Consider the following 57,671-nt stretch of genomic DNA (forward strand, 5'->3'; position numbering starts at 1 on the left):
CATTCATGCCAATCACACGTATCCGGCGGAGTTCATCTATCAGAACCTGATGATCGAGGCGAATGTCATCCACGAGGCATGGCGGGCCGGGGTGAACCGGCTGCTGTTCCTTGGATCGTCGTGCATTTACCCCAAGCACGCGACACAACCGATGACCGAAGCCGCACTGCTCACGGGCGTGCTGGAGGAGACCAACGAGCCCTATGCCATCGCCAAGATTGCGGGCATCAAGCTGTGCGAGTCTTATCACCGTCAGTACGGGGCCGACTACCGCAGCCTGATGCCAACCAATCTGTATGGCCCCGGCGATAATTTCCACCCCGAGAACAGCCACGTCATCCCCGCATTGATGCGGCGTTTTCACGAAGCCAAGTTGAGTGGGGTATCGCACACGCGCCTCTGGGGTTCCGGCCAGGCCCGCCGCGAATTCCTGCATGTCGACGACCTCGCCGCCGCATCCGTGCGGGTGATGAACGTGCCGCGCGACACCTATTGGGCAGTCGCATCACCCCGCTGCTCGCATCTGAACGTGGGCTGCGGCATTGACCTGCCCGTGCGGGAATTGGCGGAAATCATTGCCGAAGTCGTCGGGTTCGATGGCGAACTCGAGCACGATCTGACGAAGCCGGACGGCACGCCACGCAAGCTCCTGTCGATCGACAAGCTGGCTTCGTTTGGCTGGCGGCCTGAGATCCCGCTCAAGTCAGGGCTCGCCAGCACGTATGCATGGTTCCTCGCCAACGGCGATCGGGCGCGTACCGGCGGATAGCGGTGACTGGCGCCGGGTCTGCGCCGGCGCAGTCACCGTCTATCGGTCTCCCCCGTCTGCGCTTCATACTGCTCGGGCCGTTCGGCACACCGATGCGGCTTCGGCAGCCCGGTACGCGCGTTGAGATCGGCCTCGAACCTCGCAAGCACGGCTTCGCGCGACAGGACAGCGAGCGCATATTCACGCGCGGCAGCGCCCAGATGTTGTCGGCGTTGCGGGTCATCCGCAAGCGCCGAGATGGCGCGGGTCAAGGCTCGCACATCACCCGGCGGCACCACCACACCACGCGCAGACACGACATCGTGCAACTCCGTGCCGCGCGCCGCCATGGCCACCACGGCTCGCGCACTGGCGAACATTCCCGTCAGCTTGGACGGCATGACCAGATCGGCGGCGTCGGCACGCTGCGGCAAAACGTGGATGTCCGCAAGATTCAGCAGCGCATTCAAGCGATCCGACGGTTGCAATGGCAAGAAGCGGCAATTCGGCAAGCCCGAGCAAGCGTGCTCAAGTGCCGCCCTCCATGAACCATCCCCACAGAAGACGAACGTCATGTTGCCTCGCCCTTGCAATGCGAGCGCTGCGGCTGCCAACACCTCCAGCCCCTGTTTTGCCCCCATGTTGCCGGCGTACAGGACAACACAGTGGTCCGCCGGAATCCCGAGTTGCCCACGATAAACGCTGACCGTGTCCAACGGCGCGATGTCGTTGGTGTCAACCCAATTCGGGAAATGCGCCAGCCGGACCGGCGAGACGCCCTTGCGCAGGGCATGGCCCATCATTTTCTCCGAGATGGTCGACACGACGTCGAAGCGGCGCAACACAGCGCGCTCCAGCCAGCGCACCGCGCCCCGCATCGCGCCGCCCTTGAGCAGACCGAGGCCGAACGCCGCATCGACCTCGAAGTCCTGGATATGAAGCCAGGCGCGCGCCCCGGTCATTCGTGCGGTCAACCAACCCGCCGGCGCATTGGCCAGGCTCGGCGCGACACAAAATACGACATCGGGACGCCAGGCAAGCTGACGGACCAGCAGCGGCAAGCTGCTGAGCGCAAAACTGGCCAGATGCAGTAACCGCGTGAGTCCCGTCGGCGCCGACGGCACCCAGAGCGGCGCCCGCCAGAGCGTGACGCCAGCCCTGTGCTCCTTGACGTAGCGCCACGACGCGTAGCCCGGCGATACCCGCCACGCAGGGTAGTAAGGCGGCGCGCACACGGCGCGCACCTCGTGCCCGCGCGCGGCAAGATACTCGCTCATCTCCGTGGAGTATTTGCCGATGCCCGTCAACTCCGGCGCGTAGTTCAATCCATAGATCAGGATCTTCATTCAGCCCCCGCGCGTCGACGCGCCGTCGTTTCGTTATCCTGCATTACCCTGCATCCCGACCTTTTCGGATAAGATGACCCCACAAGAATACGCGGTCGCCACGACGGTAGCGCGATCCATTTATTGGCGGGGATGGCATGACGACTCAGCACGATGCAACGGCTGTCGACGACGCGGCGCATGCCGGCGTTGTCTATCAGGATCTTTCTTCCTTCCGCGTACCCGCCGGTTTTCGCGGACGCCCTGCGTGGTTCGTGCAATTGTGGTGGTGTGTGCAAGCGCTGCTGTTCCGCACGTCGCCGCGCGTCTGCAACGGGTGGCGCCGAATGTTGCTGCGCCTGTTCGGGGCGCGCGTCGGCAAGCACGTCATCATCCGCCCTTCGGCGCACGTGACCTACCCCTGGAAAATCTCGATCGGCGATTACGCCTGGATCGGTGAGGATGTCACGCTGTACAGCCTCGGCCCCATCGATATCGGCGCCCACTCGGTGGTATCGCAAGGCACCTACGTCTGCGCCGGGGATCACGACTATCGCTTGCCTGACTTTCCGATCCGGGGTCCCGCAGTGCGCATCGGCGACCAGGTGTGGATCGCCAGCGGGGTATTTGTTGCCCCGGGCGCGTGCGTGGCCGACGGCGCCGTCGTGGGCGCGCGCAGCACCGTGGTCGGCCAGCTTCCCGCCGCAATGGTCTGTCTCGGCAATCCGGCGCGGCCAGTCCGACCGCGCCGTCCGGCGAACACGTAACCGCGCACGTACTCTCCCCCGGTTCATTTGCGAGCGCCCCAAAGATGGTCCGAGCTCGCATAGTTTTGCGCGCCGCCATAGAGACGGCCGCTATCGTAGAGACTCCCGGCGTCCCAGGCGGGTGTGCCCTGCGGCGCTTGCGGTGTTGCCGCAATGCGCGGCGCGATGGCTCGCTGCGCCTGGCGCTTGCGCTGCATGGCGGTCGAGCCAGGTTTGACGATTCCCACGATATCCCCCGACTCACCGCGCGCGCCCGTGCCGGGTGCGGGCAATCGCTTCGGCACGTCATTACGTGCGCCCGGAAAAACCGACGCCGACAGCGGCATGCCGACACTGGACATGTCCTGGGCACTCGCCAAAGCTGGCACCGTGCCCATTCCCCCCATGGTGGCCAGGAGCCAGAACAGCAGGCCGTTACGGCCACCGGTGATCCGGAAATCGGACATGACAATCCCCCCGAGGTGACAGGAACTGGCGATTCGCCAGCGGCAGCGCACGCGCCTCATACGGTCCGCCGCGCATCAGCAGGCGGCGCCGTTGCGGCCGCGCCTGCCGGCACAACCCGGTCCCGCCAATACAGGAACGGCAATTCGATCAGACGTGTCATCGCATAGCCCACGCTTACGGCAATCGACAACTGCAGCAGCAACACCGACCACCACACCCACTCGACCGGCATGCCAAGCGAGTTTGTCCACGCGATGTATCGTGTCCCGGGCATCAGCGCCAGTGAATGCCAGAGGTAGATTCCGTAGGAATACTGTCCGAGCCACGCAACCCAACGATAGCCGCGGGTCGTCCGCCAAGACCCGCTGTGTTCCAACGTCAGCACGATCAAAGCGCAGTATCCCACCGCCTGCACGCTGTAGCCGATCGAACGATCGATCACGGGATCCCGCCCCAAGGTCAGCAGCCACGCCAGCAGGCACAGCACCGTCATCACCAGCACGCCTCGGCGTCTGGCCAGCGCGGCATATCTTTGGGGTTTCAGCCAGTAGCAAGCGGCGACCAAGGTTCCGAACAGCAGACTGTCGATGCGATATTGCGTATGGGCGAAAGCCGCCTGCAAGTCGCCGCGCCCCACCGCTGCGGCACGCGCCAATAGCACCGCCACACAGATCGCCCCCAGACTCGCGATGACTGCATTGCTGCCAAGTTTGCGGCGCACGAATATGAGCAGCAGCACCGGCAACAGCAAATAGAAGTGCTCCTCGATGGCAAGGCTCCACGTCTGCGTAATCGACGACCCCAAGTAATTTTGGACATGCAACGCGTTCTGCATCAGGAATCCGTCCGTCGGGTGCCTCCCCGCAATCCAGTGGAACAGAAGCAAAGCGTAATAGGCCGGCCAAATCTTGAAGATACGCCGCACAATGAAACGCCCGGCCTCGACCCGGCCGGCTGCATACTGGCGCAGCAGTAGTCCTCCCACCAGAAAGCCGCTCAGGGCAAAGAAAAGATTGACGCCTTCGTGGCCGAAACTTTTCAGCGGAAACGCGAGGGCGGCGAGCAGGCCGTCCCCGGTATCGGGTACGCGGAAATGCGCCCCCATCACGGCAAGAATGGCCAACCCGCGCACAAAGTCCAGCTCGATGCGGCGGCCACCGGTATCGACGCGCAGCAGTTTCCGTATCAGCATGGCCCTGCCTCGCTCATCACGGTGTCGTGACGCGCCTGTCCGACGCCGCCGTCATGAGACGACGCCGTGGCCAGCAGCGCGCTCAGGCGGGCGGCGGCATCTTCGATCCGAAAGGATTGCTCGAAGCACGCACGCGCAGCGGCTCGCATTGCCTGACGGCGCTGCGCTGTCGTATCGCCCACCCAGTCCATAAGGGCTTCCGTCACGCCAGCCTCGGTGTCAGCACAAATCCTGCCAGCCCCTGCCCGGACGATTTCACGCCAGATGTTCACCTGCTCGGAGATGATCACCGGCGTACCCGATGCGAGTGCCTCGACCACGGCGATACCGAAGTTTTCCTGATGCGAGGGCAAAACGAATACCTCTGCGGCTTGTAGTGCCCCCCATTTGATCGCCCCTTCAAGCATGCCTGTCCAGACGATCCGGTCCGCGATGTCCAGATCATGCGCCAGGCGCTCAAGCGATGCCCGCTCGGCCTCAGCGCCCGGGCCGGCCATCACAAGGCGGATATCGCAGTCCAGCACAGTTGCCTCGGCAAACGCCTTCAGTAGCAGATCGCACCCTTTCTTCTCATGAAGCCGTCCGAGAAACAGGACAACCCGCTTGCCGCGAAGCGCCGGAAAGGCCCTCAGGAAAACGTCGCTGGAGGCAACCCATTGCTGCGGCACACCACCGATGCCGAACCCGGTCACAGTCAGCAGACTGCCGCTATTCGCGAGAAACGGACGGCGCGCCAGTTCACATTCACCCGCGCACGTGAAGAGCACGGCCTTGGCGCGCCGAAACACAAACGCCTCCGCGAGCGCCCAGTAGACACGCTTCTTCAGATGCTTGCGCGGATACGTCCGCTGAAACCACGGGTCCAGCATGCCGTGCGGAAACACATAGAGCGGCGTCGCGCTGCCAAGCACCCCCAGCCACGCCGCCACGCTGTGGAACTGCCAGATGCCATGCACGATAACGGCATCGAAGCGATGGGCATGGGCGCGTATCCAGCGCACCAGCTTCGGACAAAGTCCGTAGAATCCCAAACCACGCCCCAGCCTGTGAACGATACCGTCGATATGCGTGACCGCTGACGCGGCCGGCGCGTCGAGGCAAACCACTTCGCTGACGCAGCCAAGCGGCCGCATGTGATTGACCAGCTGCACCACCGCCTCGGCCACACCGCCCGCCGCTCTTGCCAAGGTAGGCAGTACGTGCAATATCCGCTGGGCCGGTTCGCACACGGGTTGAAGACAATGGTCATCGGTCGGCGTCACAGGACCCCTCTGGTCGTTTTTGGGCACGCTCATGGCAACTCCGTGACAGGCCGCTTCCCGTTTGCCGGGCGGACCAGGAAATCGGCAAGTTGCCGGCCGATCGCCGCGATGCTGAATCGCTCGATCACACGTGTGCGCCCTGCCGCCGCGACGCGGGCGTGTGTCGCCGGATCGGCGGCAATGGCGATCATTTGCGCGGCAAGCCCCTGGGCGGTGGCTTCGCGCAGCACGACAGCCGTGGCGCCATCGAATATCCGGCCAATATCGCTCACATCGGTCGTCAGGACGAGCAAGCCGTTGGCGGCAAACTCGATGACCTTGGACGGAAACGTGGTTGCCGATAGCGAGCTCACCGGCATGCGTAGCGACAGGCCTACCTGTGACGCCCTCAGCGCGGCAAGGTATTCCGTCGGCCCGACGTCCTGCCGTACGTCGACGACGACGCCGCTCAAGCGAACATCGGCCGCCAGCGCTTCAAGTTCCTCCGTTGCGCCGAAGCCCGTAATCAGAAACCGGATCCGTGCCGCAAGCTGCGGATGTTCGCGCGCGATCTGGCGAACGGCATCGACAAATATCGGCAAGCCCGTGCCCGCTTCGATGGTCCCGCCGTAAAGAAACGTCACCGGCCCGTCGAAATCCGGCGGCAATGCCGGACCGGACAGCGCGACGCCGTTGATGACACAGGCGTCGGTCACGCCGAGCGAGGCCGCCAGTTGGTGAGACACGACAATCGCACGCGGGCTGCACAGGCGGCGCAACACGCGAAAACTCCAGCGCGTGATACGTGCGCGAGCGCCGGGCTCGTCGGCACGCGGCCCGTCTTCGATATCCATGATCAGCCGTTCGGCGCCGTAGCGGCAACGAAGCCAGGCAGCCGCAAGCAGATACTCGGGAAAAAAATTGTAGAAGACGACAGTATCGTCCGCGCGAATTCGCCTGACGGCAAACCAAAGGTAAAGCAAACCGGACCAGAGACGATTCCAGCCACGCATGCGCACGACCGGCAGATACACACATGCCATGCCATCGTCCCGGCAGACGCGCCCGCCGAAGCCCCACCGCCGTCGCTCCCGCGTTACGATCGGCGAACTCACGACAACGGCACGCCGCCCTTGGCTACGGAGACCGGCGGCCATGCCGGCAACTTTGTGCGACGCCGCGCCCACCTGCGATGCGCCTGCCGTCCAACGGTGGTAGCCGGACATCGACACCGGTGCGAAGAAGAAGTGTCTCGACATTCAATGAATCTCCCGCATCGAAGAAAGCCGGGGGCCGTCTGCGCGATCCCTTGCGCATCGCGCAACCTGGATCGCGAAGACGTACATGAACAACTTGTCGAAATCGAGCGCCGCCCCGTTCTGCGACATCAACAGGAACAGGAAGATCGCCGACAGGCCACCGCCCGCCGTCCGCCATAAGAGCACCATCAATGGCGCGCTCATCCAGCCGTACTGATAGACAAGATTGAACACGCCGCTATGGAACGGCGCGTCGTCGAACGGACCGATCAGGCCGATCTGTTTGAAATAGGTCTGCGCAACTGTCAATGCCATGCCGAACGGCGCCTCCGTCAACACGTGAAACATCACGCCAAGCGGCTGAACGACCCGGATCAGGGTCGACGTGTCGGACCCCGAGAGGATCAGCGCCAGCCGGCCCGACCCTTCACCCGCGAACACGAACAACGCAATCACCAGCAGCATGCCGGCCGCCGGCATCAGCAGCAGCATCCCCCGGAAGCGCCCCCACCGGAACAGCACCGCAATCAGCACATTGGACAAGATGCCGAACGCCGTGTGAGCCATCGCGCATGTCGATATCGCCACGACGGTTGCGGCCAGGCGTCCGCGTCCGCGCAATGTATGCAGGCAAAGGAAATGCAGGAACAGCGCAACACCTCCCAGATAAGACGGCTCGGAGTATCCCGCCGACGGCCGCACCGTCCATTGGTAGCCGTGTTCGGCGGCATGGGTCACCCAGGTGTCCGCCAGCGAGACATCGCCGTTGTTGACGAACCACCAACTGGGCGCGACGATCGGGATGCCGTTCGCCGACGCGACTGCCTGCACGGCCGTCAAGATCGCCAAAGCCATCATCACGCCGAGCGGCCACCTGCCGTCGAGATGGCGGTAGCCGGGCTGGACACGCGCCGACAAAAACCAGAACAACACGACGAGTCCGCCGGAAATTCGGAATTCGCGCAGCAGGTTCGGTTCCACGGAAATGTTCAAGGCGCCCCATATCAGGCTCAGGCTCATCGCGGCCATCGTCAGCAGCGTCGCACCGACCGCGATGTGCCCACGCGTGCGAATCAGCATCCAGCCGAACAGGAGCGCGGCGATCGAAGCGAAATAGTTCAAGCCGTACTGGATGAACGGCACCAACAAGAGCGCGCCGTGAAGATAGTCGGCATGTCGTGGCGTACGGAGCGAGCCGGCGCCGGACGATGCGATGTGCATCCATGCGGTGTGCCGGGATGCCAAGGCGCGGCGGCTCATGCGGGCACCGAAGCGGTTTCGACACGGCGCAGCTTCAGCGACCGGCCGTACAACGCCCTGCCCCAACGCGCGCCCAGCAACCCGACGGCAAACCAGAAGCCGGCATGTATCGAAAAACGGTCCGCCGCAAACGCCCTGCCGAAGAACCGGAGCGCGGTGAAATAGCCCCTGCCGAGTGCCGCCTTGCCGTTTTCAATCAATGCCGCAACCGTTACGCGCCGTCGGAATTCTCTGAAATCGGCGTGCTCGCTCATCTCCTTTCCCCATTTGGCCTCGATTGCGGCCAGCCCGGCGGCCCGCCGCTCGAGGTTCACGCTCGTACGGTCGCCGTGGTGTTGTACGAAGGTCGCGAGCGCTTCGCCGACACAACCGAAGTCGCCGAATGACAGGCAACGAAGCCACATGTCGAAGTCTTGGAAACTGGCGAGCGATTCGTCGAACAGCCCTGCATTCTTGAGCACCGCGGTCCGGACCATGACAAGACTCGTCGACGTCGGGCATTCGCCGCGCAACGCAAGCGTGCGTGTCAGCAATGGATGGCGCGTACGGCATCGCCGTGCGTGGCCGAAGCCGACATCGATGAAGTCGCAGTAGGCGCCGGCCAGCGGTGCGCGCTCGAGCAGGGCGACCTGTTGCCGAAGCTTGCCCGGCAACCAGCCGTCGTCGTCGTCGAGAAACGCAACGAACTCGCCTCGCGCGCAAAGGATGCCGGTATTGCGCGCGCCGCACGCGCCCTTGCGTCGCGTGTTCGGCATCACGGTGACCGCCTCGCCGAAATCGGCCAGCACCTGACGCACGGCGCGCTGCTCATGCGCTTGCGTGTTGTCGTCGATCACCAGGATTTCGACGTGCGGGTAATCCTGCGCGAGCGCGGTCAGGACGGCGCGTCGGACCATCGACGCACGCCGGCAGGTCGGGATGATGACGGTGACCAGGGGAAGGGTCATGGATCGCTCCTTCGATGTCAGGCGAGCCGCAGCGCGCGGCGTAATGCGCCCATCTGCTCAGGCGAGAACCGGCTGACGTGCCACAGGCCGTACGCTGTGCCCAGCGCGCCCGCGACAAGCAGACGAACGGCGCCGGGCCAACCGAACGGCGCGACGGTCCGGTTGACCACCATCGCCACAATGTAGACGCCCCCGCCAAGCAGCACCTGCCAGCGCAATGCGGACAGCAAACGGCTCAGGGGCATCTCGAGCAAACGCGCGGTGGCGCCGAGATAGACCGGCGCGCTCAGCAACGTCGCCAACAGATAGCCCGCCGCGATGCCCTGCACGCCGAACCGGGCGCCTGCCAGCCACGCAACGACGTGAACCGTCGCGCCGGCACAGTTGAGCAGCAGCAGCCGGTCGGTCCGGCCCTTTGCCATGAACACCGCGGGGGTAGCGCTGAGCAGGGACTGGACGAAGCCGACCGGCGCAAGCCACAACAGCAATGACGCGACGCCAAGCCATTTGCCGCCAAGCGCGAACATGACGAACGGCTCCCGCAAGGCGACGAGCCCCCCCATCAGAGGCGCCGTAATCAGCGCAACGAACGATACGCTTTGCAGATACGCCGTACGCTGCCGGTCCAGGTCAGATTGACAAGTGCTCAGCACCGGATACAAAGCCTTCGACGCGACCTGCGCGATACTCTGCAACGGGTACAACATGATCTTGAATGCCAGGGAGTAGGGGCCGAGCGCGAGCGCACCCAACATCTTGCCGACGATCATTGAGTCGGCGTTGCGATTGAGGTACATCACGACGTTCGACAACGTGAGATGAGACGAAAACGCGAGAATACTCCGGGCCTCCCGGCCATCCCACCCCAAGCTCGGCCGCCAGGCAGACGCGAGAAAGTATTGCGCGGACGATACGGTCGAATGGACCAGCGCCTGGATCACGAGACTCGCGACGCCACAGCCGAGCCGCGCGGCAACGATCGCCGCGCACATGCCCGAGGCATACGACACGACGTCCGTGCGTGCCACCGTCCTGAATTGCGACCTGCGTTCGAGCAACGCCTGATGCACGGCGCCAAAGCTCATGACCGGGAAGGTCAAGGCCACCCCGCACAGAACCGGACGTAACGAAACCGAGTCGAACAGTCGTGCCAAGGGGGCCGAGAAGACGATGATCGTCAGCGCAATGCTCACGCCAACGCCGGTGTTGATCCAGAAAACCGCATTCGCCAGCGCAGCCGACATTTCCCTGGTGCGCACCAACGCGGCCCCCGTCCCCATGTCGCGCAGCAAGCCGGCAAAGTTCCCCACCACCGTCGCGATGGCCATCACGCCAAAATCCGCGGGGCTCAACAAACGGGAAAGCACCGACAGACCGGCAAGTTGAATGACGGTCTTGGCGATCTGCGCGCTGGCGAGCCAGCGCGCGTTGTCGCCGACAGACGGGAATGGGGCGGGCGTGGTTTGCATGACTAACTCGCCTCGAAAACCGGCCGGAACAGCGGACGAAGCCGCTCGCTGCCGCGCCGGCTCAAGTGGTCTCCATCGATATACAGCGGCACAAGCGCATCCGAGCCGAAACAGCGGCCATCGCGGCACAGTCGTGGCACAGGGTCCAACATGTGAACGCCGCAACGCGCTGCGGCCTGACCGATGGCGGTTCGCGCAACCGCATTGCGCCGGGCGTAGCTATCGATCGAGACCGAAACGTCCTCTGCACGCCGGCCGAGGATCAGCGATTTCGCCAGATAGTTCGGCACATCCTCGTTCATTTCGGGAATCGGCAGCAGCACGTAGACCTTGCGAATGCGGGCAAGCGCGCACAGATCGTTCACCAGAAAACTGGCGTAGCGTGCACGGCGCGCCGCCGGGTCGGCGAGCGGGCGCTGGCCGTCGTAACCGATAAGGATGGTCGGATCGGCCACATCATTCTTGCCATCGACGTAGGCCGAGAAGCGGGCCACCATCACCAGCGGGATCGACGCAGGGTATTGCCCCAGCGCAGTATCGACGCGCCGGGCAAAATCGCGGCACGGGCCCTCGACATGTTTGCCAAAACGGCTTGCGCCGACCAACGGCGGGCAGCCCGACGTGCCGTAGAACATGACGCTGGCATCATGCTCCTGCGCGGCCGCGGCGATGCCGGTGATCACCGCATTGCCGTGACTGTCGCCCCACACGATCGCACCAATGCGCGGCGATGTGCCGTATTGGCACCCGATATCCCCGCCGTCGGCAGCAAGCCGATTGACACTTTGTGTCAGGCACTCGGTCCGGCGCGGATCGACATTCCGGCTCTCTGCCGACACCTGCCGGATCTGCTCGGGCAAGCGCACAGCCACACCGTTCGCGACCGTGATGGCCGTGCACGAAGCAATCATGACCACCGGTGCGCTGACCAATATGCCAAGCCCTTGCCAACCGTAGCGCTGACGCATCGCAGCAGCGCGTTGCTCCACCAGTGCATAGGAAAGAAGGCCGAACAGCACGGACAAGACCAGCCCGGCCGCGACGACGGCAGGCTGATGTGCGGGCAGGTCGAGATAGCGAATCAGGACCACGAACGGCCAATGCCATAAGTAGACGGAATAGGACCATCGCCCAAGCGCCTGCATCGGGGCCGCCCGCGAAAATGGGGTGTCACCCGCGTTTGCGGCAATGACGAGGACTGCGCCCAACACCGGCACGAGCGTCATCGGCCCGGGCCAATCGAGCGATTCGCCAAGCGCGATGCCGGACAGCAAGATGGCGGAAAGTCCGGCGCCCTGCAGGCGCGCCGCGGCGCTGGCGCTGAATCGGAACCGGTCGCCGTAGAGCAGGACAAGCCCGCCGGCCACCATTTCCCACGCGCGCGTGGGCAGAAGGAAGAAGTTGGCCTCAGGATGCCGGCGCACCACCACGAGCGCAAGGACAAACGACGCCAGGCCAAGCGCCCACACGACTGTCTGCATCACAGCGCGCGAGCGGCCAAACACACGCGTGCCGAACATCAGTACGAGCGGATACAAGAGGTAGAACTGCCACTCGACCGACAACGACCAGGTGTGCAGCATCCACTTGCTTTGCGACGAGGCATCGAAATAGCCGGACTCCCGCCAATACACGAAATTCGAAATGAACGTCAGCGACGCGCCTGCGTGCTCGGCAAGTAATTTGTAGGCGGCCGGGTACAGATAGAACCAGCCCAATACCACCCACGCCGCCGACAATACGGCCAACGCAGGCACGATCCGCGTAAATCGCGCGAGATAGAAATCCAGCACGCTGAAGCGGCCCGCATCGAGTCGAGCCACGATGATCGACGTCATCAGGTAACCGGAAATCACGAAGAACACGTCGACACCAACGAATCCGCCCCCAAGGAACGGCACCTGAAAATGGAACAGCATGACGAGTCCGACCGCGACACCCCGTAACGCGTTGATATCTCGTCTGAAACGCATGGCGTCGGTCCTCATGAGGGTAACCGCAGGATCGGGCGGACGAACCGCGAAACCTCGAAGCCCTTGCGCAACACCGGCGCGTCGGGTGCCAATCGCAGGGCTTCCGGAGCGCCTCGCGAGGCGTCCGGCATGGCTTGCACGAACAAGACATCGGAGGCACCGAACATCTCGCCGATCTCCACGTAGGGCAATGCACGCGCCTCGACGGACAGCGGGTTGCCGTCGAGGACGATATTGCGTCGGATCACGTTGCCTTTGGGCGCGCCGGGGGTGTCGCCAAGCAATCCGGCCAGTGCCGGATATCGCGTTGCGTAGGGCGGTCTCGTAGTATCGAATTCGGTCAGCAAACGGCGCAGCGGTCCGTTCGGATCGTCGCTCATCCCCCGTTGCCACGTCACGCCACGGGCATCGACGTGCATGGCCGGCGAGCTGCTGACAAACAGATTGTCTTGCACCAGGTTATCGCGTCCGCCGCCGACGAACACAGCCCGGCCGACATGTGCGAACAGATTGCGCCGGATGACGGTGCCACTGGCCTGGTCGTCGAGATAGATGCCCATCGTGACGGCGGGGTGCCCCGGCCAACCTACATCGTGGAAGAAGTTGTCTTCGATGATCGTCCCGCGCGCGGTCCAGTCACGGCCGGTATAGACTGCGCCGGCATCACCGGTCTCCTGAACCACATGATCGATTTCATTTCGCGCGATCAGATGATCGTTGCCGCCGTAGATGATCGCCGTGTGCGGTCCGTCGAACAGGTGACTGTCAGTCACGCGATTGCCAACACCCATGATCGCCACGGCCGGCCGATACGCGTGCGCGCGCCGCGCATAGGTGCGGATGACCGACCGCTCGACAAACAGATTGCCCGGTGCGAGCGTCTTGCGATTGCCGCCGGACAATGTGATGCCGCCCTCCCCCGTGTCCTCGATCCGAACCTCGGAGAATCCACTGTCACGGCCTTCCAGCACCGCTGCGCTGCCGCCGGCATTTCGAATGACCGATTGCGTGACGCTGACGCGATCGACGCCGCGCATATCGAGCGCGATGCCCCGGCACATCTCGAATACGAGTTGTCGAATCGTGACCTGGCTGACGCCGCGCATGGTCAGCAACGTGTCCGCCATCGAAACTTCGACGTCGCCGTCGCGCAACGTATCGGGCGGCCAGAAGTAGAGTTTTCCTGCCTGCGCGTCGAGATACCATTCCCCCGGCGTGTCCAGCTCCGACAGCGCATTCTCGATCACTACGCGTTGTCCGGCCTTCAAGCCGAACTGCGGCGGCGGCCCCTCGATGGTCATCGTACCGGCCGAAGGGTCCACCGAGGTCAGCGCGAGCGTGGTGTCGGCCCAATCACGAGCCCAATATCCCGTCGCACGCAACGCGGGCTCCGCCTGCCATGCCGCCAAATGTGCGCCGGTCACGGTGAAGCGCCTGCCTTGGGGGCCGTCGGGCAACGCATCGATGCGTGCGAAGCCATCGTTCGGCCAGCGCGCCAGCGTCATGGGGCGTCCACGGAAAAAGACCTCCAGCGAGGCCGTTCGCGACGGCAATCCGAAACCGTGGCGGACAAACGTGCCAACGTCGGAAACGCCGGACGCCGCCAGGAGGGCGACTTTGACATGCGGGCGCGCGGCAGGCGTCAGACGCGCGAGTACCGCCGGGTCCGTCACGGGCGCGAAACCGCGTACGATGCGGCCTCCGCTAATGACGGTGGCCCCCGTCTCGGCGCCGAGAATGTCAATCGGCGTCCCGCGCCAACTGGTGTGGGGTGCAATATTCATCGGCCCGTTGACTCGGTAATGGCCCGGCGCGAATACGAGCTTCAGATGGTCAACCGATGCGCGAGGCTTGGGCTGGCGCAGCCAGGTCAGCGCAGCGTCCAGTGTGAGTGGCTTGTCGGGCACCTCTGCGGAGGCAGGCGCTTGCACCGAGCCTCCCGCTGCGTCAGGCACGATGCGTAACGCCAGCGTTTGAGCGCAAGCCCCGCCGACCGAAATCGACACGACGCACGCCACGCCCGCGTGCAGGCATGCCCGCCCTGCGCGACGGATAACGGCCCACCCGGTCCCGAACGCCAGCATCGCGGGCATCATGCCGTCCCGTTTCATGATGGCTCCGGACGATACTTGCCGTACGCCTCGTCCGAATAGCGATAACGCCCGTATCCGTAGCCGTAGTTGCCGGGGCGCGGCGTCATGTCGTTGAACACCATGCCGCGAGGCTTGATGCCGACCTGACCGAGGCGCCGGACGGTTTCCCGTACGTCCGCCGCCCGCGTGGCGTTCTGACGAACCACCACAAACACCAGCCCCGCGAGCCGGCCCAACGCTGCCGTATCGGCGACGGGAAGCACGGGCGGCGAATCGATGATCACGATGTCGTACGCCGTTTTCATAGCCTCGATAAACGCGCGCAGATTGTCATGTGTGAGCAGTTCGGCCGGATTGTCCACAAGCGTCCCGCGCGACACGAAATCGAGGTTCGGGAGCACCTGCCGGCGAATGACGTCTTCGGTCGCTGCCGTGCCCGCGAGAAGGTCGGAAAGCCCGGGATGCGACGGCATGCCGAGATACCGGTGCAGATAGCCCTTGCGTAAATCGCCTTCAAGCAACAGCACCCGCTGGCTCGAAGCCGCCAACACCGCAGCGACGTTCATTGAGATGAACGATTTGCCCACGCCCGGCGTCGGCCCCGAGATCAGGACGACATTGTTCGGCGCATCAAGCAATGCGAATTGCAACGCGGTACGGAAGCTTCGCAAGCTCTCGATCGCCGCAGTGTCCGCGCCGGAACGCGCGAGTATCTGGAGCCCGGCGTTGCCGGCGGACATTTGCGCGTGCAGCGCTGCCTGCTCCCGGCTGTGCGGAACTGCCGCATAGACGGGCACGCCGCTGACACGTTCGACGTCATACGGATGCCGGATGCCGCCGAACAACGTCTTGCGCACCCACGCCACGCCGCACCCCAGACAGAGTCCCGCAAGCACCGATAAAGCAGCCACCAGCGGACGATTCGGCTTGACCGGAAGCTCGGCGGCCCGGGCTTCGTCGACCAGCCGCGCATTGCCGGTCTTGCCGGCGCGAAGGAGCCGCAACTGCTGCGTAGTGCTCAACAGATTGGTATACAGGTCGCTGTTGATCTGCACGTCGCGCTGCAACCGTACTGCGGTTTGCTGGAGGTCGGGCAATCGCCTGGCGCGCTCGTCGATCTGGCCCATCCGGGCACGGAGTTCGCGAATCTGGTCGTTCACCCCTATCAGTGCCGGATGTTGCTCCGTGAACCGCGCCGACAAATCCTGGCGCTTTTGCTGGAGATCGGTGAGGCGGCCTTGGGCATCCACGGACTGTTGCAAGACTGCGGAAGCTTCTTCCCCCAGACTCAGGGCGCCGTAAGTGGTTCGAAACGTGTTGAATGCTGCTTCGGCCTTCTCCAAGGCCGCCTTGGCCTTTGGCCACTCTCCGTCGAGGAACGCCAACGACTTGGCGGCTTCCTCGGCCTTGCGCTCAATGTTCTGTTGCACATACTGCTTTCCGATCTCCGCCAGCGTACCCTTCACGCGCTCCGGATCGGCGCCGTCCAGACGCACCGATATGACGTTCGAATCCTTGCCGTGCATGCTGATTTGCAGATCGCTTTGCAATCGCTCGACCGTCTGCTGGATCGAGAAACGCCGCATCACGAAGCGCGCCCCGGGTTTGGCATCGAGCCGGGCGATCAGCAGGTCGACATCGCCGTCGGGTGTGCTCACGTGCAACACGCGGCCGACCTCCCCACGGGCATCGATACCGGCACGGCCCGAGTGCAGCAGGTATCGGCCCCGGCCCTGCGCCGCAATCGTGAAAGGCACGTCGTACATGCTTGATGGGGTTTCGAAGCGAATCACGTCGGCACGCTCGTTGCCCCATACGTATCCGCCCAACCCGAAAAGTCCCGGCGTGGAAAGCGTGTCGGCAAACGATGCGACCCACCGGCCGATCAGCGGAAAATACCGGGGCCGCACCTGAAGATACAGGCGCTGCTCCTCAACGGTTTTCCAAACCACCTTGCGCGACTTCAGTATCTCCATTTCGTCCGACGCTGCCGTCTTCACATCGAACATCGAGGCAACGCCCGACAGCACGTTGTTCGCCGATGTGGGGCTATCCTCCACCTGAATCAGGATGTCGGAGCGATAGATGGGCGTGGCGAGCAACGCATAGGCAAAACCGAGCATCGACACGATGAGTGTGATGATCGCGATGAGTTTGCGATTGTCATACAGCGTGTCGAGACTGTCGCCCAGATCAAAATGTGCCTCGTCGCGCTCGGGAAGACCAAGAATGGAGATCGGTTGCGGATTCTGAGTCATAAGGATCGCTCGCAAGACAAAGGACCAAGGAGCCGCGGGAGACGCTCGGCCCAACGGGTCAGGCCATCGCTGATCATCCCGAGGACCTGCCGGAATGCCATCTCGTCCTGAAGGTAGGGATCGGGGACGTCCCGTCCGTCGAACTCCCCCCACAGCAGGACCTTTCCACGGCAAATCGGGAAAAGCGCTTCGACCGCGAGCCGCTGTTGCCGCTCCATCACAAGAATCAGGTCGGCCGCCTGGATCATCCAGCCCTGGAGTTGCCGGCCCCGATGCGCGCCGACATCGAAACCGCGTTCGCGCATCAGCCGAATCACGTGCGGATCCGCCGGCATCCCGACGGCCGCGTTCAGACCGGCCGACAAGATGCGCAGTCCCGGCACTTTGGCGCGCAGCAACGCCTCGGCCATCGGGCTGCGGCAGATATTGCCGGTACAGAGGATCAGGATCGTAGGCATCAGTTCGTCACCACCTTCCCGAAATAGGCGGTCTGCGTGCTTGGCAGCAGGAGGCTGACCACGCGGTTCCAGCGAACCAGCGGCGCGGCGTCGACGAACACCACGTCCTTCGCCTTCAGTTGAAAGTTCTCGGCCAGCGCGATCGCAGCCGGCGCGGAGGCGTCCAGGTGATAAATCTCGGGCTTGCCGCCCTCGAGCGTGCGCACGACATACACCTGCTTGCTGTTGCCGGTGGTCTGGCTCACACCGCCCGCGTCGCCCAATGCCTCGTTCAGGGTCAGCTCACCGTTGCGCAGGAACAAGGTGGAGGGCCGCGTGACTTCACCCAGCACAAAGATCTTGCTGTCCTCCCGGGCGAACACGCGGACGATGTCGTCATTGCGCAAAAGTACGCGTGACGGGCTGACGCCCTTGGCTACCAGTGCCGGAATATTGACGACGGTCGAGACACCGTTCCGTATCACGGCAACCATCGCGCGATCGCCGACCGTCGTAAACCCGCCGGCCCGGTTAAGCGCTTCGGGCAGCGTCATCGGCAAATCGTTGAACACTTGAATGCCGGGGTTGCGCACCTCGCCATCCATATACACGCGACGGCTTCGATAGGCCTGCACACGCAAGGTCAACTGAGGATTCTTCAAGTAATTCGCCAACTGCCGAGTCAAACGATCGCGCGCCTGCAGCTCGGTCAACCCCGCGACGCTGACGTTCCCGACATAAGCGAACTGCAACATGCCTTGGGAATCGACGCTGTAGCCCGGGGCGATCGGATTGGCGCCGTAGTAATCGGTACCGACAGTGGTCACGGAAATGGCGGGCAGGGTCAGTTCGGGGTGGTCCCACACGACGATCTGCAATACGTCGCCGGGACCGATCACGTAGGCCGAGGGCTCCCCGAACAGCGCCTTCACGTCGTCGGGAATCTCGCGCACACGCGACGCGCGTTGCGCCTGCACAAGGTCGAAGGTGATTTCGGTAAGCGCGCCCGGCGGCGGCGCCTCGCCCGCCGCGCCCGCCGCGCTCCCCTCGCTGCCCGAGGTTCCGGGGTAATGAACGCCCGGCGCAATGGCGCAACCCGCCAACGCGAGCGCCAGCAACAGGCCGGCCAAATGCCGTACATTGCCGCGCCTTGACTTCAGCGCCCTGCCCGCCAGCACTTCGGGCCCGCAGAAAGCGGCGCCCGGCCATCGATATCGTGTCATTTCCCCGCCCCCCGCAATTGTCTTGTTGTGTGCAAAGCGTGTCCCTCGGCGCCGTCAACAGCGCCCGTATTTATCGTCGAATCGTATGATGTCGTCTTCGCCCAGATAGCCGCCGGACTGCACTTCGATGATTTCCAGCGGCACCTTGCCCGGATTTTCGAGACTGTGCCGGACCCCCAGCGGGATGAATGTCGATTCGTTTTCGCTCAACAGGAATGTCTCGTCCCCGCGGCAAACGCGCGCAGTCCCGCGCACGACCACCCAGTGCTCCGCGCGGTGGTGATGCAGTTGCAGCGAGAGACGCGCCCCCGGCTGCACGACAATGCGTTTCACCTGGAACCGGTCGCCATGGTCGATGGAGTCGTAGTACCCCCACGGGCGCCGTACCTTGCGATGCGTGTTCGCTTCAAGGCCCCGTTGCGCCTTGATGCGATCCACCACGCCCTTGACGTCCTGGACACGCGACCGGTCCGCGACAAGCACTGCGTCGTCGGTTTCGATCACGACCACGTTGCTCACCCCCAGGCAGGCGACGAGCCGCCCCTCCGAGTGCGCCAGGCTCGCACGCGCGCCGTCGAACATCACGCGCCCGCGTGCCACGTTGCCATCGGCGTCCTTCTCAAGCGCATCCCACACCGCATCCCATGAACCCAGATCGGACCACCCCGCGTGAAGCGGCACGACAACCCCGCGCGGCAGCGTGTCGTCGCCCTGCAGCCGCTCCATCACCGCGTAGTCGATTGAATCGGACGGTGAACGGTCGAAGGCCGCCGCGCACGGACGGAAGAATGCGCCGTCAACCTCCCCTTGCGCCACCGCTGCCATGCAAGCGTCGTACATGCCCGGCTGCAACCGCTTGACGGCATTGAGCCACACACTGGCGCGCAAAATGAACATGCCGCTGTTCCACCAGTAGTCGCCGGAGGCCAGATAGCGCTGGGCCAGGTTCGCGTCCGGTTTTTCGACGAATCCGTCAATGCCGTGCACATTGGGTGCCAGCGAGGCACCGACCTTGATGTAGCCAAAGCCGGTTTCCGGCCGCGTCGGCGGCACACCCAACGTCGCCACGGCGCCGGCCCACGCATGGCGTGCAGCCACTTCGACCGCACGCTGGAATGCCGGCGTGTCGAGGATCGCGTGATCAGACGGCATCGCAACGATCACGGGGTCCGCACCGCCCGTGATCGCCACCGCGGCGGCAAGCGTCAGCGCGGGCGCCGTATCGCGTCGCCACGGCTCCACCACGATGCGCGCATCGATACCGCTCTCGCGCAATTGCTCCGACGTGACGAAGCGATGCTCCTCCCCGCACACGATCAACGGTTGCGCCACCGTCACCCGAGCCGCATCGAAACCCTGCGTGCGCCGCACGGTGGCCTGCAACAAAGAATCCGTACCCAATACGCCGATCAATTGCTTCGGAAAGTGTTCGCGCGACACAGGCCACAGCCGCGTGCCCGAGCCGCCCGCGAGAACCACCGGAATGATCGGCACGACACATACGTCGCTCACTGCGGCACCGCCGTCATTGACGGTCAAGTTGATTTGTTCAGCGATCATGTCCGGACTCCTTCCCTTGTAATGCTTGCGGGCGGCATGCCCTCGGCGGCGGCTCGGCCGCCATGGATCAATACGCGTTGCTACCGGCAATTCCCTTGAACAGCGTCATCCACACAATCCGCACATCGAGCCAGAACGACCAGTGCTGCATGTAGTAGAGATCGAATTTCACGCGCCCTTGCATCCGCTCGATCTGTGCGGTTTCGCCGCGATATCCGTTGACCTGGGCCCATCCGGTAATGCCCGGCTTGATCCGGTAGCGCAGCATGTAACCCTCGACCAGTTCCTTGTATTGCTCATCATGTTGAATCGCATGCGGACGCGGGCCGACCACCGACATTTCCCCGCGCATGACATTGATGAACTGCGGCAGTTCGTCCAGACTCGTGCGGCGCAGGAACATGCCGACTTTCGTGATGCGGCGGTCGCCCTGAACCGCTTGCGTCAGCTGGCCTGCCGCCTCTTCGTGGACTACCATCGTGCGGAACTTGTAGATCTGGAACGTGCGGCCGTCGATTCCCTTGCGCCATTGCCGGAAGAACACCGGCCCAGGCGATGACAGCTTGACCGCCAGTGCGATCACCATCATCAACGGCGCGATGGCGGCCAGCACCGCCCCGGCGAACACCCGGTCGAAGACTTCCTTCAGGACGAAATACTGATCCCCCGCCGGTGAGGCAAGCAGGTTGATGGCCGGCACACCGACCAGTTCCGTCACGGGATTGCCGATCAAGCCAAACGCATGGATATCCGGCAACAACCGGATGTTGACGAAGTCATGCCGGAACGTCGCCAGCAGTTGGCGGATCATGGCCTCGCGGCGCGGCGGCAGCGTGATCCAGATTTCGTGCACGCGGCGCGCTCGTACTTCATTGGCAAGTTCCGACAGCGATGTCACCATCGGCAAGTTCAGCCGCGCCACCTCGGGCGTATGCCGCTCCGCAAAGACGCAGACAGGCACGAAGCCGGCATGCATCGTATTGCGAAGGTGTTCAACCAGTTCGACGGCATACGCGTTGTGACCGACCACCGCGATATGGCGCAGATTGAGTCCCCGCCCCCGCAGCCATTGCAGGATCCGATAGCCGATAAGCTTGCCCCCGATCATCAGGCCAAGCGAAATCAAGAACCACCCCGCACACCAGAGGCGCGAGAGTTCGACGCTCCGATGCGTGACAAAGAGGAACGCCAATCCCAAGGTGAAGACGGTCGTCCATGCCACGGTCATGCGCACGATGAGCCCGCTGAGCGCCCGGCCGCGCCATGACGCGTAGATGTCGAACACCGGGAACAGCAACGCACACAGCACCGCGTCAAAAGCGCACAGCACGCCGGCCAATTCGCCCCAGGGCACGTCGTCGCCACCGAAGCGCAACGGGTAGGCGATGGCCGCGCCGATCAGCACCAACGCGACATCCGCGATGCGCCCGACGAATCCGAATTGCGTGATCAGGCCGCGTGGAGCGCGGTGTTCAATTACGGTCGTGTTCATATGCGTCAAGTCCCGTTGCTCTCATCGTGCCGCGTGCCGGCAGTTAGCACGGCCATCGCCATACGCGCTGCGTTTTACAGAGGCAAAAAGATCCCCCGCGCCCCGCAAAGCGCACGTACCCGAACGACGACCGGCCCACCGGCGAACTTCGCCGGCGCGTCCAGCCGCCGCGATTCGTATTACTGCTTCAGGTGCTGACTGACCCCAACGGCCGCCGCCGTCGGATCAGAGGGGGATATCCGTTCGGCCAATGGCCGTACGGCAATGTCGCCGGCAATTTCGCGCCGGCGCTGACTCCCATGAAACATGCATTGACTCGGGCAACTGCGCGTTCTCGGCGGCATGACGCCGCCTCGGCATGTTGTCCATCTTCTCGACGTCTGTCGCGTCGAATCCCCGGTGCCCGAACGTGCAAAAGCAACCCCATTTTTATTTCTCCGTTGACATGACGCCGCTCTATGGCGGCACGACATGTCTCCCCCCAAGATGCATTTCGTCGGTCCGGCACGGGCGACATACCCATGCACTGAATCACCGAAACGATCACCGCCCGCCGGTCTTGTCGCTCATCGAGTTCATTCGCTTTTCTAGAGAACTGTCTCGAATGCATCAAGTACCGAGGGCTCAACCTCAAGTCGCAATTTGTGTGCCAGCTCTTGCGTGTCGCGTGTTCCGCGCCGGATGCGTCATGCCGGCCGATTGTGCAGCGCACGCTACACTCTTGTTCCATAAGAGATTGGGCTTGACAACGCGTTGTTCGCGATTCATTACCAAACGCCCATTTGAAAATTCGCCTCCAGCGCGGGAAACGGGCGGCGCAGCGTCACGTTACGTAACAAGACGTCACGTCACGTAACGTGCGTTGTTCCGGAAGAACAAAATGCAGCGGGGGCAGGGACAGGGAGAGGGGGCGTGCGGGGGGTCAGGAACGTTCGAACGCCGCAGCCGCGCGGCCGAGCCGGTCGTTGACGGCTGCCCATGCGGGCGTATCCGGCAGCTGTTCAAACAGGATGTGCGAGACGCCGGTGCTGTCGAGCTGCCGCAGCAACGCATACAGCCGGCTCGCCAGTTCAGCCGGCGCGGCAGGCAAAGGAACGCGCACCAGATCGGGCAGCGCCTGCGGCAGGCTGGCAAGCGTGGCGGCGAACGCGACCACGGCCACGCGCTCGCCCGCCGGACGCACGGCAAGCGCCGGCGCCATGTCCGCGGCACGGCACAGGAACAACGGTGTACGCGGTGCGTAATGCGCCTTGAGCGTGCCCGAGGCGCGCGGAGCATCGCCGCCATCCTGTCCCGGCATGCGAGGCATTTCGCCGAGCACGTTCGCCACGTCTTCGGGGGTGATGTGCCCCGGACGCAACAGCGCCGGGAAACCGCGCGACAGATCGATGATGGTCGACTCGATGCCGACTGCGCAGTCTCCGCCATCGAGGACATGGACCGTCACGCCGGGCAGGCCGTGAAATTCATCGCGCACGTGTTGTGCCGATGTCGGGCTCACGCGTCCGAAGCGATTGGCCGATGGCGCGGCGACACCGCCCTGCCCGCCTTTCTGACGCGCGAACTCGCGCAGCAGCGCCTGCGCCACCGGATGCGACGGGCAACGCAGGCCCACCGAATCCTGGCCGCCCGACACGGCGGCAGGGATATGCGGTGCGCGCTTGACGATCAACGTCAGGGGGCCCGGCCAGAATGCCTCCATCAGCGCGCGCGCGGCAGGCGAGATGTCGTTGCACCAGTAACCGGGATCGCCTTCCGGCGCGATGTGGACAATGACCGGGTGATTGGCCGGCCGGCCCTTCGCCGCGTAGATCGCCGCCACTGCCGATGGCTGCTCGGCGTCCCCGCCGAGCCCGTACACCGTCTCGGTCGGAAACGCCACGAGCTCGCCCGCCGCCAGTTGCGCGGCGGCGTGTTCGATGTCGGACTGGGCCGGCATCAGCACGGCGGGCGCATCCGGTGGCGTCATGTCGATCAGTCGTCGAGAGAGATATTGAGGAACTTCGCCGCAGCGTCGGTCGCGTCGCGTGCCTCGTCGAGCGTGGCGCCGGCAAACGTGATGTGCCCCATCTTGCGGCCGACGCGCGCATCTTCCTTGCCGTACAGGTGCAGCCGCGCCGACGGCAGCGCCACCACCGATGCCCAGTCGGGCATGCGTGGCGTATCACCGTCGAACCACACGTCGCCGAGCAGATTCAGCATGACCGCCGGCGAATGCTGGCGTGCCTCGCCCAGAGGCAGGCGCGCCATGGCACGCACTTGCTGCTCGAACTGGCTCGCGGCGCAGGCGTCGATGGTGTAATGGCCGCTATTGTGCGGGCGCGGCGCCATTTCGTTGGCGATCAGCGAACCGTCCTGCAGGATGAAGAACTCGACGCACAGCACACCCACATAATCCATGCGCGCGGCGATCGTGGCGGCGGCCGTGCGTGCGGCATCCTGCAAGGCAGGCGACGCGTCGGGCGCCGGCACGGTGGTCGTCGCGAGAATGCCGTTGGCGTGGACATTCTGCGCCAGCGGGTAGGTCGCGACAGTCCCGTCAGCGCCACGCGCGCTCAGCACCGACACCTCGAAGGCCAGCGCAAGGCGCTTTTCCAGCACGCACGGCACGCCGCCCAGCTGGGCATAGGCACTGCGCGCCTCGGCCGTCGTGGCCACACGAACCTGCCCCTTGCCGTCGTACCCAAGGCGCGCGGTTTTCAGAATGCCGGGCAACACCGCCGACAGGGCAGCATCGTCGAGCGCCGCCATGGCGTTGTTCGACGCAATGACCAGGTGGGGCGCGACCGGCACCCCGCAGCTTTCGATAAAGCGCTTCTCGGCGATCCGGTCCTGCGCGATGGCCACGCAACGGCCCGCCGGGCTGACCGTGGTCGTCTGCGCGAGAAAGTCGAGCGACTGCGCCGGCACGTTCTCGAACTCGGTCGACACCGCCGGACACAGCGACGCCAGTTCCGAAAGCGCTTTTTCGTCGCGATAATCGGCGACGATCAGGCGGTCGGCCACGGCGCCTGCCGGACAACGCGGATCGGGATCGAGGACACAGACCTTGTAGCCCATCGACTGGGCGGCGAAGCAAAACATGCGGCCCAATTGGCCGCCGCCCAGCATGCCCAGCCAGTTGCCGGGGAGAATGGGTGCAGTGTTCATCGTGTTGGTAATCAGGGGACTGGCCGGGACCCGCATCGCATCAAACGGGCCTCCGGCGCGGGAATCAATTCTGGTCGTCCGGCAGCGTCATGGCGCGCGCCGCTTCTGTCTGGCGGGCACGGAAGGCCGCGAGCTTGTCGGCCAGGGCCGCATCGCCCACTGCCAGCATCGCCACCGCAAACAGCGCCGCGTTGGCAGCGCCGGCCTCGCCGATGGCAAACGTCGCCACCGGAATGCCCTTCGGCATCTGAACGATCGAATGCAGCGAGTCTTCGCCGCGCAGGTATTTGCTCGGAACGGGCACGCCCAGCACCGGCACGGTCGTTTTCGCCGCGATCATGCCGGGCAGATGGGCCGCGCCACCTGCGCCCGCGATGATCGCCACCAGACCGCGTTCACGCGCGGCCTCGGCATAACGGAACATGTCGTCGGGCATGCGGTGCGCCGAGACAACCTGCGCCTCGAACGCAACACCGAACTCGCGCAGGACAGCCGCAGCGTTCTTCATGACGTCCCAGTCCGAGTTGGACCCCATCACGACGCCGACTTGCACGGGCTGCTGTTTCTTTTCGCTCATGGTCGGGCCGCTCACGCCAGTTGCTGGCCGGTCAGGCGCTCGAGCGCCTCACGGTACTTGGCAGCCGTCTTCTCGACGACAACGGCCGGCAGCTTCGGCGCCGGCGGGGTCTTGTCCCACACCTGCGTCTCGAGCCAGTCGCGCACGAATTGCTTGTCGAACGACGGCGGATTGCTGCCCACGGCATACGAATCGGCCGGCCAGAAGCGCGAGGAATCAGCGGTCAGGGCTTCGTCCATCAGATGGAGCGTGCCGTTGTCGTCGAGGCCGAATTCGAACTTGGTGTCGGCGATGATGATGCCGCGGGTGGCCGCAAAGGCCGCCGCTTCCCGGTACAGACGGATGCTGATGTCGCGGATGCGCTCGGCCAGTTCGCGGCCGATCCGGTTGCACATGTCGTCGAAGCTGATGTTCTCGTCGTGCTGGCCCAGCTCGGCCTTGGCCGCCGGCGTGAAGATCGGCTCGGGGAGTTGTTGCGCATTCTGCAGACCGGCCGGCAAGGTGATGCCGCACACGGCGCCCGTGGACTGATAATCCTTCCAGCCGCTGCCGGCCAGGTAACCGCGCACCACCGCCTCGACCAGGATCGGCTGCAGGCGCTTGACCACCACGCCGCGGCCCGCCACCTGGGCGACTTCGTCGGCCGCCACCACGGATTCGGGAGCAACGCCCGTCAAGTGGTTCGGCACGACGTGCGCCAGCTTGTCGAACCAGAAATTGGCCATCTGGTTCAGGACCCGGCCCTTGCCCGGAATCGGCTCGCCAATGATGACGTCGAACGCCGACAGGCGGTCCGTCGTCAGGATCAGCAGCTTGTCGTCGCCGACCGCGTAGTTGTCGCGCACCTTGCCGCGCGACAACAGCGGCAAGCTTTTCAGGGAAGATTCGTACAGAGCGGAGAGTGCGGGGGTAGTCACGGCGAGACCCGTTGGTTAGAGGGCAAAATGGGAATTATACGCCGCCGCGCCGCCGCTTTCGAGCGAACGGTGCTGCCGGCGGGCGTCCGGGGCACGCAAATCGTGTTTTCCGCGACGGATACCGTCCGCGCTTGGGCATTACCAGTACGGTATTCGCGGGAACAGGCCCTAAAATGAAATCAAACAAATCAAAAATCAAACAACAGTGCGCAGGGAGGCGTCCGTCATGACGATCCGTCCATTTTGCCGAATCAGCTTGCCCGACTTGTCCTGCGTGTGGGCGCGCCGTCCCTTGACCCGACTGTCCTGCGAGCTCGGGCTGAGCCTCGCCGCCATCGTCGCAGGCGCCTCGCCGGCGGCCGCCGACACAGACCTCACCCTGCTCGCGGCCGGCCCCTGGCAAATGCCGCAACCGTCACAACCGCCCCCGATTTCGCCGCCTGTACTCTCACCGCCCGCGCACGGCGACAACGACGCCACGCGCGAGCCGGTGCGCTTCACGCTCTACGCCGTTCGCGATATCGAGCACATCGGCGTGAAATTTCCTGATGCCAAGGACGAAGCCGTCAACGAGGGGATCGTCAATGTGCAGTTGGACATGCGCGAAGACGCGTCGATGCGCATGCGGGAGTTCTCGCGTCACAATATGAACCGGGCAATGACACTCGTCATCGACGGCATGGATGTCGCCACGGCGACGATCCGCTCCGAGCTCGGCGGGCAGTTCGAATTGGCGCTGCCGAAAGAAAAAGCCCGGCTCCTTTTCCAGCGCGTGCTGGCCAAGGCCGGGCCTTCGACGTAACCGGCGCCGCGCCCGACAGGGCGGGCCGGCGCGGGGTTGCGGGGTTTACTGAACGATCTGCGCCAGATCGCCCTTCTTGTACTTCTCAGCGATTTTCTCGAGCGGCACCGGCTTGATTTTGGCAGCCTGGCCTTCGCAGCCGAACGCCAGATAACGCGCCTTGCAGACTTGCCTGGCGGCTTCGCGGGCCGGCTTCAGATAGTCGCGTGGGTCGAACTTGCCCGGATTTTCGAACAGATAGCGACGGATCGCGCCGGTCATTGCCAGACGAATGTCCGTGTCGATGTTGATCTTGCGCACGCCGTGCTTGATGCCTTCCTGGATTTCCTCGACCGGCACGCCGTAGGTTTCCTTCATGTCGCCACCGAACTGGCGGATTTCCTCCAGCAGTTCTTGCGGCACGGACGACGAGCCGTGCATCACCAGGTGGGTGTTCGGAATGCGGCGGTGAATTTCCTTGATACGCTCAATGGCGAGGATGTCGCCGGTCGGCTTGCGGCTGAACTTGTACGCGCCGTGCGAGGTGCCGATGGCAATGGCCAAAGCGTCGCATTGGGTTTGCTTGACGAAGTCGGCGGCCTGGTCCGGATCGGTCAGCAGTTGCTCGCGCGTCATGGTGCCGTCGGCACCGTGACCGTCTTCCTTGTCGCCCTTCATCGTTTCGAGCGAACCGAGCACGCCGAGTTCGGCTTCCACGGTCACGCCGATGTAATGGGAGAGCTCGACAACCTTCTTCGAGACGGCAACGTTGTATTCGTAGCTGGCGACAGACTTGCCGTCTTCCTCAAGCGAGCCGTCCATCATCACACTGGTGAAACCGCTCTTGATGGCGGCCATGCACACAGCGGGCGACTGGCCGTGATCCTGGTGCATCACGACGGGAATATGCGGATACGCCTCGACGGCCGCTTCGATCAGATGGCGCAGGAACGCCTCGCCCGCATACTTGCGGGCGCCGGCCGATGCCTGCATGATGACCGGCGCACCGACTTCGTCGGCCGCCGCCATGATCGCCGAGACTTGTTCCAGGTTGTTGACGTTGAAGGCCGGCAGACCGTAGCCGTTTTCGGCGGCGTGGTCGAGCAGCTGACGCATCGATACTAGGGGCATGTCGTTCTCCTTGGAGTCAAATAAAACAATCTTTCGTCCGCCAGACGTGCCCTGCGCATTCGACAACGCTGCCGCGCGGCGGACGCTTTCGCGCCGCCACGCCCGGCCATGCCGTCATGCCAGGCCCACCTGGACGATTTTCAACGTGTTGGTGCCGCCGGGCTGGCCCATCGGCTCGCCCACCGTCAGCACAATGGTGTCGCCACGCTTGACCACGCCCTTGGAGAGCAACAGTTGCTCGGCCTGCTTGAGCGCCTGGTCACGGTCGCCACTCGCATCGGCCCGCATGGCCCACACGTTGCGGTACAGCGCCATGGTGCGGTGACTGCTCTCTTGCGAAGTCAGCGCAAAAATCGGCACGTGAATCTTGTGGCGGGACAGCCACAACGCGGTCGCGCCCGATTCGGTCAGCGCCACGATGGCTTTGGCGCGCAAATGATACGCGGTAAACAGTGCGCCGGCGGCAATCGTCTGATCGATTCGCGTAAAAGTTTGGTCGAGCCAATCGCGATCGAGTTCCACCTGCTCGGACTTTTCGGCCTCGATACAGATCGTGGCCATGGTCTCGATGGTCTCCACCGGATACTTGCCCGCCGCGCTTTCGGCCGACAGCATCACCGCGTCGGTACCGTCGAGCACCGCGTTGGCGACGTCCGACACCTCGGCGCGGGTCGGCACCGGATTGTGGATCATCGATTCCATCATCTGCGTGGCGGTGATCGTCAGCTTGTTCATCTCGCGCGCAAGACGAATCATTCGCTTTTGCAGGGCCGGCACGGCGGCATTGCCCACTTCGATGGCCAGATCGCCCCGGGCGACCATGATCGCGTCCGACGCGCTCAGGATCTCCTCGAGCGCCGGGATCGCCTCGGCACGCTCGATCTTGGCGATCATGCGCGGCTTGATGCCATACGGCTCGCCCGCGACGTTGGCCAGGCGGCGCGCCATTTCCATGTCGGTGGCGTTCTTCGGGAACGAGACGGCGACATAGTCGGCGCCCAGCGCCATCGCCGTCTTGATGTCTTCCATGTCCTTGGCCGTCAATGCCGGCGCCGTCAGGCCGCCGCCCTGGCGGTTGATGCCCTTGTTGTTCGACAGATCGCCGCCGACGCGCACCGTCGTGAAGATCTCGTTGCCGAACACACGGTCGACGACCAGCACAATCAAGCCGTCGTTCAACAACAGGACGTCGCCCGCGGACAGATCGCGCGGCAACTCCTTATAGTCGAGACCGACACGTTCGTCGTTGCCCATTTCGCAATCGGCGTCGAGAATGAACTGCGCCCCCTGGACGAGGACCGTCTTGCCGTTTTCGAACTTGCCGACGCGGATCTTCGGGCCTTGCAGGTCAGCCATGATGGCCACTTCGCGGCCTGCGGCGCGCGCAGCCGCGCGTACCATTTCAGCGCGCTCGATATGATCCTGCGCCTTCCCGTGCGAGAAGTTCAGCCGCACGACGTCCACGCCTGCGGCAATCATGCGCGAGAGCACTTCCGGCGTGCTCGAAGCCGGCCCGATCGTGGCCACGATCTTGGTGGAGCGGTTCATTACATCCATCGCATCATCCTCTTTTGGTAGCAGCGCAATGACAATCTTGGCTGTTAGATGGTTGTACTCTTTTTAAGCGGCGGCAGGTTAACCAAAAAGTTCGTATTGTCCTTACGAAATCGTTCGATTCCATCTCAAACGTTCGCAATAAACCGCAACAAACTGCGTCAAACCCCTCATCGAACCCGCATCGAACCGCGCTTGCAGCCGTGCTTCGAACCGATGATTCCCTGCCCCGCTCCACCGGGCCCGGCGAGCCGTATTACGCGCCGCGCTGTTGCAACACTTCGACGGCGGGCAAGGTCTTGCCTTCCAGGAATTCCAGGAAAGCGCCGCCACCGGTCGAGATATAGCTGACCTGATCCGCGATCCCGTACTTGGCAATCGCCGCCAGGGTGTCGCCGCCGCCGGCGATCGAGAACGCCTTGGCGCTCGCAATTGCGCGCGCCAGCGTTTCGGTACCGTGACCGAACTGGTCGAATTCGAACACGCCAACCGGGCCGTTCCAGACGATCGTGCCGGCCTGGCCGAGTTGGTCGGCGAGCTTGGCGGCCGTTTGCGGGCCGATGTCGAGAATCATGTCGTCGGCCTCGACGTCGGTCGCCGGCTTGACGGTCGCGGCCGCCGTGGCGCTGAATCCCTTGGCGCAGACGACGTCCGCCGGGATCGGCACGGAAGCGCCGCGCGCCGCCATTGCGTCGATGATCGCCCGAGCCTCGCCGACCAGGTCAGCTTCGGCGAGCGACTTGCCGATCGGCAGGCCGGCCGCAAGCATGAATGTGTTGGCAATGCCGCCGCCGACGATCAACTGGTCGACCTTGTCGGCCAGCGATTTGAGGATGGTGAGCTTGGTCGAGACCTTCGAGCCGGCCACGATGGCCACCAGAGGACGTGCCGGCTGGCCCAGCGCCTTGCCCAGCGCGTCAAGTTCAGCGGCCAGGAGCGGGCCCGCGCACGCCGCCGGCGCGTACCTGGCGATACCGTGGGTCGTGGCTTCGGCGCGGTGGGCGGTGCCAAACGCGTCGTTGACGTAGACGTCGCACAGCTTGGCCATCTTTTGGGCCAGTTCGTCGCTGTTCTTCTTCTCGCCCTTGTTGACGCGGCAGTTTTCCAGCAGGACGACATCGCCCGGCGCCACGGCGAAGCCCCCGTCGACCCAGTCCGCGATCAGTTTGACGTCGCGGCCGAGCAGTTCGGACAGGCGCGCGGCGACCGGCGCCAGCGAGTCGGCAGGCTTGAATTCGCCTTCGGTCGGACGGCCCAGGTGCGACGTGACCATGACGGCCGCGCCAGCCTTCAGGCACATCTCGATGGCGGGCACCGAGGCGCGGATGCGCGTGTCTTCCGTGATGCGCCCCTGATCATCCTGCGGCACGTTCAAATCGGCGCGAATAAAGACGCGTTTGCCGGCAATCTTGCCTTGGGCGATCAAATCGGTGAGACGAACGACGGAAGCCATGAGAATCCGAATAAGAAGATGGTGGGGAAAGACGTCCATTTTAACCGATCCGTCATGACAAAGGCCCAATTCGCGGCATTCGGACCCTGCGGCCACCCGCCGGAGCCGTTAGAAAAACAGTCTTCCCAAGGTGTAGACCGCCATGCCGACGACGATCATGCCCACCATGCTGCGCCGCCACACGAACCAGCCGGTGGCGGCCAGCGCGGCTGCGAGCTTGGGATTGCCAAGGTGCAGCACGAACTGATGGTCGAGCAGCACCACTTCGGGCACGACGATGACGGCCAGCGCCGCCGCGGGGGCGTACCGCAAGGCCCGTTGCAGCCGATGCGGCAGCGATACGCGCTCGCCGGCGAGCAGGAAGAAAGTGCGCGTGAAAATCGTCACGACGGTCATGGCGACAATGGCGCCCCAAATCATCCATGCACTCATTGCCCGCCCTCCCTGGCCGTGACCGATTTGCCCGCTTTGCGCTGGCCATATCGGCTGGTGAGTTCGTCGGCCACCATGCCGGCGGCGAGCGCGGCGAACACGCCGAGCACCAGATTGACGCGGTACGGCAAGTCGAAGGCGAGCACGCCGATGACCGATGCCAGCACGACCGCGAGCGCCATCGAGCGGCTGGAGATCGTGTGGACCATCATCGGGATCAGCGCGAGGGTGCCGGCGAAAGCCAGGCCCCAATTGTCGGGCACCAGCGCGCCGAGCAGGATGCCAAGGATCGAGGACACCTGCCAGACCATCCAGTTGCTGACGGCGATGCCGTAATAGGTCGCCTCCTTGCCGGGCACGAAGCCGGTGGGGTAGCTCTGCCCCATGAATATGACGAAACCGAGATCGCCGTTGAGGAAGCCAAGCACGATGCGGCGCCAGAGCGGCAAATAGGCGAAGTGCGGCTGCAACGCGGCGCTGAAGATGACGAAGCGCAGATTGATGATGAATACTGTCAGCAGGATGGTCCAGAGCGGCAGTTTGGCGGCAAAAAGCGGCAGCGAAGCCAGTTGGGCCGAGCCCGCGTAGACCATCAGCGACATCCCGATGGCCTGCGGCACGGTCAGGATGGACTTGCTCATGGCAACGCCCGTGACCAGCCCCCAGGAGAAGATCGCCGGCAACAGCGGCGAAATAAGACGAAATCCCGCCGCGAAACCCTCTCGGTCGGCGGCAGGCAAGCGTAACTTGGGCATAGGGGGCGTCCGGCGCGCGCTGGCCGCCCCGGCGTCGCGCGCTGCCGGGGGTCTGTGTCTCGCAATAATGGGAATACGGGCGGCCGGCGAACCATTATAGCCAAAGTAAACGGGCGCTTAAACAGCCAATTCGTGCGTTTATGCAACGCGCGGGCGCGCCCGGACGGGGCGGCTGTTTTACAATAGCGGTTTTAGGCATTCGCCCCCTGCTTCTGGAGAACATCATGTCAATGGCCGATCGCGACGGCAAAATCTGGATGGACGGCAAGCTCATCGACTGGCGAGCTGCGAACATCCACGTGCTCACCCACACCCTGCACTACGGCATGGGCGTGTTCGAGGGCGTGCGCGCCTACAAGACCGACGATGGCGAGACCGCGATCTTCCGACTGAAGGAACATACGAAGCGCCTGCTGAACTCGGCCAAGATTTTCCAGATGGAAGTCCCGTTCGACCATGAAACGCTGTTTAACGCGCAACGCGAAGTCGTGCGCGAGAACAACCTGGAATCGTGCTACCTGCGCCCGATCATCTGGGTCGGCTCCGAGAAGCTCGGCGTTTCGGCCAAGGGCAACACGATCCACGTCGCCATCGCCGCATGGCCATGGGGCGCGTATCTGGGCGAAGAAGGCATCACGAAGGGCATTCGCGTGAAAACGTCGTCGTTTACGCGTCACCACGTCAACGTGTCGATGGTGCGCGCGAAGGCGTCGGGCTGGTACGTCAACTCGATCCTGGCCAACCAGGAAGCCACCACCGACGGCTACGACGAAGCGCTGCTGCTTGATGTCGACGGCTATGTCTCGGAAGGCTCGGGCGAGAACTTCTTCCTGGTCAACAACGGCAAGCTGTACACGCCGGACCTGTCATCGTGCCTCGACGGCATCACGCGCGACACCGTGATCACGCTGGCGAAGGACGCGGGCATCGAAGTGATCGAGAAGCGCATCACGCGCGACGAAGTTTATACGGCCGACGAGGCGTTCTTCACCGGCACGGCCGCCGAAGTCACGCCGATCCGTGAACTCGACAACCGCGCCATCGGCATCGGCCGCCGCGGTCCGATCACCGAAAAGCTGCAAACCGCGTTCTTCAACGTGGTCTCGGGCAAAGACCCGAAATACAAACACTGGCTGACCCAGGTCTAAGCCACGCACGCCTGCCGGCGCCGTCGTTGAGACAGCGCTCGGCAGGGTGCCTTGCCGTCTGTCTTTTGAGGACCCCATGAGCGAAGTCAAAGAAATGCCGATCGTTGAAGTCGGCGCCGAAGATCTGCCCGTGCATTGCCCGAATCCCCGGATGGAAGCGTGGAGCGCCCATCCGCGCGTGTTTATCGACGTCACCCATGGCGAAGCCGCCTGCCCGTATTGCGGCACGCGTTACCGCCTGAAAGCCGGCGTGGTTCTGAAAGGCCACCATTGATCCGTCTTCGCGCACGACCCCGTTTGTCTGCAAAGGCCTGCCGACACGATGCATAAAGCCTTGGTGATCGCCCCCAACTGGATTGGGGACGCGCTCATGGCGCAGCCGCTGTTTACCCTGCTCAAGCGTTTGCATCCGCGTTTGACGATCGACGCAATCGCGCCGAGCTGGGTCGCGCCTGTGCTGGAGCGCATGCCGGAAATCTCACGCGTTGTCGCAACCGACCTCGCGCACGGCAAGTTGCAGCCACTCGCGCGGTATCAGCTCGCGAGCGTGCTGGCCGACGAAGGGTACGACGCGGCCTATGTCCTGCCCAATTCACTGAAGTCGGCACTGATTCCGTGGCTCGCGCGTATTCCGCTGCGTATCGGCTACAAGGGCGAGCAGCGCTACGGCCTGCTCAACGTCCGTCATGGCAATCCGGCCAAGGACGAGCGCCCGCCGATGGTGCGTCACTACGCGGCGCTGGCGTTCGCGCCCGGCGCCAAGCTGCCGGAAACGCTGCCAACGCCGCGCATCGAAACCGATCTGAACGAATCCGCTCGCGTATTCCAGCGATTTGGCCTGGATTTGCGCGTGCCGCTCGTCGCTTTCTGCCCCGGTGCGGAATTCGGGCCCGCCAAGCGCTGGCCGCCCGGTCATTTCGCCGCATTGGCCCAACTGGTGCGGCGCTCGTTCCCGTACGCCCAGATTGTCGCGCTCGGCTCGGGCAAGGACAGCGCCCTGGCGCAGCAGATCGCGGCCGAAGCCCCATTCGTTCGTAATCTCTGCGGGCAAACATCGCTCGCGGAGTGCTGCGCATTGCTCGCCCGCGCCAACGCCGTGGTCAGCAACGATTCGGGACTGATGCACGTGAGCGCCGCCCTGCGCCGGCCGCAGATCGCGCTGTTCGGTTCGTCCGATCCGCGCCACACGCCGCCGCTCAACGATGCCGCACACGTGCTGTGGTTACAATTGGAGTGCAGCCCCTGTTTTGCGCGAGAATGTCCGCTGGGACACACTCGCTGCCTGAAAGAGCTGACGCCCGAGCACGTTTTCGCGAATCTGCGCAATATTCTCCTGACGCAACGGTAACCGCCATGCCACGCTTTGTCCGCCTGTTCGACGCCGCCAGCGAAACCATCGCGGCCTTTTACGATGCGCTGCGCATGGGGCAGACCGACCGTGCCATGGCGCTGTGGGCGAACGAGGATTTCGTCAGCTATATCCGTCCTGACGGCACCCGCTGGGACGGCCTGGAACAGATTCGTAACGGCCTGACGACACAGTTCGCCGAGAGTGTCGTGTTGATCGATTCGCTCGGCACGACCGAGTACGACACAGTCGGCACTGTCGTGCACACGGCCACCGAGGCCATGCGCGCGGGCAACAGCGACGCGTCCCGCACGACGGCGCAGTTGATTCACACGACGTACGTGCTCGTCCATGAGCAGGGCGACTGGCGCTTTGCGCACATCCACTCGAGCCCGCTGCCGCCCCAGGCGGTCGAGCAGTTCAGCGTGACGATGCACGCCCGCTCGGACGGCCTGCACTGAGCTGTTCGCCATGACAGCGCGGCCACCCGGGTTCACGGCGCAGGACTACCGTGCGCCGCACTGGCTGCCCGACGGCCATAGCCAGACGATCTATCCCGCCCTCTTCGGGCGGCGGCCGCATGTCGAATTCCGCCGGGAGATCTGGGACACGCCCGACGGCGACGTCATTGACGTCGACTGGACCGTTGCGCCACCGTCATCCACCCCGGGCGCAAGCGCGCCGTCCGGCCACGCGTCGGCGTCCGATGTCGCGGCCGCGCTCGAGGCGCCGCTCGTCGTGCTGTTTCATGGCCTCGAAGGCAGTTCCGGCAGCCACTATGCGCGCGCGCTCATGCATGCCGTCACCGCGCGTGGCTGGCGCGGGGTGATTCCTCATTTCCGCGGTTGCGGCGGGACACCGAACCGCGCCCCGCGTTTCTATCATTCGGGCGACAGCGCCGAGGCCGACTGGGTATTGCGCCGCTTGCGCGCGCAGACCGCCGGACCGATACTGGCCGCAGGTGTTTCGCTCGGCGGCAACGTGCTGCTTCGCTGGCTCGGCGAACATCGTGAAGACGCCGCCAGCGTGGTAAGCGCTGCCTGCGCGGTATCTGCGCCGGTCGACCTGCGTGCGGGCGGCCGCGCCCTTTCGCGGGGCTTCAACATGATCTACACGCGCAACTTCCTGGCGACGCTCAAGCGGAAATCGCTCGCCAAGCTCGATCAGTTTCCCGACCTGTTCGACCGAAAGGCCATGCTCGCGGCACGCGATCTGCGCGACTTCGACGATGTCGTGACCGCACCGCTGCACGGCTTCGACGATGCAGTCGACTACTACACGCGCGCCTCGAGCAAACCGATCCTGCCGGCCATCGCCGTGCCGACACTGATGCTCAACGCGCGCAACGATCCGTTCATGCCGGCCGGCGCGTTGCCGGGGCCGCGCGACGTCGGCCGTCATATCACGCTCCTGCAGCCCCGGCACGGTGGCCATGTCGGATTCATGACCGCACCGTTCCCGGGCGGGATGACATGGATGCCGCATACTGTTCTCGATTACTTTGCGAGTTTCCTGCACCATGGATGAGATCGTTCGACAGGCAATGGCCAAATGGCCCAACGTGCCGCATTGCTACGGCTGGCTCTCGCTCGACCGGCGCGGTCAGTGGCGCATGCGCGATGAAGCGGCGCAAGCGTCCGGTGCGCTCGGCGATCCGATCCGTCACGCCGCGCTGATTGCGTTCATCGCCCGCAACTATTTGAGCGATGACGAAGGCCGCTGGTATTTTCAGAACGGACCGCAACGCGTGTATGTGTCGTTGGCGTATGCGCCGTTCATCGTCCGCCTGCACTGGGACGATGCCACTGGCGCGTCGCTGACAGACCAGCTCGGCAACGTGTTCGCGGCGCAAGCATGTCTGCTCGACGAAAACGGCAACGTGGCATTTGTCGGGCCGACGCCGGACCGCGGCGGCAATGCGCCGATCGCGCTGCTGCACGATCACGATCTGGATTTGCTGACAGCGGTGACAGATCTCGAACAAGCCGCTGAACTGGCGCAGACGGCCGACGACACGGCGGATGCCAAAGGCGCGGTGCGTCTGCATTGGCGCAACGGCGAATCGCTCGCGTTCGCTACGGTGCACAGTGATTCACTGCCGTCGGCATACGGCTTCGTCCGCACGCCAGCAGCCCCTGGCGCCGACTGAAATCGCACACCCGGCCGCCGCCGGCAACCCTCCGACAAAAACTCAGATTTATCCCAAAATCGTGGGGCAATGGGGCCCATGGCGTGCGTCTCATATTAGGCTGCAAATCCGTACGGACACGCACTATGCGTATCGCAGGAAACTCGGCGTTCGCGCATTTGGCGTGGGAAGTGAGACAACACGAGCGACTGCGGTCATAGCGTTTGTGTCCGAAACCAGAAGGTTGCGCCGGAGACAAGCTCATGACCACGCCCCCCACCCTCGCTCTCGATATTGTTTCGCGAGCCATGCCGACATTGCGGCGCAATATCCTCATCGTGATTGCCGACATCGCGTTGCTGGTATTGTGCATGAACCTGTTACCGTTCGACGAAAAAGCCAACCGGGGCCTCGCCCTGATGGCGTTCATCGGCGTGCTGTGGCTGACCGAGGCCATTCATACGACGCTAACGGCCCTGCTTGTGCCCTTGCTTGCCGTTGGGCTCGGCCTGCTTGACACCACGAACGCATTGGCATCGTTCGCCAATCCGATCATTTTCCTGTTTTTTGGCGGATTCGCCCTGGCGGTTGCCTTGCAGGCCCAGGGACTCGACAAACTGCTTGCCAACGGCTTGCTCTCGTTGGCGCGCGGACATCTTGGCTGGGCATCGTTGATCCTGTTCGGCGGCACGGCGCTGCTGTCGATGTGGGTCAACAACACGTCGACGACCGCCATGGTGCTGCCTTTGGCGCTGGGTATCCTGTCGAAGATCGACCCCGAGAGGCACCGCAGCACCCACGTCTTCGTGCTGCTTGGCGTGGCGTTCAGCGCCAATATTGGCGGTCTCGGCACCGTAGTCGGAAGCGCGCCGAACGCGATCGCGGCGGCGCACCTGGGCATCGATTTCATGACATGGTTCGCGTTCGGCGCACCGCTGGCCCTGACGCTGCTGGTGTCCGCCATTGCGGTGATGTATCTGCAACTGCGCCCGCGACTCAACGAACGCTTTGCCCTGGACGCCGAGCCTGTTCCATGGAATCGGGCACGTGTGGGTACGCTGGCGATTTTCCTGGCAACGGTGATTTGCTGGATTTTCAGTCAACCCATCAGCGCACTTTTGGGCGGGGTCAAGCAGCTTGACGCCCTGATTGCCGTGTCGGCGGCAGTGGCGATCGGCGTGAGCGGCGTTGCCAACTGGTCGCAGATTCAGCGCGGCACCGATTGGGGCGTGCTGATGCTGTTCGGCGGCGGGTTGACCTTGAGCATCGTGCTGCGCAGCTCGGGCGCCAGCGAGATCATGTCGCACGGCGTCACATCGCTCGTCGGCCAAGACCACGCGCTCCTGGTCGTGCTGGCCAGCGCAGCGTTCGTTATCTTCCTGACCGAGTTCACGAGCAACACAGCGAGCGCCGCGCTGCTGATACCGATCTTCGCCTCGGTCGCCCAGTCCATGGGCATGTCGGTCATGTTGTTGACCTCGGTGATCGCCGTCGGCGCATCGTGCGCGTTCATGCTGCCTGTGGCGACGCCGCCGAATGCCATCGTATTCGGCACCGGGCGCATCCGCCAGTCCGACATGATCCGCGTGGGGCTTCGCCTGAACGTGCTGAGCCTGATCGTCCTGACGTCGTTTGCGTGGATTGTCTGGCGCTGATGAGCGCCGATGAGCGCCGGCACCCGGTAGCGGACGCTGGCGCTCACCCGAACTGCTTCAGTTCCTTCTGCTCTTCCTTATCTTCCTTGTAGCGGCGCTCGAACTCATGCAGGCGCGCGTCGATCGTCGACAGCTCATAGAAATCGGCGTCGCCTGCGGCCCGCGCCATTTTCAGTTGGCTGACGGCCGCCATCCACTGCCCCTGCAGGGCGTATTGTTCCGCAAGTGCTTCATGCTGCTTTGCGCGTTTGCCCGCGGCGGCGTAAGCGCCAGCCATGGCGCGCCACCATACCGGTTCGCTGCGGTAACGCGTCACTTGCTGTTGAAGGAACTGTGAGGCATCGGCAACGCGCCGGTTGGCAATGAGGGCATCCGCATATGCCATGTCCGCCGCCTGCGACAACGGGAAGGTCTCGCGGGCCGCGCGGGCGAGGCGCAACGCGTCCTCGGCGCGGCCGCTGGCGCGCGCGATATCCGAGTCGAGCACTACGAGGCTCGGCGTGCCCGGCCCCTTCCCGCCGAAGGCCTGCTGTGCGTGGGTCAAGGCCTCGCGGGCGGCATCCCAATGTTGCTGCTTGTACTCGGCCAAGGCGATCGCATACCACGCGCCCATCACACTCGCGGCGGTCTGCGTGCGGATCTGACTGCGCATCGCGTTCGCGATTTCCGCGTAATCGCTCGCCGATTTCTGCTGCAGGACCAGCGAGCGGGCCCGCACGAAGGCATATTCATGCGACTGCTCGGGCTGCCGATAGCCGGTATTGCGCGCACGGTTGAGCATGTCGGCGATACGCTCGGTCGTAAGCGGGTGGGTCCGGACATACTCCGGCACGCCCGCTTCGTTGATCGAATCGGCGCGCTGCAGCCGCTCGAAAAACGCCGGCATGCCGTAGGTATCGAAACCGGCCGCCTGCAGCAATTGGAAGCCGACGCGATCGGCTTCGCGTTCGGCGTCGCGCGAGAAGCGCAATTGCCGGTCGACGGCCAACCCTTGCCCGCCCATTGCGATGCCCAAGCCCAGATCGGCGCTGCGCGCCCCGACGCCGGCGAGAATGCCGAGCAGGATGCCGCCGAGCGCGAGCCACGCATTCTGGCCCGACTGGCCGACCATGCGCGCGATGTGATGCTGAAGGACGTGTCCGGTCTCGTGTCCGACGACTGAAGCCAGCTCCGACTCCGTGCGCGTGGTGACGATCAGGCCGGTATTGATGCCGATGAATCCGCCGGGCAAGGAGAACGCGTTGACGCGCGCGTCGCGCACGACGAAGAATTCAAAGCTCTGGCTCGCGTCGAGGCCGGCCTTGCGCGTGGCGGCCACGAGCCGTCCGCCGAGCATATTGATATAGTCGGAGAGCAGCAGGTCGGCAAGGTAGTCGGGGTCGGCGCGGATTTCGCGCATGATACGCTCGCCCAGCCGGCGCTCCGTGGCGGGCGACAAGTCGGACGCAGACGACTGCCCCAGGGAGGGCAGCGACTGAGCGAATGCGGCGCGCGGCGCCAACGTCGGCGCGAGCAGTGCAGGAATGAGCAACGCGACGACGGCATGGCGCCAGTGCCGGCGAACGGGAGCACGCATGGACGAAGGTCGGGATCGGGAGGCTGTCATGGCTGCTGCTATGATAGCAGTCAACGACGCGGGTTCCCCACGCGTTCCCAACGCATACGCACATGGCAGAACTGACTCACTTCGATAACGCCGGGCAGGCCCATATGGTCGACGTCGGCGGCAAGGATTCCACACACCGGATCGCTGTCGCGCGCGGCACCATCGTCATGCAGCCCGCCACGCTGGCGCTGATCCGCAGCGGCACCGCCAAGAAAGGCGATGTGCTCGGCATCGCGCGCATCGCCGCGATTCAGGGGGCGAAGCGCACCGCCGACCTGATCCCGCTGTGCCATCCGCTCGCCCTCACCCGCGTGACGGTCGAGTTTCTCGTCGATGATAGCGCCAATGCCGTGCATTGCCGTGCGCAGGTCGAAACGATCGGACGCACCGGCGTCGAGATGGAAGCGTTGACCGCCGTGCAAGTCGGCTTGCTCACCATCTACGACATGTGCAAGGCCGTCGATCGCGGCATGACGATGACCAACGTGCGCGTGCTGGAAAAGCACGGCGGCAAGTCGGGGGATTGGGTCGCGGCGGAGTGAGCGGTTGTTTTATAAGCGTTTCTGGAATCACGCTTATGCTTATCTCACCGCCACGTGCCTAAAGCCCCTCGAATTCAAGACGAAAAAGCCGCTTCGATGATAGCGAAGCGGCTTTTGTCTTGGCTTCCAATTCCGTTCGATCGCCCGGACCTGACCGGATGAAGTGATTTCAAACGGCTTGAGCAGGCTTGAGAACCGTTTCCAGTTGAGCTTGAAGTTGGTCAAGGGTAAATCTGGATTCGATTCGATCCACCACGTAGCCCTTCGCCACCAACTCCCGGATATACATCTTGTTGTACATCAGGCCAAAGACTATCCAACAGACAAAGGCACCGAACCCCATCGTCACTAACGAGACACCACAAGTGACACCGAAGATAATTGCGGCCCACTTGAAGTCCCCACGAAAGAGGGCTGGAAAAAATCCGAACAAGGCAGTCGTCCAGGAAAACCCGACTGGCGTGTTCTTGATGGTACCAAACGTTGGATGTTTGAATACTATGGTCGAGTGAGCCATAAAACCCCCGTAGCGTTGTTATGAGTGCAATTCTCTCGGAATTCTACACTTGCGCAAACGGAACTCAAGCGATCATCAACATAAATCAGGTTGGGCTGCTGCCGATACTGAGGTTTGCGCACCGCCCATGGCGGCATTGCTGCTGCAGGCGGCGATTCTGTCATTCCATGAGTGGCTCAAGGAACAGGTCGCGGCGTAACTGTTGTGCCGCGATGCAGAGAAGTCCCTGCAGAACCTCCTTAGCATCGACTGCAACATCGACCCCGTTGGTCTGCCAGTTGCGAAGGGCGCTGTCTAGAACGAGTTTGCCACCGTCAACGAGTCGGTAGTCTGAATACCGGGCGCGCGGAAAGCGCGCGCACTTGAACACGATGCACGCAATGACCTCGATCTAAACGCAACGCTGCTTAGTTTTCCTCGGCGACAACAACTCCCCGCGAGGTTCCGGATCGCCTGTCATTGAACAATGTCGCCAGCTTGTCCTGGACCGACGTGGCCTCGCTACGCAGCGCTTGGATGAACGGCTCAGACAGCGGATTGGTCGGCCGATGCTCAGGGACGACAACGCAGACCCTGAACGAACAGGAAATGGACAACGAGCGAATGTGCAGATTGCGCCCTTCGAAATCGAGTGCGGTAAGCGGATTGATGATAGTAACCCCCAGCCCGTTGCGCACCATATTGCAAACCGAAACAGCGCTGGCAGTCTCCGCGACCATACGCCGCTTGACGCCCATCGCCGCAAATGCCGAGTCGATCTGTACCCGGTATGGATCGGTGGCTGGGAAGCTAACGTACGCATGTCTGTCGAAAACGAGTGTGTAAACACCGGCAGCGTAATCGCGGACAGTTCGGTGCCTTCCCGCCGCCTCAGGCTCATCACGCAAGCGTTGATTCGCTCCAACCCAACGCAACTTCGCGTCACCTCCTCATAAAGGCTCAACGCGGAATGCGTCCGCCTCAGCCGACCCTACGAACGATCGAATAGGCAAAATCCGAAAATCTGTTCGACGCGGGCGAGCTCGCGGCTCACGGTTGGCTGGGAGGTTCGCAGCAGCTCTGCGGCCTTGGTCACACTCCCCGCCAGTATCACGGCGCGGAAGACCTCGACGTGCCGGTGTGTGATTACTGACAATCGCATATCATTAATGAATGGAGTACGAATCAAATAGCATTTTACTGAATCACAATCAACATTAATTAATAGCAGCCGTTGATTCCCGATGACATATCGTCCCGTGAACTCGATATCCCGGCAGAAACTGCTCGACGCTACAAGACAATTCGGGACGCCGCTCTGGCTATACGACGCAGACATCATCCGTCGTCAGATCGCTGGCCTGCGCCAGTTCGACGTGATTCGCTATGCGCAGAAGGCGTGCTCGAACACCCACATTCTGAAGTTGATGCGCGACGAAGGCGTTGCGATCGACGCGGTCTCCCTCGGTGAGCTGGAGCGGGCTCTGGCAGCCGACTTTAAGCCGGAACAGATCGTCTTTACGGCAGACTTGATCGACGGGCCTACCCTCGCTGCCGTGATCGAACTCGGTATTGCGGTCAACGCGGGATCGCTAGACATGCTCGAGCGCGTCGGTCGTGCAGCGCCCGGGCACAATGTCTGGCTGCGCGCCAATCCGGGCTTCGGCCAAGGACATAGCAACAAGACGAACACCGGCGGCGAACACAGCAAGCATGGGCTTTGGCTGTCCGATCTGCCGGCCGCACTGGAAATTGTCCGTCGCACCGGTCTCAAGCTGGTCGGCCTGCATATGCACATCGGCTCGGGCGTCGACTATGCTCACCTGTCCCGCGTGTGCGGTGCGATGGTCGACGCGGCGAAGATGCTCGATCACGACATAAGGGCCGTTTCAGCGGGCGGCGGTCTATCAATTCCGTACGAGGAGACCGATCCGGAAATCGATGCAAACCACTATTTTTCGATGTGGGACGCCGCGCGACGCGAGATCGAGGCGCATCTCGGCCATGCCGTTACGCTGGAAATCGAGCCCGGCCGTTACTTGGTCGGCCAAGCCGGCGTGATGGTGAGCGAGATCCACGCGGTGAAGCAGACACCGAGCCATCTCTTCGCCCTCGTCGACGCCGGCTTCAACGATCTCATGCGCCCGGCGTTCTATGGCTGCCATCACGACATCTCGTTGATCCGATCCGACGGATCATCAGCGCCTGTCGACGAAATGGTCGAAATCGCCGTCGCCGGGCCCCTATGCGAAGCCGGCGATGTGTTCACGGTCGACGCGCACGGAACAATCCGAGGTCACACCTTGCCTCGCCCACGGGTAGGCGACCTTTTGCTGTTCCATGATGTCGGCGCCTACGGTGCGGCGATGTCGTCGAACTATAACAGTCGACCTTTGTCACCCGAGATTCTCACTGACGGGGGTGAATTGAAGCTCATTCGCCGCCGTCAAACGATGTCCGACCTTCTCGCACTCGAGCTGCACACGGTCTGAAAATACCCACGCTCGCCGAACCGGTCTCCCACACGCGTTGATATTCATAATCGCAGACGACTAACGCGTGCGCGAGGACTTCCGCCAATACTGGAATTCGTTTTCATAGACCTCGACGTCGAGTTCGGCGACCCGTTGTTCGAGCTTCGCCTGCACGTCGGTGACGGCCTTGTTGTAGATCACCGGGCCGATTTCCTCGATAAAGAACGCGAGAAGCGCGCCGGCCGGGAGATTGCCGATCTCCTCGTCCATATTCGTCTTGAAGTACCGCTGGATCGAAGCAATCGCATCCGCCCGGGCTTCTTTGGAAATTTCGATGGTCATGAGGTCACTGGCCGTTGAGAAACGGGACCGTTGCGACGCCAATCACGCGGCAACGCCCCACAGATATCAAGAAAAACGGCAACGCCGCCGAAGCATGCGTTGCCGTTCTTGTGCAGCGCGGACGCCTTGCGGCGTCCGGGTCACGCAGTCTCTTGCGAGACTTACATGTCCATGCCCATGCCGCCCATACCGCCCATGCCACCCATGCCGCCAGCCATCGGAGCATCTTCCTTGGGGACTTCGCACACAGCGGCGTCGGTCGTCAGCAGCAGACCGGACACCGAAGCGGCGTTTTGCAGCGCCGTACGGGTCACCTTGGTCGGATCGACCACGCCCATATCGACCAGGTCGCCGTACTCGCCGGTGGCAGCGTTGTAGCCGTAGTTACCTTGGCCTGCGGCAACCGCAGCCACGACAACGCTGGCTTCGTCGCCGCCGTTGGCGACGATCTGGCGCAGCGGCTCTTCCATGGCGCGCAGGACGATCTTGACGCCGGCGTCTTGATCGGCGTTGGCGCCCTTGATCGAGGCGATGGCCGAGCGAGCACGCAGCAGCGCAACGCCGCCGCCCGGGACGATGCCTTCTTCAACGGCAGCGCGGGTGGCGTGCAGCGCGTCTTCGACGCGTGCCTTCTTTTCCTTCATTTCGACTTCGGTGGCGGCGCCAACCTTGATCACGGCAACACCGCCGGCCAGCTTGGCCACGCGTTCTTGCAGCTTTTCACGGTCGTAGTCGCTCGTGGCTTCTTCGATCTGCGCGCGGATTTGCTTGACGCGTGCTTCGATGTTGGCGGCTTCGCCGGCGCCATCGATGATGATCGTGTTTTCCTTGCCGATTTCGATACGCTTGGCTTGGCCCAGCTCAGCCAGCGTGGCCTTTTCCAGCGTCAGGCCGATTTCTTCGGCGATGACCTGGCCGCCCGTGAGGATGGCGATGTCTTCCAGCATGGCCTTGCGGCGGTCGCCGAAGCCCGGAGCCTTGACGGCGCAGGTCTTCAGGATGCCACGGATGTTGTTGACCACCAGCGTTGCCAGGGCTTCGCCTTCGATGTCTTCAGCGATGATCAGCAGCGGACGGCCAGCCTTCGCGACTTGCTCCAGCACCGGCAGCAGGTCACGGATGTTCGAGATCTTCTTGTCGAACAGCAGGACGAACGGCTGCTCCAGAATCGCAACTTGCTTTTCCGGGGTGTTGATGAAGTACGGCGACAGGTAACCGCGGTCGAACTGCATGCCTTCGACGACGTCGAGTTCGTCTTGCAGCGACTTGCCGTCTTCAACGGTGATCACGCCTTCCTTGCCGACCTTGTCCATCGCTTCGGCAATGCGGTCACCGATCGACGAATCGCTGTTGGCCGAAATCGAGCCAACCTGGGCGATTTCCTTGTTGGTCGTGCAGGGCTTGCTGATCTTGCGCAGTTCTTCGATGGCAGCGGTAACAGCCTTGTCGATACCGCGCTTGAGGTCCATCGGGTTCATGCCGGCAGCAACGTACTTCATGCCTTCGCGAACGATCGACTGGGCCAGCACCGTAGCGGTGGTGGTACCGTCACCGGCGTTGTCGCTGGTCTTGGAAGCCACTTCCTTGACCATTTGCGCGCCCATGTTCTGGAGCTTGTCCTTCAGCTCGATTTCCTTGGCGACCGATACACCGTCCTTGGTCACGGTCGGGCCGCCGAAGCTGCGCTCGAGCACGACGTTACGGCCCTTCGGGCCCAGGGTCACCTTGACTGCATTGGCGAGGATGTTGACGCCCTCGACCATCTTGGCACGAGCGGAATCGCCGAAAACGACTTCTTTAGCTGCCATCACTTAACTCCTTGAATACTTTACGAAATGTCGACGGAAAACAAGCTTACTTGTTGACCACGGCCATGATGTCTTCTTCGCGCATGACCAGCAGTTCCTGGCCATCGACCTTCACGCTTTGGCCGGCGTACTTGCCGAACAGGACGCGGTCGCCCACCTTCACGTCAAGCGAAATGTTCTTGCCTTGATCGTCTTTCTTGCCCGGGCCGACGGCCAGGATTTCACCCTGGTCCGGCTTTTCGGCAGCAGCGTCGGGAATCACGATACCGGAAGCGGTTTTCGTTTCATTGTCCAGGCGCTTGACAATAACGCGGTCATGCAAGGGACGAAGGTTCATTACAAGCTCCTCTTTCTCTCAGTGAGATTGCCAAAAGCGGAACATGCAGGATATTGCATGTTCACTGAATTCCAAGGTTGTTAGCACTCTGTGCCGACGAGTGCTAATTATAGGGACGAGGTTTTACTATTTCAAGGCCGGGGGTTTTCCCTAGTGTCGTTCGCAACTCAACTTGAGACTTTCGCACGCCAACTTGAGATCTTTGTCGTTGCAATAGTTGGCGGACAGAAAATGGGGTAACGAACCCCCCAAAACTGATCGGGTTGACGGTCTCGACCTTGAGCGCGACACGGGCGCCTAACGCTTCGGAAAGCGATTCGCATTCGAACTGGGGCTCGTTGAGGAACACCGGGTCGATCACCGCACTCGCGTTCTCAATTCGCTCGAGTGAAATGCGACTGTTCTGATTGTTCTCGCATGGCATCCAGGGATACTCCTGTTGTTTCGCCAAAAATGATGGTCGCACCGCAAACCGGATCAAATCGGTCTACTCGGCTGCCAAACGGCAAGATGTCATGCAATCCAGCCAGTTGGCGTTGTGCCGCGAGGCGGTGACCGACGGCGATGCCACCGGCGCGAGTCGTCACCGTAATGCGTTCGAACCGAACGCCGACGTGCAATCCGGTATGGGCGCGCCCTATCCACGTACCGCTATTTCGCCGCCATCCGCAACGCGCCATCAAGACGAATCACTTCGTCATTGGGCATGACGTTCTCGCAAACGTGCGCGACGAGCGCGGCGCACGGTCGCGGCACCAAGTCCGGAGGGGCCGCCAGTGACAATGAAACACGCATTCTTCAGATCTATTTCCTTTCCCTCTTGACCAAGATGGAGATGCTGCATACCACCCGTGGTACTACCCTGCGTTACAGCCCGTCTTTCGCGGTGCGTTCCTGGCCGGGTGTGCGGTTAAAAAACTTCCGGTAGCACCGGCCAAGGTGAGACGCGCCAGTGAATCCGCAGCGCATCGCGATATCGAGTAGCGGATATGTCGATTCGTGAAGTAATTTTTGTGCCGCCTTTAGTCGCAGCTCCAAATAGAATTGCGAGGGCCGCACCTTCAAATGCTTCAGCCATAACCGTTCGAACTGGCGGGGGGATATGCCCGTCAGCGAAGCGATGGTCGTGATCGGGATCGGCCGCTCAATGTTCTGTTCCATCAGCGTAATCGCGTTGACCATGCGCCGGTCTTCGATGCCGTACCGCCATTGGATCGCCATTTTCTGGCTTTCCTCGGAGCCGCGCATGCGCGCGTGCAGGAAATTATCGGCCACTTCGGCCGCGAGTTGACGGCTATGCTGATGCGCGATGAGATCGAGCATCAGGTCCATCGCAGCCGTGCCGCCCGCACAGGTCAAGCGATTGCCGTCAACACAGTACAGGTCGCGGGTCACCTCGATCGACGGAAACTCATCGGCAAACGCCCGCAGGGCTTCCCAATGGATCGTGCAGCGCCGCTTGTCAAGCAGTCCGGCGCGCGCGAGGATCATCGTGCCGAGGCTGATGCCGCCCAAGGGGCAGCCCGTCGCGGCGTATCGCCTCAGGAAGTCGAATACTTGCGCATTGCGATAATCGTCTACGCCGATACTGGCAACCACGAACAGATGGCTGAACTGGGGCGACGATGTCATCGCAAACTCCGGCAAAAGCGAAAAGCCGGAACTCGAGGACACCGGTTCGCCATCCGCGCTGATCAAGTGCCAGCTATAGAGCGGCTTGCCGGACATCCGGTTGGCCGCGCGCAGCGGTTCAGTCGCTGAACTGAGCGCCATCATCGAGAAATGCGGGACGAGAAAGAAACCCATGCGCTGGGTCGTCGGATCACCTTGATCGCATTCTGACAGAGCCATGGGCAATTGCAGGTCGATGACAGGAGGCTGTCGGCAGCCGATAGTTCGCACGCGCCCTCTTCGCCTGGGCCGCGAGGGTCGCGCGCATCGATCCGGAAGATTACACCCGGATCTCGCTTAGCACCAGATCGAGCAATGGCGCGATCGGGGCGTCGTTCGAGCCCAGGTCGTCGATGCGGCTCTCGAGATCCTTCGCCTGCCGTGCGTCGCAGACGCCCTCGGCGAACTGGCGGAACTTCTGTCGGATCGCGGCGGCGCCAAACGGCAAGTCCGGATCGCCACGTGCCTGGGTCGGCCCGGAGTCAAAGACGCGGCCGTCGTGCAGCTCCACGCTCACGTCCGCCACGCGCTCCTTCGGAAAGTGGGATGTGAATTCGGCGTGCTCCTGGGTGCGTATCAGATGACTGAGCCGAAGCACTTCGGCGTCCGTGAGGCGCGCGCCCTCGATCGCATCGAAACTGACCGTGCCGTACTTGAGTGCCACGGCCACCGAGAACAGCAAACTGTATTGCGCTTGCTCCGTCGTCGCGGGCTGCGCATGGGCAAGTCGCGTGGCATGATGGAAGGTCGCGACGCGCACCTCGCGGATCTGTTCGCTCGCAAAACGGTGCCGCTGCTTGAGCGTCAGTGCCGCGTCGATGGCCGGATGCGCCCAGCGGCATACCGGTTGCGGCTTGAAATACTGCTCCATGATGCGCCAGCGCTCACCGAGATCGCTCCAGTACCGCTGTACCTCAGGCTGCTCGAGGGTAAGTGCCGGCGCACCGGTGAAACCCTGCCGTGCAAGAAATCCGGCACTGAGACCCGCCATGCATCCCCACCCCGAGCCATCCTTCACCATGGTCGGATGGTCGATGCATCGCATCATCTGGCTGCGCGGCCCATGGTATTCGGCAATACCGAGTGCCTCGCGCGTTTGCTGCGGATCGAGTTCCAGCACGCGCGCGACCAGCGATGCCGCAGCCAGCGCGTTCCAGGCACCCGACGTGTGATAGTCGCAGGCGCTCGCATGCAGCGCAATGCCCGCGCGTGTGCCGATCTCGTAACCGAGCACGAGCGACGTGAGAAATTCCCGGCCGCTCATCTCGGGCCGCTGCTCCGCCAGCGCAAGCAGCGCGGGGAGCACCGTCACGCCAACGTGCCCTTTCGTCTCGGCGTGGCCGTCATGTCCGTCGCAGCTGTCGATCGTCATCGCGCCCGCGAGGCCTGCGCCGACAGGACTTGCCACGCGCCCATCAAAGAGAATGCGCGAGCGCATCTTGCCGGGCGCAAAAAACTCGACTGCGTGGTCACTCGCGATATGCGACAAGGTAGTCGTTCGGCCGGCCAGCGCGACGCCCAGCAGATCGAGCAGGCACAATCTGCCCTGCTCGACAACGTCCTGCGGCAAATCGCCGAACGTCAGATGATGGATGAACGAAATAGCCGGGGTGCTCATGCGTTAATCTCCGGTAAAATGGGCGGGCCGCCGCTCGAAGGTTGCCGTGAGAGCCTCGCGGTGATCGGCGGTGCGGTGTGCGATGCCCTGGAACGCAGCCGACAATTCCAGCAGGCTGGGCAGATCCATTCGCTGTCCTTCTCTGATGAGCCGCTTGGACATCCGCAGCACGCCGGGAGGATTGCTGGCGATCGCTCGAGCGAGCGCGCGCGCCGCATCCATCAATTCACCGTCCGGCACGACCCGCGAAACCAGTCCCCACTCGTGCGCGCATTGCGCATCAATCGGCGTGCCGGTAAAGATCATTTCGCATGCGCGCGACAGTCCAATGGCACGGGGCAGCAGCCAGGCGCCGCCGTCGCCCGGAATGATGCCCACCTTGGCGAAACTTTCGGCAAACACCGCGCTTGCGGCGGCAAGGCGGATGTCGCACATCAGGGCAAGATCGCAGCCAGCGCCATGTGCCGGGCCATTGACCGCGGCGATGCAAGGCACATCGAGTTCATGGAATGCTTTGGGAATGCGCTGGATGCCGCGCCGATAGTTCTCGCGAATGTGCGCCGAGCCGCCTGCGAATGTGCCGACATCGTCGCGCATATGCTTGATGTTGCCCCCCGACGAGAATGCGGTCCCCTCGCCTGTCAGGATAATCGCCCGCACGGCGAGGTCCGCCTGCGCACGCTCGAGGCTAGCCACCAGGGCATCGACGACCTCCATCTCCGTGAGCGCGTTGCGCGTGGCCGGCCGGTTCAGGGTCAGCGTGACGATCGTTTCGTCGAGCTCATACCGGACTGCGTCGCTCATTGTGAGGCTCCTGTCGTCAGGCGTTGATAAACTGCACCGGCCAGTTCATGGCGCAGCACCTTGCCGCTCGGGTTCAACGGCAGTTGATCGACGAAAAACACCCTTTTCGGACGCTTGTAGGGGGCGAGGTCGTCGCTCGCCTTGCAGAACGCGACGACGACCTCCTCGGTAAGATGCGCGTCGCTGCGCACGACAAAGGCGGTGACCGCCTGCCCCCACTTCGGGTCAGGTACCCCGATCACCGCAGCCTCCTGCACGCCGGGACAGCGATACAGGACTTCCTCGACTTCGCGCGGATAGATATTCTCCCCGCCCGACACGATCATGTCGTCGGCGCGGCCATGGAAGTGAAAATACCCCGCGTCGTCGACGCTGAAGAGGTCGCCCGTATACAACCAGCCGCCCTTGAATTTCTTCTCGGTCTCGACTGGATTGTTCCAGTAGCTGGCTGCCAGTTGCGGGCCCTTCACGAGGAGCTGGCCGACTTCGCCGGCAGGCACGGTCTCGGCCGGCGACACGGTTCGCTCCGGATCGTGCTTGACGACGCGACAGGTGCTGATCAGCGTCGGCTTGCCGCACGAGCCAAGATACGCCAGGGCATCGCGCGGATGCAGCAGCAACGTCAGGCTCGCCTCCGTCATCCCATAGCCGTTGAAGATATTGGGGCAGAACTCCTCGATCACGCGCTGCATGGTTGCAGCCGGAATCGCCGCGCCGCCCGTCGTGATCATGCGCAGGCTGCTGACGTCGATCGAGGCAAAGCGCGGATGGAACAACATGTCCTGGATTTGCGTCGGCACCGCGAACAGCGTCGTGATGTGATGGCGCGCAATCGTCTCGAGCGTGGCCAGCGGTTCGTAGCGCGACAAGATCACGTTCGCGGCGCCCACCATCATGTGGGGCACAAAATAAGCCTGCATGCCCCCCACGTGATACAACGGCGCGATATGCAATGCGGCGTCTTCGCTCGTCAGGCTGTATTCCATCACGCAGTTGGTCGCGATCGCGACGTCGTTACCGTGCGTGTGGATCGCGCCCTTGGGGCGGCCGGTCGTTCCGGACGTATAGACGAGCGCCGAGATGTCGTCCGGCTTCACGCGAGGCAGTGGCGCATCAAGCGCTTCGACACCGTCGATCAGCGCCTCAAAGGCATGGTGATGCGCTGGCGGCATTGCTGCGGCGGCCGGCGCGCCCGACACCCAGACGAAGGTACGCAGGTCCGGCAGTGCCTGCTCGATCTTGCCGATGACGGGCAGCATCGATTCATCGTAGATCACGGCACGCGCGCCGGCATCCCGCAGGATGAAGGCAGCCTCGTTGGCCGACAAGCGGTAATTCATCGGCACGGCGATGGCACCGAGTAGCTGGCACGCCATATAGGCCGTCGGCGTCGCATCGGACGTCTTCTGCAGGATGGCAACCCGGTCCATGGGCCGAACGCCGAGGCTGAACAGCGCCTGTGCGAATCGCCTGACGCGCAGACCCCATACCGCATAGGTAAGCGTGGTGTCGCCGCAAACGAGCGCTAGTCGCTCGGGATACTTTGCGACGGTGTTTTCAAACAGTGACGTGATCGTGAGCATGGGACGGGGTGAAACGCTTTAGAGATTGATCCGGATATCCGGGAGGTCGCGGCTGGCAATCAGGTATTTGGCGACCTCCGACGTGCCGCCGACGATCGTGAGCGCACGGGCATCGCGGTAGACTTGCTCGGCACGGCCGTACTCCTTGGTAATGCCGTCGCCGCCAAGGATCTGCACCGTTTCGTTGGCGCAGAAATTCGCGGTCTCGGTAGCCACCAGCTTGGCCATGGCTGCCTCCTTCATGAGGGCCTTGCCGTCGGCCCCGGCGTCGTACATCTTGGTGGCCCGATAGGTAAGGAGTTCCGCCGCATCGATGCGCCAACTCATTTGCGCGATCTTCTCCCAGATCAACTGCTTGCAGCCCAGCATCTGCCCAAACGACCTGCGCCGCTGCGCATGCGCCGTGGCAATGTCGAACGCGCTGCGTGCGACCCCGAGGCCTGAGCCGCCGAGGATTGCCCGTTCGAAATTGAACATGCCGCGCATGATGCGGAAGCCGCCGCCCCGCTCGCCGAGCAGGTGATCGGCCGGCACGCGGCAGTCGTTGAACTCGACTTCGCCCACGATGCAGCCGCGCCGGCCCATGAACGTGTAATTGCGCGGGAAACGGACGCCGGGCGCGGTCGCCGGGACTGCGACGGCCGTCATGCCTGCATGAGCCGGGTCAGCATCGGTCGCGGTGCCATAGACGATGTACACATCGGCAACCGAGGCGTTCGAGATATAGCGCTTGAAGCCGTTGATGACCCATTCATTGGTCTTCGCATCGAAGTCGATCCGCGTTTCCATGCCTGCGGAATCGCTGCCGACATTGGGTTCAGTCACGCAAATCGCGCCAATCGCGGTGCCGTCGAGAATGGGGTCCAAATAGGTTTCGCGCAATCGCTCGCCCGCATGACGGTGCAGCGGGTAGGCGCAACTCAGTGCGGTCGCAATGGTCGTCTCAAACGCGTAGTTGATGTATGCGGCCTCCTCGGAGAGCACCGTTGCATGGGTGAGGCCCGGCTTTGCGAGCGGACCTCGGTATAACTCGGGAAACATCAGTCGCAGGTACCCTGCCTCGCCCAGCGAGCGCACCACATGCTTCACCGCAGACCAGTCCTGCTGGTCTTCAATGTCACTCGCCCGCGGGGCCAGTTCGCGCCGCAGGAAATCGCGCACCTCGCACCGGAACGCGCGATCGGCGTCGTCAAGCAGAAAGTCTCGCATCGTCATGTCTCAGTCAGGTTGGGTGGCGAGGTCGCGTCGGCTTGTGCGCTGGCGCAGCGCGAACGCTCGCGCGTCGCGCACGGTGGGCAGCAGGAAGCGCGCCTGACGGATGGACGCATAGTCAAGCTCACCGATGACGAGGCCCTCTTCCGTCTCAGAGCCGAGCGCCACGGTCTTGCCGAACGGATCGAGAATGCGCGAGCCGCCCCAGAAATTCATCATGCCTTCAGTGCCGACGCGATTCGCCATGACGATGCCCACGCCGTAGGTCAGCGCATAGAAGCGCAGGTTGACGTCCCATCCGCCGGGATTGTCGAAGCCTTCGCCCACTGCTTCGCGCGCTGAGCTGATCGACGCCGCGATCAGCGTGACGCCATCGCAGGCGAGCGTATGCACGAGTGCCGGGTTCCACAGGTCGGCGCAAATCGGCGTCGCCACGTGCCACCGATCATTCAAAGGGAAACTCTCGAGCCTCGTGCCGGCGGCAAAATACTGTCCATCCCGAAGCTTGCCGTAGGTCGCGAGTTGCGCTTTGCGGTGTATGCCGACAATCCTGCCATTCGAAACGGTCGCCGTGCTGTTGTAGAACTGTCCGGCAGGCGCCTCTTCGATGAACCCGAACACGGTGTGCAGATCGGTACTGGCCTGGGCGAGCGTGGCGATCGCCGGATCGTCGGCGGTCATGGCGAGCCGCAGGGTGTCCTTGCCGGCGCTGTGGCCGCATAGCGAGAGCTCGGGGAAGACCAGCAGGCAAACGCCACTGGCGCGTGCCTGCGCCATATAGTCAAGGTGCCTGGCAAGGTTGATGCCGACATCGCCGTACGCGCCGTCGATTTGTGCGGCGGCCACCTTGATCAGGTTTTGCTGTGGTTCATTTCTGGTCATGGGGTGCATTTCCGATCTCTCGAGTTGCCTGCGTAAGCGTGGTGGTCGTGCATCAGATCAGGCCGGCCTGTTTCAGGAAGCTGCGGGCGACGTCGCTGAAGGACTTTTTCGACACATCGACGCTCGCGTTCAGGCGGGCCATCGTGGTCTCATCGAGTTTGGCCGACAGCGCGTTCAGGATCGGGCCCAAGGTCGGGTTGGCGTCGAGCACTGCCTTTCGGATCACCGGCGTCAGCGCGTAGGACAGGAAGAAGCCCTTGTCGTCCTTGAGCAGCACGAAGTTAAAGGCCGGAACACGGCCATCGGTGGCAAACACCAGCGCGATGTCGACCTGCCGGTCCTTGAGGGCCTGATAGGTCAGTCCCGTGTCCATGCGCTTGATCTGGTCGCGACTGAATTCGAAGCCGTAGGCCTTCTCGAGCGGATGCAGGCCGTCGGGGCGGGCATAGAATTCGGAATTGCACGCAAACGTGAATGCCTTGCCGCCATGGATCGCCTTGGCCAGATCGCTTACCGTCACGATGCCGAGCTGCTTCGCGGCGTCCCGGTTCATCGCAAAGGCGTAGGTGTTGTTCGCTTTCGACGGATTCAGCCAGACGATGCCCTTGGCGGCGTCGAGCGCCTTGACCTTTTGGTAGGCCTCGTCGGGGCTGAGCCGGTCGGTGATCTTGTTGTAGGTGATCAGCGAGGTGCCGGTGTACTCCCAGTACAGGTCAACCTGGCCATTCTCCTGGGCCTGCCGCAACACCACGCTGCCCATGCCGTCTTTCTTGGTCACCGTGAAGCCCTTCGCCTCCAGCAGTTGCGTGGTCATCTCCGCCATCAACTGCTGTTCGGTGAAATTCTTGCCGCCGACCACGATCGGTGCGGCCGACGACGGGAAAATCCAGAAGGTTGCTAGCAGTACACAGATCAGCGCAGTGGCGCGCGCAAAATATGAATTATTCATGGTCTCCTCGAAGGATGAATGGCTGGTGGCCCGGTGACTCAACGTTGGGGGTTGACGCCGCGCGACACAAGCCGGCGTTGCAATTGCCCGACAAACGCGTCGGTGAAGATCGCCAGCAACGCCGTCGGAATGGCGCCGGCCAGCAACATGGTGAAATCATTGAGGTCGATGCCGGTGAAGATCAATTCGCCCAGCCCGCCGCCACCGATCAGGAAGGCCAGCGGCGCGGTCCCGACGGTGATCGCCAGGGCCGTGCGGATACCCGCGAAGATCACGTACAAGGCGTTGGGCAGCTCGACGCGCCACAGGATCTGCGCCGGCGTCATGCCCATGCCGGTGGCCGCCTCGATCAGTGGGCGCGGCACCGCCCGCAACCCCTCATAGGTATTCAGGGCGATCGGCAACAAGGTGGCCACCCACAAGCCGAAGATCGCCGGCACCGGGCCGATGCCCATCGCGCTCATCGCCAGCGCCAGCAGCGCGAGTTTCGGGATCGCCTGGCCGACGTTCAATGTCTGCATGACGACGGCCGCACCGTGCCGCTGCGACGGCCGGCTCATGTAGATGCCCACCGGCACCGCCACCATAATGGCCAGCGCGCCGGCAATCGCCACCATCGTCATCAGTTGGATCGACTGGTACACGACGTCGCTGCGATACTGGGCCACGCTTGTCCACCAGCTGTCGGCGCGGGCCCCCGCGCACGCCACGGCGAGCGCCCCGCCGGTCGCTGCGCGCACCCACGCGGGTGCGCCGCTATGTCGTTCGCGTTTCATGCCGACTCTCCCGTAGGGACGCGCAGCAGCTCGACGATATGTGCCTGGCTGACGTAGCCGACAAAGCGGCCGTCGTCGTCGACCGTGGGCAGCCATGACGCGCCACTGGCGAACATCGAGGAGACCACCGCGCGCAGATCGTCGCGGGAATTCGCGGTGCTGTGCACCGGCATGGCATGTGCGGTACTCAGCGTGCCCTCGAGGGCGTGCAACTGCGCGGCCGTGAAATAGCCTTGCGGCTTGTCGGCCGCGTCGAGCAACACGATCCGGTCGACCCCGTGCTCGGCCATCACCGCCCGGGCGCGCGCGCCGCTCTCCCCGACCCGCACTGCGCACTCGCGCGCCGACAGCGCATCGCGCGCATGGACCAGCCGCAGGCGCTTGAGCGCCCGGTCCGCGCCGACGAAGCCGGCGATGAAGGGACTGGCCGGTCGTGCGAGGATGTTGTCGGGTGTGTCGAACTGCTCAAGCTGGCCCGCGCGGAAGATCGCGATCTTGTCGGCCATCTTGACCGCCTCGTCGATGTCGTGACTGACAAAGACGATGGTCTTCTTGACCTGCCGCTGGATCCGCAGAAATTCGTCCTGGATCAGTTCCCGGTTGATTGGGTCGATCGCGCCGAACGGCTCGTCCATGAGCATCACGGCCGGGTCGGTCGCGAGCGCCCGCGCCACGCCGACACGCTGCGCCTGACCGCCCGACAGGTCCTTCGGGTAGCGCGTCAGGTAGATGGCCGGGTCGAGCGCGACGATCTCGAGCAGCTCCGCCGCCCGCCGGCGCGCCCGGGCCTTATCCCAGCCGAGCAGCTGCGGCACCACGCATATGTTTTCCTCGACCGTCATGTTCGGAAATAGGCCGATCTGCTGGATCACGTAGCCGATGCGACGGCGCAACTCGACCACGTCGAACGCGTCGGTATCCTTCCCCTCGAGGAAGATCTTGCCGGAGGTGGGCTGGATCAGACGATTGATCATCTTCAGCGTTGTGGTCTTGCCGCAGCCGGAGGGCCCCAGCAGTACGCAGATTTCGCCGGCGCCCACTTCCATGTTGATGTTTTCGACCACCGGGCCGCTCGCGCCGTCATAGCGCTTGGTAACGTTGGAGAGCTTGATCATGATCATTGCGCGTGTCGAGGATGTTTGCGAAAGCCTGCCAAGGCGCCAAGGCGCAGCGCCAGACCCGCCGCCCGGGAGGGGCTGCGCAGCCCCTTGGGCGTGAGCAGCCGTTGAACGTAGCCGAGCCCGAAGTCGGCGGCGATGGCGAGCACGCTGACCAGGATGGCACCGGCGATCAGCTGGCGCGGGTCCGATTGCGAGATGCCGCGGCTGATCAGCTTGCCCAAGCCGCCGGCGCCAATGTAGGCCGCGATGGCCGCGACGCCGACATTGATGACCACCGCCATGCGCACCCCGGCCATGATGATCGGCAGCGCGATCGGAATCTCGACCCGGCGCAGCCGCTCGCCGGTTTTCATGCCCATGCCGCGGGCCGCCTCGCGCAGCGCCGGGTCGATATTGGTGATCGCGGTGTAGGTGTTGCGCACGATCGGCAACTGCGAATAGAGGAACAGCGCGATGACGGTCGGCAAAAAGCCGATGCCCTGGCCGATCACCGAGAGCATCGGAATCATGAGGCCGAACAGCGCCACCGACGGAATCGTCATGATGGTCGAGGCGACGTACAGCACGATCTTGGCGAGGCGCTCGTTGACGGTGATCGCGATGCCCAGCGGCACGCCGGTCAGGATGGCGCAACCGACCCCCACGCCGACGATCTCGAGATGCTGGACCGTCATCGTAGCGATGCTCGCCAGATTGTCCAGAATGAAAGCGAGGGTTTCCACTATGTCTC

The 57,671-nt window shown here is 63.4% G+C and carries 51 protein-coding genes and 2 pseudogenes (1 of these 53 only partly in view); 12 read left to right on the forward strand and 41 right to left on the reverse strand.

Annotated elements, in window-relative coordinates; genetic code table 11:
* A protein-coding gene (gene fcl, locus PTE30175_RS10590) for a GDP-L-fucose synthase (protein WP_150697022.1) crosses the window boundary here: on the forward strand, positions 1–769 show its 3' portion. The gene continues 212 nt to the left of window position 1, outside the view; the window shows 769 of its 981 coding nt (coding positions 213–981); its start codon lies off the left edge, out of view; it ends in the stop codon at positions 767–769.
* Between the two features lie 32 nt (positions 770–801).
* On the opposite strand, the gene PTE30175_RS10595 is transcribed toward fcl, so the two are convergent.
* On the reverse strand, positions 802–2,094 hold the full coding sequence (locus PTE30175_RS10595; RefSeq protein ID WP_150697023.1) for a glycosyltransferase WbuB: 1,293 nt from the start codon (positions 2,092–2,094) through the stop codon (positions 802–804).
* Between the two features lie 137 nt (positions 2,095–2,231).
* Here PTE30175_RS10595 and PTE30175_RS10600 point away from each other — a divergent pair, with 137 nt between their 5' ends.
* The gene (locus PTE30175_RS10600) at positions 2,232–2,840 is read left to right on the forward strand and encodes a WcaF family extracellular polysaccharide biosynthesis acetyltransferase (protein ID WP_150697024.1); all 609 of its coding nucleotides are present in this window, start codon (positions 2,232–2,234) and stop codon (positions 2,838–2,840) included.
* Positions 2,841–2,863: 23 nt separating this feature from the next.
* Here PTE30175_RS10600 and PTE30175_RS10605 read toward each other — a convergent pair whose 3' ends face one another.
* From PTE30175_RS10605 to PTE30175_RS10690, 18 genes are all read right to left on the reverse strand, one after another.
* The gene (locus tag PTE30175_RS10605) at positions 2,864–3,286 is read right to left on the reverse strand and encodes a hypothetical protein (RefSeq protein WP_150697025.1); all 423 of its coding nucleotides are present in this window, start codon (positions 3,284–3,286) and stop codon (positions 2,864–2,866) included.
* Positions 3,287–3,342: 56 nt separating this feature from the next.
* Positions 3,343–4,479, reverse strand: coding sequence for an acyltransferase family protein (locus PTE30175_RS10610; protein ID WP_150697026.1), 1,137 nt, complete (start codon positions 4,477–4,479; stop codon positions 3,343–3,345).
* Positions 4,473–5,774 (reverse strand): glycosyltransferase, encoded by a 1,302-nt coding sequence (locus PTE30175_RS10615; protein WP_150697027.1) that lies wholly within the window; start codon positions 5,772–5,774, stop codon positions 4,473–4,475. Before PTE30175_RS10615 ends, PTE30175_RS10610 begins: the two co-directional genes overlap by 7 nt.
* Complete coding sequence (locus PTE30175_RS10620) at positions 5,771–6,979, reverse strand: glycosyltransferase family 4 protein (RefSeq protein ID WP_150697028.1); 1,209 nt, start codon at positions 6,977–6,979, stop codon at positions 5,771–5,773. The genes PTE30175_RS10615 and PTE30175_RS10620 overlap by 4 nt, the downstream gene beginning before the upstream one ends.
* Positions 6,980–8,239, reverse strand: a complete 1,260-nt coding sequence (locus PTE30175_RS10625) for a hypothetical protein (RefSeq protein WP_150697029.1) — start codon at positions 8,237–8,239, stop codon at positions 6,980–6,982.
* Positions 8,236–9,186: a glycosyltransferase family 2 protein gene (locus PTE30175_RS10630; RefSeq protein ID WP_150697030.1), complete on the reverse strand. Its 951-nt coding sequence runs from the start codon at positions 9,184–9,186 to the stop codon at positions 8,236–8,238. The genes PTE30175_RS10625 and PTE30175_RS10630 overlap by 4 nt, the downstream gene beginning before the upstream one ends.
* 17 nt (positions 9,187–9,203) lie before the next feature.
* Positions 9,204–10,655, reverse strand: coding sequence for a lipopolysaccharide biosynthesis protein (locus tag PTE30175_RS10635; protein ID WP_150697031.1), 1,452 nt, complete (start codon positions 10,653–10,655; stop codon positions 9,204–9,206).
* A gap of 2 nt (positions 10,656–10,657) precedes the next feature.
* Positions 10,658–12,628 carry an acyltransferase family protein gene (locus PTE30175_RS10640; protein WP_191628973.1) on the reverse strand — a complete coding sequence of 657 codons (1,971 nt, stop codon included), beginning with the start codon at positions 12,626–12,628 and terminating at the stop codon, positions 10,658–10,660.
* Between the two features lie 11 nt (positions 12,629–12,639).
* The gene (locus PTE30175_RS10645) at positions 12,640–14,739 is read right to left on the reverse strand and encodes a right-handed parallel beta-helix repeat-containing protein (RefSeq protein ID WP_150697033.1); all 2,100 of its coding nucleotides are present in this window, start codon (positions 14,737–14,739) and stop codon (positions 12,640–12,642) included.
* Positions 14,736–16,979 carry a polysaccharide biosynthesis tyrosine autokinase gene (locus PTE30175_RS10650; protein ID WP_150697034.1) on the reverse strand — a complete coding sequence of 748 codons (2,244 nt, stop codon included), beginning with the start codon at positions 16,977–16,979 and terminating at the stop codon, positions 14,736–14,738. Before PTE30175_RS10650 ends, PTE30175_RS10645 begins: the two co-directional genes overlap by 4 nt.
* Positions 16,976–17,437 (reverse strand): low molecular weight protein-tyrosine-phosphatase, encoded by a 462-nt coding sequence (locus PTE30175_RS10655; protein ID WP_224788689.1) that lies wholly within the window; start codon positions 17,435–17,437, stop codon positions 16,976–16,978. Before PTE30175_RS10655 ends, PTE30175_RS10650 begins: the two co-directional genes overlap by 4 nt.
* The gene (locus PTE30175_RS10660) at positions 17,437–18,639 is read right to left on the reverse strand and encodes a polysaccharide biosynthesis/export family protein (RefSeq protein ID WP_150697036.1); all 1,203 of its coding nucleotides are present in this window, start codon (positions 18,637–18,639) and stop codon (positions 17,437–17,439) included. Before PTE30175_RS10660 ends, PTE30175_RS10655 begins: the two co-directional genes overlap by 1 nt.
* Positions 18,640–18,693: 54 nt before the next feature.
* Complete coding sequence (locus tag PTE30175_RS10665; RefSeq protein WP_150697037.1) at positions 18,694–20,199, reverse strand: mannose-1-phosphate guanylyltransferase/mannose-6-phosphate isomerase; 1,506 nt, start codon at positions 20,197–20,199, stop codon at positions 18,694–18,696.
* A 67-nt stretch (positions 20,200–20,266) separates the two neighbouring features.
* Complete coding sequence (locus PTE30175_RS10670) at positions 20,267–21,691, reverse strand: undecaprenyl-phosphate glucose phosphotransferase (protein ID WP_150697038.1); 1,425 nt, start codon at positions 21,689–21,691, stop codon at positions 20,267–20,269.
* 922 nt (positions 21,692–22,613) lie between these two features.
* Positions 22,614–23,660, reverse strand: coding sequence for an L-threonylcarbamoyladenylate synthase (locus tag PTE30175_RS10675; protein WP_150697039.1), 1,047 nt, complete (start codon positions 23,658–23,660; stop codon positions 22,614–22,616).
* A gap of 5 nt (positions 23,661–23,665) precedes the next feature.
* On the reverse strand, positions 23,666–24,841 hold the full coding sequence (locus PTE30175_RS10680; protein ID WP_150697040.1) for a 5-(carboxyamino)imidazole ribonucleotide synthase: 1,176 nt from the start codon (positions 24,839–24,841) through the stop codon (positions 23,666–23,668).
* 64 nt (positions 24,842–24,905) lie between these two features.
* Positions 24,906–25,418, reverse strand: a complete 513-nt coding sequence (purE, locus tag PTE30175_RS10685; RefSeq protein ID WP_150697041.1) for a 5-(carboxyamino)imidazole ribonucleotide mutase — start codon at positions 25,416–25,418, stop codon at positions 24,906–24,908.
* An 11-nt stretch (positions 25,419–25,429) separates the two neighbouring features.
* Complete coding sequence (locus PTE30175_RS10690; RefSeq protein ID WP_150697042.1) at positions 25,430–26,335, reverse strand: phosphoribosylaminoimidazolesuccinocarboxamide synthase; 906 nt, start codon at positions 26,333–26,335, stop codon at positions 25,430–25,432.
* 226 nt (positions 26,336–26,561) lie between these two features.
* On the opposite strand from PTE30175_RS10690, the gene PTE30175_RS10695 reads away from it, so the two are divergent.
* Complete coding sequence (locus PTE30175_RS10695; RefSeq protein WP_150697043.1) at positions 26,562–27,137, forward strand: SecDF P1 head subdomain-containing protein; 576 nt, start codon at positions 26,562–26,564, stop codon at positions 27,135–27,137.
* A 45-nt stretch (positions 27,138–27,182) separates the two neighbouring features.
* Here the strand turns inward: PTE30175_RS10695 and fba are convergent, their stop codons facing one another.
* From fba to PTE30175_RS10720, 5 genes are all read right to left on the reverse strand, one after another.
* Positions 27,183–28,247: a class II fructose-bisphosphate aldolase gene (fba, locus tag PTE30175_RS10700; RefSeq protein ID WP_150697044.1), complete on the reverse strand. Its 1,065-nt coding sequence runs from the start codon at positions 28,245–28,247 to the stop codon at positions 27,183–27,185.
* A 114-nt stretch (positions 28,248–28,361) separates the two neighbouring features.
* On the reverse strand, positions 28,362–29,795 hold the full coding sequence (pyk, locus tag PTE30175_RS10705) for a pyruvate kinase (RefSeq protein WP_150697045.1): 1,434 nt from the start codon (positions 29,793–29,795) through the stop codon (positions 28,362–28,364).
* A gap of 262 nt (positions 29,796–30,057) precedes the next feature.
* A complete protein-coding gene (locus PTE30175_RS10710; protein WP_150697046.1) occupies positions 30,058–31,254 on the reverse strand; it encodes a phosphoglycerate kinase in 1,197 nt (398 codons plus the stop codon).
* A 108-nt stretch (positions 31,255–31,362) separates the two neighbouring features.
* A complete protein-coding gene (locus PTE30175_RS10715) occupies positions 31,363–31,686 on the reverse strand; it encodes an AzlD domain-containing protein (RefSeq protein WP_150697047.1) in 324 nt (107 codons plus the stop codon).
* Positions 31,683–32,441, reverse strand: coding sequence for an AzlC family ABC transporter permease (locus PTE30175_RS10720; protein WP_150697048.1), 759 nt, complete (start codon positions 32,439–32,441; stop codon positions 31,683–31,685). The genes PTE30175_RS10715 and PTE30175_RS10720 overlap by 4 nt, the downstream gene beginning before the upstream one ends.
* Positions 32,442–32,665: 224 nt before the next feature.
* Here PTE30175_RS10720 and PTE30175_RS10725 point away from each other — a divergent pair, with 224 nt between their 5' ends.
* The 7 genes from PTE30175_RS10725 to PTE30175_RS10755 all read left to right on the forward strand — a co-directional run bounded on the left by PTE30175_RS10725 (position 32,666) and on the right by PTE30175_RS10755 (position 38,720).
* The gene (locus tag PTE30175_RS10725; RefSeq protein WP_150697049.1) at positions 32,666–33,589 is read left to right on the forward strand and encodes a branched-chain amino acid transaminase; all 924 of its coding nucleotides are present in this window, start codon (positions 32,666–32,668) and stop codon (positions 33,587–33,589) included.
* A gap of 76 nt (positions 33,590–33,665) precedes the next feature.
* Positions 33,666–33,863, forward strand: coding sequence for a zinc-finger domain-containing protein (locus PTE30175_RS10730; RefSeq protein WP_150697050.1), 198 nt, complete (start codon positions 33,666–33,668; stop codon positions 33,861–33,863).
* Positions 33,864–33,911: 48 nt separating this feature from the next.
* Complete coding sequence (waaF, locus tag PTE30175_RS10735; protein WP_150697051.1) at positions 33,912–34,937, forward strand: lipopolysaccharide heptosyltransferase II; 1,026 nt, start codon at positions 33,912–33,914, stop codon at positions 34,935–34,937.
* 5 nt (positions 34,938–34,942) lie between these two features.
* A complete protein-coding gene (locus tag PTE30175_RS10740) occupies positions 34,943–35,398 on the forward strand; it encodes a nuclear transport factor 2 family protein (protein ID WP_191628975.1) in 456 nt (151 codons plus the stop codon).
* Between the two features lie 10 nt (positions 35,399–35,408).
* Positions 35,409–36,464 carry a hydrolase gene (locus PTE30175_RS10745; RefSeq protein WP_150697053.1) on the forward strand — a complete coding sequence of 352 codons (1,056 nt, stop codon included), beginning with the start codon at positions 35,409–35,411 and terminating at the stop codon, positions 36,462–36,464.
* The gene (locus PTE30175_RS10750) at positions 36,457–37,086 is read left to right on the forward strand and encodes a DUF2946 family protein (RefSeq protein WP_150697054.1); all 630 of its coding nucleotides are present in this window, start codon (positions 36,457–36,459) and stop codon (positions 37,084–37,086) included. Before PTE30175_RS10745 ends, PTE30175_RS10750 begins: the two co-directional genes overlap by 8 nt.
* A 242-nt stretch (positions 37,087–37,328) precedes the next feature.
* Positions 37,329–38,720, forward strand: a complete 1,392-nt coding sequence (locus tag PTE30175_RS10755) for an SLC13 family permease (RefSeq protein ID WP_224788690.1) — start codon at positions 37,329–37,331, stop codon at positions 38,718–38,720.
* Positions 38,721–38,763: 43 nt separating this feature from the next.
* Here PTE30175_RS10755 and PTE30175_RS10760 read toward each other — a convergent pair whose 3' ends face one another.
* Positions 38,764–40,296, reverse strand: coding sequence for a M48 family metalloprotease (locus PTE30175_RS10760; protein WP_150697055.1), 1,533 nt, complete (start codon positions 40,294–40,296; stop codon positions 38,764–38,766).
* A gap of 92 nt (positions 40,297–40,388) precedes the next feature.
* On the opposite strand from PTE30175_RS10760, the gene moaC reads away from it, so the two are divergent.
* A complete protein-coding gene (gene moaC, locus PTE30175_RS10765; protein ID WP_150697056.1) occupies positions 40,389–40,868 on the forward strand; it encodes a cyclic pyranopterin monophosphate synthase MoaC in 480 nt (159 codons plus the stop codon).
* A 169-nt stretch (positions 40,869–41,037) separates the two neighbouring features.
* Here the strand turns inward: moaC and PTE30175_RS10770 are convergent, their stop codons facing one another.
* Together PTE30175_RS10770 and PTE30175_RS10775 are read right to left on the reverse strand one after the other, a co-directional pair.
* Positions 41,038–41,385, reverse strand: a complete 348-nt coding sequence (locus PTE30175_RS10770) for a DUF2628 domain-containing protein (protein ID WP_191628977.1) — start codon at positions 41,383–41,385, stop codon at positions 41,038–41,040.
* Positions 41,386–41,792: 407 nt separating this feature from the next.
* Positions 41,793–42,526, reverse strand: a pseudogene (locus PTE30175_RS10775) (LysR family transcriptional regulator).
* Positions 42,527–42,623: 97 nt separating this feature from the next.
* Between PTE30175_RS10775 and lysA the strand changes: the two are divergent.
* Complete coding sequence (lysA, locus tag PTE30175_RS10780) at positions 42,624–43,856, forward strand: diaminopimelate decarboxylase (RefSeq protein ID WP_420819622.1); 1,233 nt, start codon at positions 42,624–42,626, stop codon at positions 43,854–43,856.
* Positions 43,857–43,916: 60 nt separating this feature from the next.
* Here the strand turns inward: lysA and PTE30175_RS10785 are convergent, their stop codons facing one another.
* From PTE30175_RS10785 to PTE30175_RS10855, 14 genes and pseudogenes are all read right to left on the reverse strand, one after another.
* Positions 43,917–44,180, reverse strand: a complete 264-nt coding sequence (locus PTE30175_RS10785; RefSeq protein WP_150697058.1) for a DUF2164 domain-containing protein — start codon at positions 44,178–44,180, stop codon at positions 43,917–43,919.
* Between the two features lie 161 nt (positions 44,181–44,341).
* Positions 44,342–45,988 carry a chaperonin GroEL gene (groL, locus tag PTE30175_RS10790; protein ID WP_150697059.1) on the reverse strand — a complete coding sequence of 549 codons (1,647 nt, stop codon included), beginning with the start codon at positions 45,986–45,988 and terminating at the stop codon, positions 44,342–44,344.
* Between the two features lie 46 nt (positions 45,989–46,034).
* Positions 46,035–46,325, reverse strand: a complete 291-nt coding sequence (gene groES, locus PTE30175_RS10795; RefSeq protein WP_150697060.1) for a co-chaperone GroES — start codon at positions 46,323–46,325, stop codon at positions 46,035–46,037.
* A 651-nt stretch (positions 46,326–46,976) separates the two neighbouring features.
* Positions 46,977–47,105 (reverse strand): annotated as a pseudogene (locus tag PTE30175_RS10805) (3-hydroxyacyl-CoA dehydrogenase); the annotation flags it as partial.
* 87 nt (positions 47,106–47,192) lie between these two features.
* Positions 47,193–48,176 carry a GlxA family transcriptional regulator gene (locus tag PTE30175_RS10810; protein ID WP_150697062.1) on the reverse strand — a complete coding sequence of 328 codons (984 nt, stop codon included), beginning with the start codon at positions 48,174–48,176 and terminating at the stop codon, positions 47,193–47,195.
* 100 nt (positions 48,177–48,276) lie between these two features.
* Positions 48,277–49,614, reverse strand: a complete 1,338-nt coding sequence (locus PTE30175_RS10815) for an MmgE/PrpD family protein (RefSeq protein ID WP_150697063.1) — start codon at positions 49,612–49,614, stop codon at positions 48,277–48,279.
* 3 nt (positions 49,615–49,617) lie between these two features.
* The gene (locus PTE30175_RS10820) at positions 49,618–50,418 is read right to left on the reverse strand and encodes a crotonase/enoyl-CoA hydratase family protein (RefSeq protein ID WP_150697064.1); all 801 of its coding nucleotides are present in this window, start codon (positions 50,416–50,418) and stop codon (positions 49,618–49,620) included.
* Positions 50,415–52,001 (reverse strand): class I adenylate-forming enzyme family protein, encoded by a 1,587-nt coding sequence (locus tag PTE30175_RS10825; RefSeq protein WP_150697065.1) that lies wholly within the window; start codon positions 51,999–52,001, stop codon positions 50,415–50,417. Before PTE30175_RS10825 ends, PTE30175_RS10820 begins: the two co-directional genes overlap by 4 nt.
* An 18-nt stretch (positions 52,002–52,019) precedes the next feature.
* Positions 52,020–53,216, reverse strand: a complete 1,197-nt coding sequence (locus PTE30175_RS10830) for an acyl-CoA dehydrogenase family protein (protein WP_224788691.1) — start codon at positions 53,214–53,216, stop codon at positions 52,020–52,022.
* Between the two features lie 3 nt (positions 53,217–53,219).
* Positions 53,220–54,095: a nitrilase-related carbon-nitrogen hydrolase gene (locus PTE30175_RS10835; RefSeq protein ID WP_191628979.1), complete on the reverse strand. Its 876-nt coding sequence runs from the start codon at positions 54,093–54,095 to the stop codon at positions 53,220–53,222.
* A gap of 52 nt (positions 54,096–54,147) precedes the next feature.
* On the reverse strand, positions 54,148–55,044 hold the full coding sequence (locus PTE30175_RS10840; RefSeq protein WP_150697068.1) for a glycine betaine ABC transporter substrate-binding protein: 897 nt from the start codon (positions 55,042–55,044) through the stop codon (positions 54,148–54,150).
* 38 nt (positions 55,045–55,082) lie between these two features.
* Entirely contained in the window at positions 55,083–55,820 is a 738-nt protein-coding gene (locus tag PTE30175_RS10845) for an ABC transporter permease (RefSeq protein ID WP_150697069.1), read from the reverse strand.
* Positions 55,817–56,935 carry an ABC transporter ATP-binding protein gene (locus PTE30175_RS10850; protein ID WP_150697106.1) on the reverse strand — a complete coding sequence of 373 codons (1,119 nt, stop codon included), beginning with the start codon at positions 56,933–56,935 and terminating at the stop codon, positions 55,817–55,819. The genes PTE30175_RS10845 and PTE30175_RS10850 overlap by 4 nt, the downstream gene beginning before the upstream one ends.
* Before the next feature lie 2 nt (positions 56,936–56,937).
* The gene (locus tag PTE30175_RS10855) at positions 56,938–57,663 is read right to left on the reverse strand and encodes an ABC transporter permease (protein WP_150697070.1); all 726 of its coding nucleotides are present in this window, start codon (positions 57,661–57,663) and stop codon (positions 56,938–56,940) included.
* Positions 57,664–57,671: the final 8 nt, after the last annotated feature.

Origin of the sequence: Pandoraea terrae (genome assembly GCF_902459695.1) — a bacterium.
Lineage (GTDB): Bacteria > Pseudomonadota > Gammaproteobacteria > Burkholderiales > Burkholderiaceae > Pandoraea > Pandoraea terrae.

Coding starts and splice junctions, on each gene's coding strand:
- PTE30175_RS10595 (WP_150697023.1), bottom strand. CDS start 2,094: ATGAAGATCCTGATCTATGGATTGAACTACGCGCCGGAGTTGACGGGC.
- PTE30175_RS10600 (WP_150697024.1), top strand. CDS start 2,232: ATGACGACTCAGCACGATGCAACGGCTGTCGACGACGCGGCGCATGCC.
- PTE30175_RS10605 (WP_150697025.1), bottom strand. CDS start 3,286: ATGTCCGATTTCCGGATCACCGGTGGCCGTAACGGCCTGCTGTTCTGG.
- PTE30175_RS10610 (WP_150697026.1), bottom strand. CDS start 4,479: ATGCTGATACGGAAACTGCTGCGCGTCGATACCGGTGGCCGCCGCATC.
- PTE30175_RS10615 (WP_150697027.1), bottom strand. CDS start 5,774: ATGAGCGTGCCCAAAAACGACCAGAGGGGTCCTGTGACGCCGACCGAT.
- PTE30175_RS10620 (WP_150697028.1), bottom strand. CDS start 6,979: ATGTCGAGACACTTCTTCTTCGCACCGGTGTCGATGTCCGGCTACCAC.
- PTE30175_RS10625 (WP_150697029.1), bottom strand. CDS start 8,239: ATGAGCCGCCGCGCCTTGGCATCCCGGCACACCGCATGGATGCACATC.
- PTE30175_RS10630 (WP_150697030.1), bottom strand. CDS start 9,186: ATGACCCTTCCCCTGGTCACCGTCATCATCCCGACCTGCCGGCGTGCG.
- PTE30175_RS10635 (WP_150697031.1), bottom strand. CDS start 10,655: ATGCAAACCACGCCCGCCCCATTCCCGTCTGTCGGCGACAACGCGCGC.
- PTE30175_RS10640 (WP_191628973.1), bottom strand. CDS start 12,628: ATGCGTTTCAGACGAGATATCAACGCGTTACGGGGTGTCGCGGTCGGA.
- PTE30175_RS10645 (WP_150697033.1), bottom strand. CDS start 14,739: ATGAAACGGGACGGCATGATGCCCGCGATGCTGGCGTTCGGGACCGGG.
- PTE30175_RS10650 (WP_150697034.1), bottom strand. CDS start 16,979: ATGACTCAGAATCCGCAACCGATCTCCATTCTTGGTCTTCCCGAGCGC.
- PTE30175_RS10655 (WP_224788689.1), bottom strand. CDS start 17,437: ATGCCTACGATCCTGATCCTCTGTACCGGCAATATCTGCCGCAGCCCG.
- PTE30175_RS10660 (WP_150697036.1), bottom strand. CDS start 18,639: ATGACACGATATCGATGGCCGGGCGCCGCTTTCTGCGGGCCCGAAGTG.
- PTE30175_RS10665 (WP_150697037.1), bottom strand. CDS start 20,199: ATGATCGCTGAACAAATCAACTTGACCGTCAATGACGGCGGTGCCGCA.
- PTE30175_RS10670 (WP_150697038.1), bottom strand. CDS start 21,691: ATGAACACGACCGTAATTGAACACCGCGCTCCACGCGGCCTGATCACG.
- PTE30175_RS10675 (WP_150697039.1), bottom strand. CDS start 23,660: ATGACGCCACCGGATGCGCCCGCCGTGCTGATGCCGGCCCAGTCCGAC.
- PTE30175_RS10680 (WP_150697040.1), bottom strand. CDS start 24,841: ATGAACACTGCACCCATTCTCCCCGGCAACTGGCTGGGCATGCTGGGC.
- purE (WP_150697041.1), bottom strand. CDS start 25,418: ATGAGCGAAAAGAAACAGCAGCCCGTGCAAGTCGGCGTCGTGATGGGG.
- PTE30175_RS10695 (WP_150697043.1), top strand. CDS start 26,562: ATGACGATCCGTCCATTTTGCCGAATCAGCTTGCCCGACTTGTCCTGC.
- fba (WP_150697044.1), bottom strand. CDS start 28,247: ATGCCCCTAGTATCGATGCGTCAGCTGCTCGACCACGCCGCCGAAAAC.
- pyk (WP_150697045.1), bottom strand. CDS start 29,795: ATGAACCGCTCCACCAAGATCGTGGCCACGATCGGGCCGGCTTCGAGC.
- PTE30175_RS10710 (WP_150697046.1), bottom strand. CDS start 31,254: ATGGCTTCCGTCGTTCGTCTCACCGATTTGATCGCCCAAGGCAAGATT.
- PTE30175_RS10715 (WP_150697047.1), bottom strand. CDS start 31,686: ATGAGTGCATGGATGATTTGGGGCGCCATTGTCGCCATGACCGTCGTG.
- PTE30175_RS10720 (WP_150697048.1), bottom strand. CDS start 32,441: ATGCCCAAGTTACGCTTGCCTGCCGCCGACCGAGAGGGTTTCGCGGCG.
- PTE30175_RS10725 (WP_150697049.1), top strand. CDS start 32,666: ATGTCAATGGCCGATCGCGACGGCAAAATCTGGATGGACGGCAAGCTC.
- PTE30175_RS10730 (WP_150697050.1), top strand. CDS start 33,666: ATGAGCGAAGTCAAAGAAATGCCGATCGTTGAAGTCGGCGCCGAAGAT.
- waaF (WP_150697051.1), top strand. CDS start 33,912: ATGCATAAAGCCTTGGTGATCGCCCCCAACTGGATTGGGGACGCGCTC.
- PTE30175_RS10740 (WP_191628975.1), top strand. CDS start 34,943: ATGCCACGCTTTGTCCGCCTGTTCGACGCCGCCAGCGAAACCATCGCG.
- PTE30175_RS10745 (WP_150697053.1), top strand. CDS start 35,409: ATGACAGCGCGGCCACCCGGGTTCACGGCGCAGGACTACCGTGCGCCG.
- PTE30175_RS10750 (WP_150697054.1), top strand. CDS start 36,457: ATGGATGAGATCGTTCGACAGGCAATGGCCAAATGGCCCAACGTGCCG.
- PTE30175_RS10755 (WP_224788690.1), top strand. CDS start 37,329: ATGACCACGCCCCCCACCCTCGCTCTCGATATTGTTTCGCGAGCCATG.
- PTE30175_RS10760 (WP_150697055.1), bottom strand. CDS start 40,296: ATGCGTGCTCCCGTTCGCCGGCACTGGCGCCATGCCGTCGTCGCGTTG.
- moaC (WP_150697056.1), top strand. CDS start 40,389: ATGGCAGAACTGACTCACTTCGATAACGCCGGGCAGGCCCATATGGTC.
- PTE30175_RS10770 (WP_191628977.1), bottom strand. CDS start 41,385: ATGGCTCACTCGACCATAGTATTCAAACATCCAACGTTTGGTACCATC.
- PTE30175_RS10785 (WP_150697058.1), bottom strand. CDS start 44,180: ATGACCATCGAAATTTCCAAAGAAGCCCGGGCGGATGCGATTGCTTCG.
- groL (WP_150697059.1), bottom strand. CDS start 45,988: ATGGCAGCTAAAGAAGTCGTTTTCGGCGATTCCGCTCGTGCCAAGATG.
- groES (WP_150697060.1), bottom strand. CDS start 46,325: ATGAACCTTCGTCCCTTGCATGACCGCGTTATTGTCAAGCGCCTGGAC.
- PTE30175_RS10810 (WP_150697062.1), bottom strand. CDS start 48,176: ATGGCTCTGTCAGAATGCGATCAAGGTGATCCGACGACCCAGCGCATG.
- PTE30175_RS10815 (WP_150697063.1), bottom strand. CDS start 49,614: ATGAGCACCCCGGCTATTTCGTTCATCCATCATCTGACGTTCGGCGAT.
- PTE30175_RS10820 (WP_150697064.1), bottom strand. CDS start 50,418: ATGAGCGACGCAGTCCGGTATGAGCTCGACGAAACGATCGTCACGCTG.
- PTE30175_RS10825 (WP_150697065.1), bottom strand. CDS start 52,001: ATGCTCACGATCACGTCACTGTTTGAAAACACCGTCGCAAAGTATCCC.
- PTE30175_RS10830 (WP_224788691.1), bottom strand. CDS start 53,216: ATGACGATGCGAGACTTTCTGCTTGACGACGCCGATCGCGCGTTCCGG.
- PTE30175_RS10835 (WP_191628979.1), bottom strand. CDS start 54,095: ATGACCAGAAATGAACCACAGCAAAACCTGATCAAGGTGGCCGCCGCA.
- PTE30175_RS10840 (WP_150697068.1), bottom strand. CDS start 55,044: ATGAATAATTCATATTTTGCGCGCGCCACTGCGCTGATCTGTGTACTG.
- PTE30175_RS10845 (WP_150697069.1), bottom strand. CDS start 55,820: ATGAAACGCGAACGACATAGCGGCGCACCCGCGTGGGTGCGCGCAGCG.
- PTE30175_RS10850 (WP_150697106.1), bottom strand. CDS start 56,935: ATGATCAAGCTCTCCAACGTTACCAAGCGCTATGACGGCGCGAGCGGC.